This window comes from Gracilibacillus sp. JCM 18860 (genome assembly GCF_055395245.1).
In genome coordinates this window covers 4,070,052-4,127,722 of sequence record NZ_AP043868.1, presented here as the reverse complement: position 1 = coordinate 4,127,722, position 57,671 = coordinate 4,070,052, and the positions used below count along the sequence as shown (strand labels likewise).

Below are 57,671 nucleotides of genomic sequence, written 5' to 3'. Positions count from 1 at the left end.
TCATGACGAGTATTGTAGGTGAAGTGGCACAAATATTGATTGCTTCATGACTAGTGATTAGCTTATCCGCACCAATTACTTGGATCCAAACATCATATCCAGCATCACTATACTCATAATCAAATTGTGCATGAATGACATTTTCTTCTATGACTGTTCGCTGTTTCATTTTTTTATCCACATATTGCTTTAAAGAAATATGATAATTTCCTGGACTTAATTCATGAATAATATCATTATTCGTTTGGGATACGAACGTTTTCCGACGATAGCTCTGATGATTAACTTGATAGGAAACTTGCAATTCACCAGTTTCATAATCGATACTTCGCCTATATCCGGAATAATTGTGATGATCTGTCTCGATAAATAAATGAAAACCAGGATGGTAAGGATCACTCATCGTCAATCCTTCATAGCCTAATTCTGTAGACTTTCGATAATAATAGGCAATGGCCTCTTCATACCCTTTTGTTCGGATTATTTCACGTACTTTATCTAGATATGGTGCCATTTCTGGCAGCTGATCACTATTTCCTTGAGGTAAGTATAGTCTGCAATGATTGCCAACAATCGTATCCTTTATTGGATCTCCAAAAACCATGACACCATGGCTTCCGTTACCACTTACTAGCGCATCCTCCCATTTCTGGGCTGGGGTTTCCGTCCAAATACCTTTTCGTGGTAGAATATGCTTCATCATTTCTCAGCCTCTCTTCCATTGAATAGATTGTAATTTTAATTTTTCTATCCATAGATAAATGTCCTTCTTATCTTGCCATGGTTTCAATACACAATTGACATCGTTCCATGTCTTCGTATCGATTTCTTTCGAACATAGAGGCTCTAGCATTTTCTCGTTATCATATATTTTTAATACACCACTACCTTTTGCGCGGATTGTTATCTGATTGTTATCGCTCGCTTCCACATTTCTGAACATGATCCACCCCTCGTTATCCGTTGTTACACAAGGTTTCTCCTCTTCGCCTTTTGTTAAATAAACGTTGTCGTATGCATCATAATTCTCGGTAGGAGTGAGGCCATCAAGCGATCTTCCCGTTATTTCCTCGCCTTTCATAGGGTATAGATCAGATCTAATAAAAAGCTCTTCACTGGATGAACCTACTAAAAATTGAACAAAGCCTTTTTCAAGTATGTATTGTTCTTTCCTAACATCAAAGACATGTAATTGATCCGAATGTATCGATATCGTCATACTTTTTTCTTCTTTGGGTAAAAGAACTACTTTTTCAAATCCAACGAGTAATTTATTTGGTCTTTCGTAATAGGTTTCCGTAAAACGGACATATATTTGCACAACCTCTTTAACTGGTATATTACTTTCATTCCTAATTGTAAAGGATAGTTTTATAGGTTGATCATTTGATATGATGGCTGGTTCAGTCTGGAGATTATGATAAGAAACTTCAGCATAGTGTAAGCCATGGCCAAACGGAAATAATACATTGTCTTCCGCATACTGATACGTACTTTTCCCTTTTCGAATATCATAATTCAAAATGGATGGAAGCAGATCATTATTCTTGTACCAGGTCATGCTCAGCTTTCCTGATGGATTATTTTCACCGAAAAGTGTAGCTGCTAAGCTGTTTCCTAATTCCTGAGAGCCATGCGAACTATAGATAATGGCAGGTATATGCTCTTTTTCCCAATTTAAAGCATAAGGATAACTACTAATCACGACAAGAATCATGTTAGGGTTTGCTTGATAAACTGCACGAATCAATTCCTGTTGATAATCTGCTAAATTAATATTTTTCCGATCTTCTGTTTCTTTGCCATTTATCATTGGATGATTTCCTACACAGACAACTGCAACCTCACTATTTTTTGCCATCTCTACAGCCTGATCAATACCATTCTCAATAACGATACGCTCAAATTGCGAGGGATCTTGCTCAGAAGTATTGACACGACCTTTTTTATCAATGGATATATTTTCTCCATTCCAGCTTTCTAATTGGTAGTATGCATTCGTCTTAGGATTAACTTTTACTTTTTCTCGGTTAAACCAATCAAAAACCTCTTCTTTTGTAGCTATAAAGGAATCAGCAGACTCGTGCAGTGTTAAATATTTACCTGTTACTGGACTCTTAAATAAATGCCAATTTTCACCCCAATCTTCATCTACTATCATCGCTTTTTTCGGTTCATTTTTTCCTAATGCCATCCATTCTTTCTTTTCATTAATTGTTAACGTTTTTCCACCTTTTGTTCGCCATATAACCCGGTCAAACCCATCACAAAAAGAAATTTTGGTATCTGGCAAGTAGTTTTGAATTCCTGCTAGTGGTGTAATGGTATAAGGAGGATAGCCAGTATACCAATCTCGATAAATATGATTTGCGGTTGGACCAATGATAGCTATATCTTTAATCTCTTTTGATAGTGGTAGTAATGATTGGTTATTTGTCAAAAGAACAATGGATTCATCTGTTGCCTCTCTAACCAGCTTCTGATGTTCCACACTACACATTTTGTCTAGATCAACACTGCTGTAAGGGTTTTTGCGATTGTTTTCATCAAAGTGGCCTAAACGAAAACGAACTTTTAACATACGATTTACCGCTCTGTCGATATCTTCAGGTTGAATAAGCTGCTTGTCTAGTGCTCTTTTCGCAGCATCCTCGACCACTTTTTTGCGATCAACAAAACAATCGATTCCTTTTTTTAGCGCATCGGCAAGAGCTTCCTCATAGGTAGGATAATATTTATATTCTTCGACATTTAATGTTAGTGCTCCACCATCACTAACGATAAATCCATCCATGCCCCATTCTTTTCGAACGATTTCCTCGATTTCATTTATTTGCATGCATGGGATACCATTGACACCATTATAAGCTGTCATCATTGATAATGCCTTACCTTCTTTAAAGGCAGGTTCAAATGCTTTTAAGTAATATTCTCTTCGGTTTCTTAGATCAATGCTATTAGAGGTGGATTCTCTTCCGACCTCATTATTATTGCCATAAAAATGCTTAGGAGCTGCAACAAGCTTGACATAGAACGGATCTTCACCTTGCATCCCTTTAATCAATTCTTTTGAAAGCTCTCCGGTTAAATAAGGATCCTCACCATAAGCTTCCTCTGTTCTTCCCCATCTAGGGTCTCTTTCCATGTCTATCGTTGGTGCCCACAAGGTTAATCCTGTCTTCTCATTCTTTAATTGATAAAAAATTCTTGCCTCATCCCCGATCATACTTCCGACCTGATACAGAAGTTGTTTATTCCAGGTTTGGGACAATCCGATTGGCTGCGGAAAAACACTAGTTTTACTACCTTCCCTATCTACTACTCCGTGCGCTGCTTCCCCTCCAACCGCATATTCTTTTATGCCTAACCTTGGTACAGCACTTTGCGAGGTGCTTAAAAGGGTAATTTTTTCATCTAAAGTCAACGCTTCCATTAAAGTTTTTAATCTTTGTTCAAGTGAATATTTAGTCGATTGAATAATAGCTAAACGATTCATTTAAAACCCTCCTTGAAGAAACCGGTTTCTTTTTTTCAAAAAAAATAGTGCATTTTTAAAAAAAGTTCCTACGATGTCTGATGGCATGTTTCATTTATTAAGCAATATGGTTAAAAGGGATTACCTCATACTTAAAATGCTCCTATAAATTTATTTTATATATCATTATATTAGAAAACCTTAGTATGAAAAACCAATAAAATTAGACATAAAAACATTAAATTATAGTGATTCTTTATGAATTTCCAATTAAATACAGTTCCTTATTATATTACTTTCTTTTATGTTTTCGTCAAAAGAATATATTCTCTATTATTTATCATCAATAAACCTTACCTCTTTAATCAAGTGATTCATATTGATAAACTCTTAGCTAGAGGAGACGTACATTGAATGACGCTTGTCAGTCTTCCTGCTTCGTCTTCCGTTTTATCCATAATAGGAAAATAGAGGTAAAGGAAACTGCTGTCGCTAACTGATACATCTGATTTATTTCGATAAAACGTAATAACCACCCAGCTATTAAATTCCCTATTATTCCGGCTAAACCGAGTGCCACTGCCCAATAAATTGTTTGACCAGTTGCTCGGTATTTAATAGGTGTCAGCTCATCAACATAAGCGACAGCAACAAAATAATGAATGCTATATGATAGACTTAGTAAGATTTGTGACCATACTAATGTATCTAGATTGTCGCTTATACCTAGTACAAGCCAACGTAGGCCATAAAAAAAAGCTACTGATGTTAACAATATAGGAAAAGTAAAAACACTCATTAGTTTTTTTGACATAGAGAAAAATGGGACTTCTAAAATGGATTTAATTAAGAGAGCGATACCAACTAAACTAATCGATGCACCTAAATCCTGTAAGTATACGGCATAAAAGGAGTTATTTGCATGAACTGGCAAGTGTAAAAAAAAGCTGAAGATTAGAAATAGAGAAAATGCTGGATTATAAAATAAACGAATAACCTTCTTTAAATGAAACTGCTTTTTTTTAGCTGTCTGAACCGGTAATTGAAGTGCAAGGATTAGAGCAAAAACAATTAAACTACTATGTAAAACAAACATAATATCTAAACCAAAAATGTCTAGCAATCTTCCAATCGCCACCACCCCTACTGCGTACCCTATGGATCCCCACAGACGAATCTTTCCAAAATCTTTTCTACTTCCAATTATTGATATTGCTGTCACATCTGCAATCGGCGGAATAGCACTATGAAAAAAGAAATAAATAATATTTAAAATGAGTAAATGTTCAAAATTTATAGTAATAGGAAACCACAAGGCAGTTGTTGCTGCACCTAAAATCATAATCAATAATGTTATTTTAGGGGAATTAAGATAATCGGTTAACATGCCCCATAACGGTTGTGCAACGACCATTACCATCGGGCCAACCGCAAATAATACACTAATTTCCACAGAGTTTAATCCGAAATCGACGTAGAATAAATTTAAAAATTGAAATGCACCAGTACCAAGAGAAAAACAAAAGTAAAATAACTTTAAAAATCGATACTTGTTCATCGTTAAATTATCCTTCCTTATAAGAAAATTGCTAACCTTAGGTGAGTCACTTTTTCTACTTTATGAGAAATGTCCATATATTGTAGAATACTGAAGCTATCCAATGATAAGCACTTATTAACAAAAAAATTAAATAAGACCTTGTACCAAACAAATGATACAAGGTTTTTTTAATCTAATTTAAAACTGGACTTCGATTCCTTTTTCACTCGATTCATAAATACCACAAAGTATCTTCATTATTTCAACACCATCTTCCACAGGGCTAAAAGTTTGTGTTTCACCTTTTACACTTGCAATAAAATGATCAATTTCATTTTGAAAGGCCTGCACAAAGTCAAAGGATTTATTGTCTATTTGTGGAGCGGCATTTAAAATAGTATTATATCTCTCTGTAATTACATGTAGTTCTGGCTCTAGTTCGATTCCTCCGTTTTCTCCATAGAGATTTACAGTAATCATATCTTCTTTGGCGTGAAGAGTAAAACTAACATCTACCATTAGAGATGCTCCATTTTCAAAACGAATAATAGCATTTGCTAAATCTTCAACAGTATTTTTACTTGGATCATAATCTGCCGCTTGATAAAATGATAAATTTTCAACATTTGAGCGGTTACCAAGCTTACTATATGTATTTCCACTAACTGACTTCACTTTTGGCTTACCCATTAAGTACCAACATATATCAATAACATGTACACCTAAGTCTATTAGTGGGCCGCCTCCTGAACGTTCTTTATCAGCAAACCAACCACCTGGATTTCCCAATCTTCGTAAACATGAAGCTTTTGCATAATAAATTTCACCTAAATCCCCGCCATCGACAAATTTTTTAACAATTTTGGTGTTTGTCGCATATCTGCGCACAAAGCCTACTTGTAAAATTTTACCGCTACTTTTAACGGCCTCCTCCACTTTCAATGCTTCTTCTACTGTTTTACAGAGAGGCTTTTCTACTAGAACGTGCTTCCCTGATTGTAAGGAAGCAATAGCTATTTCAGCATGTGTATTGTTCCATGTACATATGCTTACTGCTTCAATATCTTTATTTGCTAGCAATTGAAGATAATCTGTGTATACATGTGTTGCTTGATATTTATTTGCTTTTTCATTGGCCCTTTTTTTATTCAGATCACAAATTGCAAAAATCTCCACTTCTGGATGATGATGATATGACTCTAAGTGACTTTCAGAGATTGATCCAGCTCCAATGATACCTATTTTCATGTTAAAATCCTCCTTTATATTTCGTTCCACATTCTTCGAAGATTGTCTAGGCTAAGCTTTGATGCCCGCCTGCTATCCTCCATACCTTCAAACTCGACAGATAGATATCCGTCATATCCATTATCTTTTATTACTCTTAGAACTTCTCTCATCGGAATGTCACCATGACCCACTATGGCACCGCGTAGATAATCTCCAGAAATAGTCTCTAGCCACCCTTCTCCTGGATATAGATGGGCAGGACGATGATAAAAATCTTTTATATGCACCATTGAGGCATAACGTATATTTTTCTTAACAGCTGTAACAGGATTTTCATCCGCACACAAGAAATTACCAACATCTAAAGTCGTCTTAAAATTCGCACGGTTTACATGGTGAAGAACAGTTTGAACTCGATCACTAGCTTGCACATAATAACCATGATTTTCAATACTTGTAGTTATGCCGTATTGGCTTGCATAATTAGCAATTTCTTGACAGGCCTCCACAAGCATTGGTAAATCTGCTTCGAAATTTGCAATGGATGTTTCGGGAATCGGTCTCCAAGCAATATCATGACGCATCAGTTTAACACCTAGTTGATGTGCAATATCTACCTCTTTTTTCACACGATCCATTTCTGCTTGATAACTTTCTTTATTAGGTTGTAGAAAATTCGCACCAATCGCATAATTGGATATATCTAGACCAAGTTCTTTTGCCTTATTGCGGACCTTCTCTATTTGAGTTTGATCTTCTAATGTAAAACCCAAATTAGGTACTAATTCAACATGTTCTCCCCCTTGTTCTGTGATCCATTCCATTACATCAAGAATAGTCATTTCGCCAGATTTCAAAGTAGCAAACAAGCTATATGAGCTTAACCCTATTTTCATGCCTATAAATCTCCTTTATTTTGAATTTCAGCTTACTAGTTGCGTCATTTTCCTCTATTAGGTGAGCGTAGGGGAACAAAAACATCCTCTACACTCACCAGCTTCTATTATTGATTAGCGGACCATTTTTCAGCTCTATCTTGAAGATCGTCTAAATAGCTTTGAATATCAGGAGCATCCCCATTGTGCGCTTGGCTAATAAAACCATTTACAGCAGGGGCAATCTCACTTCCAAAGAATGGGTTAGCCTCATCCATTAAGGTCGAATTGGTCACACTAGCGATTTCAGCTGCAGTTTTCATATACTTATCCTGATCTGAAACAAAGTCTGCATCTACTAGAGTTGGAGTATACGTGTATTCTTGATAATTATGCTTTTGGGCTTCATAACCTGTTAAAAACTTTAATACTTCCCAGGACGCTTCCACATTTTGCGTGTCTTTCGCCATAACGAATGGATCGACGGCAACCCAGCCCTCACCTTCAGGCCCCAAGTTAAGAACTGATTCAAAACGCTCTAATAACTCTTCATTAGCAGATGCTCTCACTTCTGCCATTGTACTTGCGCCAGTTGCATCCAGATGGATCGCAATATTATTGTTTTCTAAACCAAAGCTTTCATTTCCTAATGCATTTAAAAAGTCGGAGGGTGGTAACTGAGCAGCTTTTTCTAGCCATTCAAAGACTTTTACCATTTCAGGAGAATTTAAGCTCCAATCTATATTTTTAGGATCATCTAACGTTCCTTCTCCCCCAGTCGCACCATAAGCATGTGTTAGAGCAACAAAGGTAGAGAGATTTAAAGACTTACCATCCAACCATAATCCATAATTTTGTTCGCCTGTCTCAGGATTTTCGCCAGTCATTTGCTTAGCCTTTTCTAGAATTTCTTCAGGAGTTGGATTTTCTGATAAATACTCTACTCCCCATTGGTCAAATAATTGTTTATCATAGATGGTAACCCGTCGTCCCAAAACAGCAGGAATTCCAAAATGAGCAGACTTATCTGGAGACTTAGTACTGTACGAGTTCTCCCATACTCCTTTTAAATATATACTCGGATCAAAATTGGCGTCGTCTTCGATTAAGTCATCTAATTCTCGTAGTAATCCTTGTTGATACCATTGAGTAGCAAAAGCTCCTCCGGTATACAATATATCGACATCACCTGATTGTAACATTGCCGTTTGTTTTGATTGCGCATTTTCCCAGGGAACCTGTGTTAATTCTATCTTAATATTCGGGAATCTAGGTTGAAACTCTTCTTCAATAAAAGTTTGCATGCCTTTGTTCTCTATACCTGTTATTGGATCAATTCCATCTTCTAGCTGAAAACCTGCCAACGCCACCCTAACAGTACCTTCAATCTCAGAGACAACTTCAATATCACTGTTTTGACTATCAGAGCTTGAACTATCTGAACATGCAACAAGTAACGGAATAAATAGAATAACCAACCAACAAACTAATTTACTTCTCATTACTAGCTCCCCTTTTTATTAAGTTTTTTCTTCGTTCGAACCAGCCTAACCATTTATAGAAGTAATCCCTCCTTCTCTTACAATTTTTATTGTTTGATTCCCGATAAAGCAATACTTTCCACGATGTATCTTTGCAGGAATAAATAAGTAATAATAACTGGGAGTAAGCTTACTGTTGTTGCAGCCATAATGACTGATGGTAAAGGAAGAGTTTTATTATACGAAAACATGGCTAACCCGAGTTGAATGGTAAATTTATCTGGAGTTTGCAACGCCAATAGTGGCCACAGCAAATCATTCCAAACCGCCAAGAATTGTAAAATTGTCATCGTTGCTAGAATTGGAACACATAAAGGTAAGTAGACTTTAACAAATACTTGAAATTCATTTGCACCATCGATAATCGCCGCTTCTCTTAAAGTACTTGGAAGCTGATCTATAAAAGATTTTGCTAAAAATGTACCAAATGCAAAATTTAACGCCGGTAAATAAAATGCCCAATAACTATCAAGCAATTCTAACCAGTCAAATAATAAATACTGTGGTATCATGGTCATTTCAAATGGAATCATCATTGTACTTAATGCCAGAACCAATACAATTGTAGCGCCTTTAAATTTTAATTTTGAAATGGCATAGCCAGACAACAGTGCAGATCCTAAGCTTACGACAATTACTCCTACTGAAACGATTAATGAATTTAAAATGTATTTGAACATTGGGATATTTGTAAAGGCTAATTTGTAAGTTTTTAAAGAAAACTCTTCAGGCCAAAAACGTGGTGGGAAAGGTATATTCAACCTTGCTTGCCAATCAAAGCTAGTAAGAACCATCCACAAAAACGGGATGATCATAATGAGTGAGCCTATTGATAAAACTACCATTAATAAGATGTTTCCAAAAAGTCTCTGTTTTTTAGCAGAACGTCCAAAACTCTTGTTAGAATACGACTCCTTTAAATGACTAACACTCGAAGGTTCCAATTATTACACACTCCTTCAATCCAAATTACTATTTTTATTGGCAAATAGTAAAGCAATGGTTAGTACTAATATGATCATAAATAAAATATAGGAAGCGGCAGTTGCTATACCCATTTGTGAGGATAAAAATGCATTTCGATAGATATATAATACAGCTGTCATCAAAGAACCTGCAGGATTACCAGCAGTTCCCCCAATCAACCAAACGTCTGTAAACCTTTTCATTGCAGTTATCGCACCCATAATGACCATAAACAAGATAATTGGCCTTAAGTATGGAACTGTGATATAAAACCATTTTTTGAACCAACTAGCTCCATCCACTTCTGCAGCTTCATATAAATCTCTAGGAACACTAGAAAGTGCTGCAATAAAAATAATAGTGTTATAGCCTAACATTCCCCATAAAGTCATTAGAACAATACTAAACTTTGAAAAAGTCGGATTAGTAAACCATCCAATTGGATCTATACCAATTAGTCCAATTGCATAATTTAAAAGCCCTTCTTTCCCAGGACTAAAAAGAAAAGTAAATAAAATACTAGCAGCAACCAAAGACACCACATTCGGTAAGAAATAGACTCCTTTAAAAAAATTTTTCCATTTTAGCCATGGAACATTATGAATTAATGTTGCTAATATAAAAGAAAGGGAGACACCTAAAATAACGGATAGAATACCCATATAAAGAGTATTGAAAATTGATTTCCAAAACATCGAATCTGTTAATACATATTGATAATTCTTTAATCCTACCCATTCACCAGTTAAGGAATTTGCAGTTTGTTGGAAACTCATCACTAATGCAGCAATCATAGGGTATATTGCAAAACCAAATATACCAATTAACAGTGGTGTGGAGAACAACAATCCCGCCCAGTCTCGAGAACTTAATAATTTCTTTTTTGAGCGAGTAATTGACTTGCTATCTGCCATTTCAGATCCCATTGCCATTTTGACGCACCCCCGTCTCAAGTCCTAGCTATTTTTACAAATCGATTCTGTCCAATTCTACTAGTTTCTTATTGTTTGATGATTGATATGCGGCTTTCACAACTTCTAACGCTCTAAACCCATCTTCACCAGTAATGGAAGGTTCTCTACCTTCTTTCACACAAGAAATGAAGTCTTCTATTAATCCTTGATCCATATCCCTTCCCCATGGTAATTGTTGCACCTTGTTATCCCGATCGTTGTACCATACTAAATGCTGTTTAAAAACATCGATAGATAAATCACCTTTTGTTCCAGTAATTTCCATCGTCACATCCCCCCAAGTAGGAAACGTTTTGGGGCGAGACCAACTAGGATCAATGGAAACAATAATACCTGATTCTAATTCTGCCGATACCATGCCACAATCCTCTACATCAATATCATAAAACTTTGTATCCAATTCTGCGTATATGTTGCGAACTTCATCATTTAGCAACCACCGAGTCAAGTCCAGAAGATGTACAATATGATCAGTTGCTGCTCCGCCCCCTGATAAGGATTTATTGATAAACCAACCACCTGGCATTTGGCCATGATTGGTTCCATTAATCGCAACTATCTTACCAATTTGTCCTGATTCAATGATCTTTTTCACCTGTTGCATTACTGGCGAAAATCGAACTGGATAAGCAATCTGTAGTACAACATTCTCTTGATGACAAGCATCAATCATTGCTTTTGCATCAAGCAAATCCGTAGCGATTGGCTTTTCACATAAAATATGCTTTTTTGCTTTTGCAGCAGCAATCACATGTTCTTTGTGCTTAGCATTTTCCGAGCATACTACTACAGCCTCTATATTAGTAGCTAGGAATTCTTCTAGCACTGTATAACAATGACAATAATATTTTTCTGCCATTTCAACTGCTCTTTTGGCATCTTCATCCCAAATCGCAACTAATTCAACTTCTGGGTGTTCCATTAAATAATGAGCATAAGCAGATGCGTGTAGATGAGCAAAACTAATGATTCCAACTTTCATTCCTGCACCTCCTCTTCAGCAAGATACACTGGCACTCCATTACGAGCAGAAAATATCGTAGCCTGTGCTAATTCAACTGCTTTCACTGCTTCTTCAATGGAAATGATTGGGGAGGCTCCATTGACGATACAATCTTTAAAATGACTTAATTGTTTATAGATGGCGGATTCGGTAACTAATTCTTTCGGCAAATAATCGGAAGATTGATTTGGTTGCTTTGTAGCTATTTGAATTGGCTCTTTACTGTCACTGTTGCCCACAAGCAAACCTTCCTTGCCTGCAATCTCAAAGGAAGACTTCAAACTACTTTCTCCCCAAGAAAGCTCCAAGTGAACAATCACTCCATTTTTCATTCTTAAAATAATTAAAGCATAGTCGAATTCTCTATCATCCTTTTGTTTGATATGTCGAGCCAATACTCTTTCCACATCTCCAAATGTCCATAGCAACCAATCCAAATCATGAATACCTAAATCTAACAATATGCCTCCACTCTTGTCATTGTCTCTAAACCAACGACCTGGAAAAGAAGTCTTCCTTGATAACCGGACCACCCCTACTTCCCCTACCACACCTTGCTTAATCTGTTGACGGAGAAAAGCATATTCTGGATCAAATCGTAGTGTATGACCAACAAAAATTTGAATATCCTTCTCTTTGCTAAGCTGCAGGATTGCTTTTGCTTCGTCTTCATTTAGGCAGAGTGGTTTTTCACAAACAATGGATACCTTTTCATCTGTTCCTATCACCTCTTTCATAGCTTCATAATGTAAAAAGGTTGGTAAACAAATATCAACAATTTCTACTTTCTGATCCTCCAATAAACTTCGGATATCGAGATAAGATGTTGTGTTATACGTTTCCGCTAACTGCTTTAATTTATCTAGATCTCTACCAACAATTCCCACTACGTCGATATTACTTATCTGTAACCAATTCTCTAGGTGCCGCTGCCCCATTTTCCCCACACCAATTATTGCAACTTTCACCATTTTGCCACCTTCTTTCTTACATTAAGTCAATGGAATAGGTTTACCTAATTCTTGAGATTTGTTTGCAGCTAATGTGACTTCCAGTGTATTTAAACCGCTTTCATAATTAGATAAAATAACAGCTCGATTTCCAGTTAAAACAGCTTCAATAAACGCCTTATCCTGCTCTTCATAGAAATCCACTTTCGAAGGGTATGTGATCGTTGAGTCTTTTTCTACTATCGTTAAATTTACCCCATCTATTACAACGCGAAAATCCTTTCCTAATAATTCGACGCCCATTCGATGATCTGTTTGAGTAAATGAACAATCTAAATGGCCCACAGCACCAGAATTTAATGTAAAATTAACAGATGTGGCATCTGGAATATCAATATTTTCTATATCCTTGAGAACTTGTAGATTCATATTGGCGTAGACTTGATTTATTTCTCCTCCAAGATACCGAATGAGATCCATCGTATGAGTAGCTTGCTCTACTAATTGCCCGCCAGACTTATTCATTTCCCGATACCATGGGGTGGGTACAAAGGAAGTAATATAATGTCCTCGAATCATCGCTATTTGTTTGTCTTTCAAATATTCTTTTGCTTTTTTTACTGTATCTAAATAACGAAGACAGTAGCCAGAAGCACAGAGAATACCAGATTCTTGAATAACTTTTAGTTTGTATCTTGCTGTATCAACATCTAACCCTAAAGGTTTCTCTACCATTAAATGAATTCCTTTTTGAGCAGCCTTTTCTTCAATATCACCATGAGCAAATGGAGGAACACATAAGAACAATGCGTCTACACTTTCTTTTTCCAACATTTCCTCCGCATTCGTATATGCTTTTGCATTATATTTAGAAGCGGTTTTTTCAGCATTTTCTTTTACAATATCACAAATTGAAATGATCTCGACCCTATCATCCTTAGCTAAATTTTTTAAATGTATAGAAGCAATGCCTCCTCCACCAATAAACCCAACTTTTACTTTATCCATTTTTATGCCTCCTTTTCACTAGAATTTAATATCATTTCCATATGCCTCGCTGTATCAATTGCTAATGCTTTAGGATCAATTGTGTATGGCGTGAGCTCTGCGGTGATTGTATCCTGATAACCGATATCATTTAAAGCTTTATTCACTTTGATCCAATCTACATCACCTGCTAGTAATGGAACAAATCCTGTTATATTCCCAACGGCATTACTAAAGTCCTTCACATGGACTTTTCGTATTCGATTTCCTAACAAAGTAATCCATTGTTCAGGGAATCCAAATTGTAATACGTTTCCAACATCGAAATAAACACCCACATAAGCTGAACCTAATTCATCCACATAATTAGCCATTTCTAGAGGAGATAACAAAAATTTATTCCAGACATTTTCAATTCCAATATGTATTTGATACTTCTCTGCAAATGGTATAACTTTTTTTAATTCCTGTTGGCTTCGATGGTAACAGTCTGAATAAGCTACTTCCTTTGTCACGACTCCTGGTACTACAAGTACTGTATCAATATCCATTAGAGCAGCAAACTCAATTTGCTTTTCTATCACCTTCCTCGCTTGTTGACGCACTGATTCATCAGGATCTGAGAGAGGTGATTCCCAAAACAACCCCGTCGATAAGCTTCTTAATTGCAAGTCATACGAATCTGCTAATTGTTTAATTTGCTTAATATCATCGGATGTTGAATCCATTGTTAATCCTACACCACCAGATGGATTCACATTCAGCTCCACAGCATCAAATCCAGCTTCTTTACTATAGCTAAATACTTTTTCTAGTGGCGTGCCTTCAGGATAACACCATTGATTAATACCTTTTAGCATAATACCCCTCCTATTTGTTTACGTACTTCTATTAAGTCTTATTTCATCATGGGTTAATTTAAATTGAAATTTATCTTGTAATAACACGGATGCAGCTCCTATCATTTCAAATTCTTCTCCTAGTGAAGCGATTTTTATATTTACATCTTTATATAGTGTTTTTAGCGATCGATCTTCAACCAAATGACTAAGTCTGTTAAATAATAATTTGTTATTATTCGTTATCTCACCTCCCAAAATAATGATATCTGGGTTAAATAAATGAACGAGATTCACTAAACCCGCTGCTAAGTAAAAAGAAACTTCGTTTAGTACTTCATTTGCCAGCTCATCTCCTGCATTTATTGCTTGGGTAAAATGTTCAGGTAAAATTGATTCGTTCTTACCATTTGATAAATCTGTTAGTAATGTATTTTTTCCATTTTTTATTGCTGTAATTAACCTTTCATGAATGGATGGCCAACTAACATAATTTTCTAAACAGCCTTTGTTTCCACACTCACAAGGCTTTCCATTAATATTAATCGTGGTATGCCCGAATTCACCCGAGCCTCCTTTAACTCCTCTTGCGAGCGAGTCATTTACAATAATGCCAGCACCAAGTCCATCCCCTATCGTAATATAAACCATATTTTTATATTCCTGGTATAGGCCAAAATTTTTCTCAGCTAATACATACGCATTTGTATCATTATCAAGCCAAGTTGGAAGCTCTAATCTATTTTCGACGATGTTCTTCAAGTACACATTATTTAATTGAAGTTTTGGATTGTGGTGAATAATTCCTTGATAAGCATCCACAATTCCCTGTGTAATTATTGAAATACCTACACAAATTCTATTATCCTTTCGTTCAGTCAAAAATCCATGCAACAACTCCAGTAAATACTCAATTAAATGTTCATTCGTATACCCATTCGTTAAATAAACATTTTTTTGGTTTATCTTTGCCTCCAAGTTCATATCTGCAATGGTAATTTTGGAATATGATATTGATACTCCAATTAAATAATGATTATCTGGAGAAAACTGAAGTAAAATTGGTTTTCTACCACCACTTGATAATCCAGTTCCATTTTCATTGACCAATCTTTCCCTTATCAGATCTTGGACTGCAGATGTTACGGTGGTTGGGCTAAGTTCATTTTTTTTAGCGATCTCACTTCTCGAAATTGGTCCATATCTACGAATAGTGTCTAATACAATGGAGCGGTTTAATTCTTGAATTAATTTTAAATCCCCAGTTCTTTTCATCTATTCTCATTCCTGTTCTGTTGTAATAAACTTGTTTATTTCTATCTTACTTTTTCCACCGCGATTATTAAGTTGATGTAAAAAAATATTGGAATACTATATATAATGATTTTTACAGCTAACTTATTCCAATCAGCTGATTAAGTTACGGAGAATATATCACAATATTGTAAGCGTTGTCAACACAAAAAATTAAACTCATTGCTGCGTAATATTTTTTAAGCTTAATGAATAATAATTCCTTAAGATTTTTATTATAGCAATTGATAAGAAATGATGAAAAGATACAATTGATAAAATAAGTAGAGGATAACATTATTGTGAAGGGATGAAAAAAAGTGAATATTGTTCAATCCAAAGATGGTACGCAAATAGCTTATGATGTGCTAGGTAAAGGGCCAGTTCTTATTTTTATTACAGGGGCCACATGTTTTCGTTCATTTGAACCTGTAATACATGATGCATCAACCTTTGCGCAACAATTTACTGTTTACAATTACGATAGACGTGGACGTGGGGACAGTTCCAACACTCTACCTTATTCGATAGAAAAAGAAATAGACGATTTGGAAGCATTAATTGATGAAGCCGGAGGAGACGTACATTTATATGGACACTCATCTGGAGCGATTATTGCACTTGAGGCAGCTATCAGGTTGGATAATAAAATCAATAAGGTAGTTCTATATGATCCTCCTTATGTCGAAGATGAAGCAGCCAAAAAAGAATTTAACCAATTAAAAGAACAACTAAATGAACTACTTGAGCAAAAAAAATATGCTGAGGCACTTGCCTTTTTCTTAGAGGGTATTGGTATTCCAAGAGAAGTAATTGACGGAATGTTTCGCCAATCACCTCAATGGAATAGCATGCTGAAAATTGCCCCAACTCTTGCCTATGACACGATGTTAGCAAGTGATTTAGCCCCTTTAAAAAAAGCTTCAAAAGTCACTGTTCCAGTACAAATCATTGTTGGTAAGGAAAATCCAAAGAACATGCAAGAGGTTGCTAAACAATTGAGTGAAGCAATCCCAAATGCCAAACTTATTGAATTAGAGGGGCAAAATCATATGCCAGATCCTAAATTGGTGCTGCAAATCATGTCGAGCTTCTTAAAAGCCCACAGGTAATAAGAATATTCAACTATTAATGGCGGCTGCTTATAGTCGCCATTTCTATTGTCAGTTTCGATATGGAATCGCTATTTAGCTATATCTTTCATCTATCCTCTCATCATTCCTTATTACCTCCAGAAGTAATTCTGTTATCAGTAAAATTTTCAACTGCTTTCTTTTTTTCATAAAAATGATGCGCATTCTGTAGAATTCCTTCTCTTGTATAAAAAAGACTTTCTTCATTTAGTGGTAGCTTGACCGTTTTTCCCAATTGGGCAGATTCATAGATGGCCGTGATCAATTCAAGTGTATTTCTTCCTTGCTTACCATCGATTAATACTTCCGCTTCCCCGAGAATTGCTGATAAAATATTATCAATTTGCCCCAGATGACCCTCAAATGCTAAATCAGATAATTGGTCATAGCTTCGTTGTATTTGTTCATTTAAATCATTATCATCTTCTGGAAAACCATTTTCTCTTGATTTAGAAGCTACTACTTTCCAAGGAGCTGAAACTCTAGCATTTTTCCCTTGAAAAATAAGCTGTTGCTCCTCTCCATGATGAACGACTGAACTCGTAATTTGAGCTAAACTGCCATCCTCATATTTCGCTATTGCTATGGACATATCCTCAACTTCCGCATTATCATGAGACGTATTGCTTGTGACAGCAGTGATCTCACCAGGCATACCATTCATCCACTGGAAAATATCAATATGATGAACAGCGTGATTCAACGTACAGCCACCACCTTCTTTTTCCCAAGTGCCCCGCCACCACAAATCGTAATAGCTGTGCCCTCTCCACCAATGTGAATCTACTTGTGTATGCACAATTGGTCCCATCAGCTTCGTATCTAAAATTTGCTTTAACTTCATCATAGGTGTTGTGAAACGATTTTGTGCGACAACAGATAAAATTTTATGATTTTGTGCTGCTGCTCTATTCATTGCATCACATTCCTTTAAGGAAGAAGCCATAGGTTTTTCTACTAAAACATGCTTTCCGGCGTTTAAAAAATCTATCGCAATATCAGCATGTGTATATGGTGGGGTACAAATGGATACTAAATCAATATTTTCATTTGTTAAAAAATCTTGATAATCCTTACTTATATCAACCTTTAATTGATGTTTTATTGCTTTTTCCTTCGCTTTCTCTACATAAAAATCACATAGTGCCACAATATTACATCTGTTTTGGAATTTCAGATAGGCATGAATATGGGCATCGGAAATCGCGCCTGTACCAATAATTGCAACATTAATCATTCTTCCATCCTCCTAGTTCAGCATTATTCAAAACGAAACCATGCAAAATCAAACTTTGATCCAGGTAAAAATATAAAGCTAACCTTTTGAACTCCCGTTATTTTGTCTATGGAAAACACTTTAACCTCATAACCATCTGTTTGGTTAAATTCTACAATTTGATTTGTATCCTCTTTGTCTCCTGAAAAATGAACGTGAATCGTGTTCTTATCAATTGAGGAATTTCCACATATCATTAATTTAGTTGTACCCTTTTCCGTAAAATCAAGCTCATCGAATTCTAAGGTAACATTGTTCCCAATGCCTTCCACACCTTCCTCTGTCAATGTATAGGTATCCCCATAGATACGGTCCATTTCTGTTGCGTTATTTTGTTCGAACCCGCGATTTTTCGGTTCAAAGGAAAAACCTTTGATATGAACCTTTTGTTTTAAAACAAAACAGATCGATGTGACGCCTTTTAATCTCTTCGACAGGTGATAGGTTTCCTCCTGATAAACATTCCATTTGGATTCCTTTTGATAAATAACATCCGCTACGAGCTCACTACCTTGCTCTTCTGGCATTCCTTCCCATATCTCTATTCCGTATTCCTCACTTGATAGTGCAAAAATTGGGATGGTGATCATATCTGAGCCATAAGATCCGAAGTCAATATCACGAAATCCTACATGGGTTTCCCCATCTCTACTTGTTGCAACACCACGCTCATTACCATTCCCGAGGTCTCCTTTACTATAATCATATAATCCAGCGGAGATGAATTGATACGGATTTTTATAAGCTGTTCCAAGTCCTGTTGCTTTCATCTCTAATTCAGAGATCAGCGTTGTATGATTGGTACCATTTTTACTAGTACATCGAACACGAAAATCCCCATCACCTAATGCTATTATTTTTGCTTTCTTCCCATTTGATTCAATTTTTGCAATATTGGACTCGACACCGATATCTGTCACAACACTCCATTCCACATCATGGTAGGAGGTATTGGCTGGATAAAGCTTTGCCTCGACCTCAATCTCTTTTTTATTAGAAGTAAAAAACTGACCTGCTTCACTAATAAGCTCTATCTTTCGCAATGGTATTTCTGCTAGATTTCCCATAACTGGTGGAATGTCTTTATTTTCCATTGATGCAGATATTCCCAAGACTTCTTCTTCAGAAGCTATAGCTGTAAGCTCGATGAACTTTGGATCCATCCCTTTTGAGGTAACCTTGACTTCTATTTTTCCGGGATCTAGTGTAGCGGCAAGGATAGCCATTAGCTTTCCACTAAAAAGCCTTCTGCTCTTTCCTTTATACGAGTCATAATCTGTGCTATCTCCATTATCAAGACCTACTAGCCTAGCTGCACCATTTACTTCCACTTCTACCCGATTTGTGGCATTTTCTACAGGATTACCCTTCTCATCCTTCATCCCAATTTCGATAAAGATCAAATCCGTGCCATTTGCTATTAATGTTTGTTTATCTGCCTTCCATTGTATCTGACTCGCATCACCAAATGATCTCCTAACATCTGTTGCAATTACATTCCCTTTCTCATCATAAGCAATTGCTTTGATTTCGCCTTCTTGGTAGGCAAGCTTCCACCACCCGGTAATCTCCTTAGCGTGTTTATGATCGATTTCAAAGATACCTATTCGCTTACCATTATGTTGTAATTCGACTCTTGGCGCATTAGAACATACTCTTATATCGATGATCTGACCAGGATTAAAATCCCAATACGGAAATAGATGAACCATTGGATGCTTTTTATAATCGCTCCAAGCCGCTTGGTAAATATAATAAGAATCCTTTGGAAAGGTTGCTGTATCGATTTGTCCTAAATAAGCATTCTTCGTATGGTAAGGAGTTGGTTCTCCAATATAGTCAAAACCTGTCCAAATAAACGTACCAAGTGAAAATGGTGCATCTCGGTCTGCGATAATACATGCCTCCGATGATTTAGCACCCCAGCTCGTGGAGCTATTACCAAGGGCAGAGCATTGCTGATCATCATCTGCTAGAATCGATTTCTCAAAGGGAAAATGGTAAATCCCTCTACTCTGAACTGTTGATGCTGTTTCACTTCCATATATAATCCAATCAGGATGCTCCTGATGATGCTCATGATAATATTTTTCTGCATAGTTATAGCCTGCTAGCTTGACAATATCGGCACATTTTTGGGCATTCTCCCAAGGCATATAATTGGAACCAATCGTTACTTTAGCATTTTCCTTCGGATCAAATTTTTGAACATATTCTGTTAGCATTCTAGTAATCTCTTGTCCTCTTGCATTTGCGTGGGTATCATAAATCTCATTTCCAATACTCCACATCAATAAGCTAGGATGGTTTCGATCTCTTCTCACCCAGCTTTTTACGTCTTGAAATGCCCATTTCTTAAAGTATCTAGCGTAGTCATAAGGAGTTTTCGATCTTTCCCACATATCAAAGGCTTCACTTATAACAAGAAAACCCATTTCATCAGCTAGGTGCATGAGCTCCTTCGCTGGCATATTATGTGCGGTCCTTATAGCATTAACACCCATTTCCTTTAGGAGTTTAAGCCTTCTTCTGAGGGCCGTTTCATTAAAGGAAGCACCTAATGCCCCTAAATCATGATGCTCACATACCCCATTCAGTTTCATCTTCACCCCATTCAGAATAAAGCCTTTATTTGGGTCTAACACAATATTTCGAAAGCCAATGGAATGCGAAATTGTCTCCACATTTGATTGATTAATTTTTAAAGTAGTAACTAATCGATAGAGATTTGGATTACCCATACTCCACAAATAAGGATGTTGGATTTCTAGACATTGTACGTTCCGATCGCTCTCAGTCTGTTCGGAAGTCGAGGCAATCTCTTTTCCCTGATAATAAAGCGTATGCGTAAGCTCTGCAGTCTGAACAAGGGAAAGCTCTGTCTCGATTTCAACATGCCATTCGTTTTCGCTTGATGTTGTTGTAATATATACACCATCTGTTGGAATATGATTTTTGTCTCTCTTTTTCAACCAAACATTACGATAAATCCCAGCGCCAGAATACCAACGACTATTTGGGCTTTGATGAACGACTTTTACGAGGAGTTCGTTTTCACCCTCTACTAAAGCATCTGTAATATGATGTTCAAACGCGGAATAACCATATTTCCATTCACCGATAAATTGTTGATTGACATACAGAGTAGAATCCATATAGACCCCATCAAAGTAGAGTAGAATATCTTGATTATTTTTTTCATAAAAAAATTTTTTACGGTACCACCCAATACTATTCTCGTATAGATTCATGGAATCATATATAAGCCAATCATGTGGTATATCTACTGGCTTAAAATCTAGCTTTTTAGCATCTGATACATTTAAGCTACTTTTTGCAAAGGTCCAACCATCATTAAAGAGCATCTGAGTATTCATATTCCGTTCCTTTCTATTCTTGTTTGACAAAGCTAACTTTCACATCATCAATAATTGGCTTCGTATTCATCATTAAAAACCAAGTAACTAAGCTAGTGATAAAAATAAGAATAAAATCTGTCGTAAAAAACATGAGCACGATTGTAAGAAAAACAATTCCCAAATTACCTGTCGTAATTTTTATGCGTGTAAAAATATAGTAGATAGATAAACGATAAATATCCCTTATTCTAAACTTATAGTGGGTAGTAATTACAAGCACGTAGAAGGTAAAGATCGTCAGCAATAAAAGAGCAACTAAAAAAATGCCGTTCAAAATTTGGTAAAATACAGTAGGATTTTGATTGAAATATTGGATATCAATAACTAATATAAAAAATGTCATTAAAATCGGTATCCACACCTTCATTACATCTAAAAAATTCTCCCTATATGCCTTCCAAAACTCCGCAAATGGAGCGATATCTTTGTCACGCACTAGTACTCCTAAACTATGAGATAATGCTGCAAAGGCAGGCCCTGATGGAATAAAGGCAATAAAGTAAAAAATCGCATTAGATATACTCGGAATAAGGAGCATAAAGGCAGCAAAGAATAATAGGTTGGTAAAAATAAATAACATATTGAGGACCAGCAACCAGTATACATAATTGGAAAAACGATAAAATCCACCTTGGGAGTATTGGTTTGTATTCATTTATAAAAACCCTTTCATTTATGTATTTGTCAGATGTAAACTAGCTCTTCTTATTTATTTTACTATGAATTCCCTGACAATAGGTGATTTTATTTCCATTTAATACATTGTTCGGTTGCAATAAATTCAACTGGAATCGTTGGGAATCTTTTTTCTATTCGCTTTGCTAAATATCGCATTCCTGATTCTTCACTTTCTAAATGGCCTAATATAATAGCACCAATGCGATTGCCTTGGTTATTAGCATCACGAATATACTCAGGAGTTTCCCATTCAGGTCCTTCTCCATAGATAACAAGATCTACTTGATCTACTTCAAAAGCAGGGATAGCCGTTAATCCTCCACCTCTATAACCTACCAACATAGCAATTCGACTACAATTCATGGATAAATCGCCAACATAACGAACTGTAGAGAGATTTAATTTATGTTTAACATAATCTATCACATCACTTAGCTTCCGTTTTGGAATTTGAATGATCGTCGCTATTTCTTTATGTTCCTCCACATCATCCATCCAATCAAGATGGTGTAGTAGGCCTTCCATAATACCATCTGGTTGGTATTCATGATGGATCGCATCATGAAGTCGATAGATCGCTATACCAGAGGATTGAATAAGCTTCCATTTCTTTTGACCAACCCCACTCTCCACTACTTGATCACCATCGTGTTGAAAGAATACACCCTCATGACAAATTAATAAATTAACTCCTTGTTTAATAGCTTGCTTTATTACTTCATATGTCGGCATAAAACAGATGGCTATTTTTTTAATTTTATTATTTTCGTCTCCAAATTTCAGGGTATCCACTGTATTTTCTATCGGGTTACTCGTCAGCTCGTTCACTACTTGTCGAATCGTCCATTCCATTTTCTTCACCTATTCCAAATTTTAACTATTTAATCCAAAACTTTTGAAAACCGCTTATAGAGGAAAAGGAAACATAACACAATCGTATTATGTTTCCAGATAACATTATTTATTTTCTTGATACACTTGGTTTGCTAGTTCTACATATCCTTGAACATTTTTCGCTTCTATTTCTTTCACATATGCATCCCATTCATCTAAACTTCTTTCACCAACAATAAATTTAAGTGTGTTTTGTGTCACATGGTCTTTTAATGGTGTACTGATAAGGGACGATTGTTCTAATTGCATGGCATCATATTTGATTGGTGGGTCTGGTAAGACGAGTTCTTTTGTTTCATGCATAGCATTTTGGAACTCAATCTCTTCTTCACTAAACATGGAGTGAAGTAATTCAGTAGGACCACCATAGGAAAAGTTTCCTCCCGAGAATCCATAATCGATTTGAAGATGATTTTCGGCTTCTGGATTCATCCCTCTAAAGGTCACATCTTCTGCCAATTGACGTTCTCCGTTTTCCTTCGAGTAAGTTTCGCCCTCTACACCCCATTTAGCAAATTCCAAGCCTTCATCACTGTACATGAGCCAGTCAATAAATTGCAGCATTGCTTCAAAATTAGGGTCATCCTTCGCGTTAGCGGAGAACATAATACCATTTTCTAATTTAGATCCGCCCATCAAATGACCAGCAGGTCCGCCTGGTACGACAATTTTCTTAATCTCATAATTGTCAGCACCTAAGGTTTCATCCATCGTCGTACGATATTGCGTCAAAGTTTGACCATTTGTATTAATTACAAAGGATTTGCCACTTGTGAATTTTTCAATTGCTGGGTCATCCTCTTGTGTTACACTCTCAGGGTCTAACAAGCCTTTCTCTACTAAGCCATGAAAATATTCTACCATTGCCCGATATTCATCCGTTGTCGGGGCAAATATAAACTCATCAGATTCTTCTACATAAGTAAGCATATTACCGAGGCCCCAACCTGCCTTCGTGCCAAAAGTAACTGCAGCAATATTTAATGTACTATCCAGTTTAAATCGATCAGAAAATGGAATAACGTCTGGATATGCTTTTTTCATTTCTTCAAGCATTACTTCGACTTCTTCCCATGTTTCCGGTTCTTCTAGACCGAGTTCTTCTAAGATATCTGTTCTAACAGCCAAGCTATAATCTGGCCATACTTTTTCATGCACCCCTGGAAGGACGTAATATTTCCCATCTTGTTGGCGCAAGCCTTCAAGGAATGGTTCAATTTCCCACTTTTCCACCTTTTCTTGGTAGTGTGGCATCAAATCAACGTAATCACTAATCGGCAAAATAGCTCCAGAAGATACAAATGGTGTTTCTTCCCCTGGGTATGTTTTTGGGATTATATAAGGGGCATCCCCACTACTGATTAGCAAACTTCTTTTCTCCGTATAATCACTCATTGGTACAGAAGTTAATTCTAATTCCACATTGGTTAATTCCTTAATCTTATCAAAAAACAACCAATCATCCTTTATCGGATAATTCGGATGATCACTAAATAGAGAAGTAAATGTAACCGGTTCTGTCGCTTTAAAGGTATCACCAACTCCATAATCCTCCATTGCTGCACCAGATCCTGATTCACTCGAACCTTCTTCACCCTTACCATCTCCATCAGATTCCGCATCATTACACGCTGCCAATAGACCTAGAAACAAGATAAACATAAGTGCTAACATCCATTTTGTCCAATGCTTTTTCACTCTTTTTCCCCCTCTATTTGTTTAAAAGTTGAATGGTCGTTTGCTAAAACAGTTTTCCGTTAGGGATCACCTCCTTAAAACCTATCTTCATTAACCCTTTACTGAGCCTAACATGACACCTGAAACAAAATATTTTTGAATATAAGGATAAACTAATAAAATCGGTAAAACAGTTAACACCATAGTTACTGATTTAATGTTGGCAGAGATTTGAACTAAATTATCAGCACTCGTCGCACCTGTTCCAACACTCGCTTCTGCGCCTTTAATCATATTTCTTAAGTAAATCGATACAGGAAACAATTCTTTTTCCGTAAAATAGATAAAGGCAGGAAACCAGGAATTCCAGTGGGTAACAGCATAGAATAGCATCATGGTTGCTAGAATCGGTTTTGACAATGGCAAGACAATTTTAAAGAGAATCCCGAATGTACTTGATCCATCCATAATCGCCGCTTCTTCCAATTCATCCGGTATATTTTCGAAAAAGGTCCTCATGATTAACATGTTAAAAACACTAATCGCATTCGGAATAACAATTGCCCAAATAGAATTACCAAATCCTAAAGAGGTTACGAGTACATAGTTTGGAATTAATCCCCCATTAAAGAACATGGTAAAAACAAAGAACATGGTTAAAAATCTTCTACCTTTTAAACGCTTTTTCGCTAACGGATAGGCAATCATTGTCGACAAAACAAGCGATATTAATGTTCCTATCACCGTATAAATGACGGTGTTCTTATAATTAATCCAGAACATAGAATCAGACATAATCACCTTATATGTCTCCATATTAAAGCCCTTTGGCCATAAGCTAACCTTCCCTGCATTAATATAAGCTTCAGAACTAAATGATTGTGCTACAATATTGAAAAATGGAAATAAAGTAACAAAAACAATCAATAATAAAACCGTCACATTAAAGATTTTAAATAGTTTATATTGCCAAGACTCTTTCATCTAGATCCCCCCTACCACAAGCTGTTGTCAGTTATTCGACGTGATAAATAGTTCGCACCAAAGACTAAAATTAAACCTATGATTGATTCAAATAGACCTATAGCAGTACCATAACTAAAGCTTCCAGATTCAAGACCAACCCTGTACACATAAGTAGCAATGATATCTGCCGTCTCATATGTAAGTGGATTGTAGAGTAGTAATACCTTTTCAAAGCCAATTTGAAGGAAATTCCCAATATTTAAGATTAAAAGCACCACAATGGTTGGCAATATTCCAGGAATCGTAATATGGATCGTTTGCTTCCATCTATTTGCCCCATCAATTCTAGCTGCCTCATATAACTCTTCATTAATTCCAGTAAGTGCTGCTAAATATAAAATCGCTCCCCAGCCTAGTCCTTGCCATAAGTCAACGCTTACAAAAATGGTCCTAAACCATTCTGGCATCTGTATAAAATTAACCTTTTCTAGACCTAGGAAGGAAAGCAAACCATTGATTGGACCATTTAATGCTACTAACTCGAATACCATACCTGCAACGACTACTACCGAAAAAAAGTGTGGTAAATAAGAAGCTGTTTGAACAAATCTTTTAAACAATCGGTTCTTTACCTCGTTCAGCAATAAAGCAAAAATAATCGGAGCTGGAAAAGTAATAATAAGTAATAACAGCGCTAATATTAATGTGTTAGCAAAAACATTATAAAAGGTTGGATCACTAAGAAACATCTTAAAATAATGAAATCCTACCCACTCTTCCCCGATAATATTTCCACCAGGAATAAATCTTCTAAACGCAATAATATTTCCAAACATAGGAACATATTTAAAAATGATTAAGTAAACGATTGGAATAATAATGAGAGAATATAGCTGCCAATCTTTTAAAACTACTCTCATACCACTTTCTCTCGACAATCTCCATTTTGATAATCTTGTTTCAGGATTTTTATTCGTTTGCTCCATTCCATCTCCCCCTTATGTAGCTTCTGTCAACAAAGAAAAGGCTTACATTAAAATGAGTGTAAAGTCATTTTCTCTTATTTTTTGTTAAACCCTAGTATGACTAGTATGCTAGTTAAAACAAAATATTCCTTTACAAAGAACTCATCTGCACTTTGTTTAATCGTTGCACTTATTATAAATCGAATATTTTTATTTGTCAATATACTAGAATGGTAGTATTTTATTTTTTTTATTAGTTAGTTAGAGAGCAGGATCAAGGATAATCAATATTTATGGAATAAAAGAAAGCCTCGAAAAGAAATATTTCTTTTCGAGACTTTTTGTAATAAGCTTATCTATTTTACTGCTCCAAGTGTCATCCCTTTCACAAAATACTTTTGCAAAAATGGGTAAACTAAAATAATTGGAACACTTGCAACAATTGTCATCGTCGCTTGAATGGATTTCGGTGTAACTTGATTAGATCCAGAATCCGATGAGTTAGCAAACGCTGACGCCATATCTCCACTTGACGTAGTACTAGAATTTTGTAAGATTTTCATTAATTCATATTGTAAAGTGGTTAAATGTTCATTACTCGAATTATATAAGAAAACATCAAACCATTGATTCCATTGAAATACTGCCACAAATAAAGCCACTGTTGCAAGTACAGGTAAAGACAGTGGAAGAACAATTTTAAAAAATATTCGAAAATCCCCTGCCCCATCGATCCTTGCTGATTCGAAAATACTTTTCGGCAATCCTTCGATAAAGGATCGCATGATGATAAGGTTAAATGCACTAATGAGTGTAGGTAGTATATACACCCAAAATGTGCCTATTAACTGCAACTCTTTCATCAGTAAAAATGTTGGTATTAGCCCACCATTAAAGTACATTGTCATAATAAAGATAATAGTGACAGATTTTTTGAACATAAATTTTGGTTGTGCAATAGCATAAGCTACCATTGCAGTACAAAGTAATCCGACCCCTGTACCAATAAGCGTTCGTAAAACCGAAATAATAATCGCCTGAATGACAGCTGCTTCTTCGAATACATGTGAGTAATTATTCCATGTGAATTCTCTTGGCCATAGATATATTCCACCTTTTACTGAATCGGTTGCATCATTTAAAGAGATAGCGATCTGGTTTAAAAAAGGATATAGCATAACTACACATAAAAGAACGAGGAAAATAACGTTACAAGTATCAAAGATAACATCCTCTCTTGTTTTTCCCATCCCGCTTTTTTGAAGCTTCCAAAATTCCAATCCACACACCTCCTAGTAAAGTCCGCCTTGGCCCATTTTTTTAGAAAAGGAATTCGCTGCGATCAAAAAGATAAAACTAATAATTGTTTTAAAGATCCCAGCTGCAGTCGCTAGCGAAAAATTAAACATCGATATCCCATACTTGATAACAAAAACATCGATATTCTCGGAATACTCCACGTTCATTCCATTTCCTAATAGGTATTGTGGCTCAAAACCTGATTCCAAAATATATCCAATATTCATAATTAATAAGACAACAATAACGGACTTCATTCCAGGAATAGTAATATGACGAATTCTTTGCAAACGAGAGGCACCGTCTATTTTGGCAGCTTCATATTGTTCTTGATCTATCATCGAAATTGCTGCCAAGTAAATAATCGCATTCCACCCTACATTCTTCCATGTTTCAGCAGCACCTAAGATTCCCCAAAAGTATTCCCCTACTCCCAGCCATAAAATGTCTTCCTTTATAAGTCCTAAACTAGTTAACAGGTCATTAAAGATTCCATCTATGGATAATACGGAAGATACTAATGCAGCCGCTACAACCCAAGACAAAAAGTGTGGTAAATAACTAATCGTCTGGACCACTCGTTTAAATTTAATATTTGATAATTCGTTTAATAGAATCGCTAAACCAATGGCTGTTACAAACCCGAGTACTAAATTAATAATACTTTGAGCCAATGTGTTACGAAGTACCCCTAGAAATCTATCGTCAGTGAACAAAAACAGAAAATGCTTGAAAGCGACCCATTCCTGTTCGGAAAAACGAAGAGCTGGCTTAAAGTCTTGAAAGGCCATAGTCCAGCCCCAAATCGGTAAATATTTAAATATAATGACCCATATGACAAATGGTATGGTCATTAATAAAAGGGTTTGCTGTTGTTTACATTTACGTAAAAAAGCCTTTAAACCTTTTTCTTTCTTTGGAGTAAGTAGTACATCGGACGTTGTTTCTGATTGCAAGATTAATCCCCCTTTGCATAGCTAATATGTTGGATATGGAAAAAGGAGAAGGCTGCAATAAGTCAGCCCTCCGCTTTCGAAATTATTCGACACTCTCTACAAGCTCTACTTTTCTTTTTACCGAATCAGTAATTACTTTTTCATACTCTTCAGCAGGCAATTGAGAAAATTCTTTCTTATATGTTTCCCACATCGCATCAAAATCACCTGGCTCTGCGAAAATCATTTCAGGGAAAGCTTTCAACATTAAATCATTTGCCTGTTGTTCATAGAGAGCTGCCTGGGAACCAGTTTCTATCGGTGTATCCCATGCAGGGAACCAAGGTCTTGAATCAGGCTCAGAGAAATGCTCTGTGAATGTTTCAATTCCATATGCATTCAAGAATTCTTTGTCTCCTTCATCATAGCTTAAAGTAGCTACTTCCGGCTGACGGCCTGGCTCAACCGCATTTCCATCATCAAATTCACCACTCATTCTTGGCCATCCCCATTCAAAATAAGTAAAGCCAAATTCCTCTCTATAATCTGTTTTTGATGTTTGTTCAATTTGCTCCTCTGTTCGGTAATAGCGCCCATTCTCATCAATCTCATAATGCTCTCCTTCTATTCCCCACATAATCAATTTTTGGGTTTCGATTTTCGCAATATGATCTAAATATTTAATGATTCTTATTTGATCTTCTTCAGGTGTACCGGTAGTAATACCCATTCCAGGGGACGCAACATATGCTACTGGATCCAAATATTGATCTTTTACGCCTTCATCAAATACGATAGGGAATCCCATATAATCATTGTAATAATCTTCATCCTCGCCTAACGCGTTAGTGGATTGACTTACTTGCCAGCCATAATCGAAAAATCCAAGCACTCTTCCAGAGGTTATTTTTGCTAAATATTCATCATAGTTTTGCGTAAAAGCTTCTTGGTCGAACAATCCTTTATTGTTAATTTCATTTAATTTCTTTAGCCATTCCTTTGTCATATCTTTATCGTTATAAACGGTTGCCTCGAGAGAATCCATATCAACCGTTACCCCTCCGTCATTTGGGAAACCAGCTAAATGCATTGGTTGATTCGTTAATGCAAAAAATCGCCAATCATGAGTTAATGCTGTAAATCCGATAGTATCGGCACCATCTATCTTCGGGTGCTTTGCAGCATATTCTTCGATAATACCGAAATAATCCTCTAACGTTTTAGGCTGTGGATAGTCTAATTCCTTTAATACAGAACGTTTAATCCACCAAGCTCCTTGATTCAGATTAGCAGGTTTAGCATAACCGTGAGGAGCACCTGAAGAAATCAAGTAAATATTCCCATCCTCACGCTTCATTAATTCCCAGTATGGCTTATACATTTCATAGAGGTTTGGGGCATGTTCTTTAATAAGATCATTTAATGGCACAAAGCCTCCTGCATCTATAACAGCATCTGTTGACTGCTCTGCATTTAACAATTCCGGATACTCACCACTTGCAATCATTGTTCCTATCTTTTGATTAACATCACCAACGATGTGCTCGATATCAAAATTGACACTTGTTTCTTCCTCGAACATTTTTCCTAAGGTTGTTTCCGATGTATTAATATCTGTTCCTGGTCCAGAAGCATCAAAAAAGTCATACGTAAATACTTCGCCATCTGAATTTTCATCACCATCATCATTCGTATTACTTGATGGACTATCATTATTACATCCTGCAAGCATAAGCATAGTGACTAATAAAAAAACTATAAAATAAACCCACCTCTTTAACATAACTAATTACCCCTTTCACTTTTTATTTTTCTGTAAGCACTTTCATTTTAGCGTTTTATCAGTTCTTTTATCACCCATAAAAGTTTAGAAAATACTTTGAAAATTATAGATGTCCATCATTGACCTTCCAAAATATGCGTATCCTTTGATTAAAATCAAAGAATACGCATGATGGATTAGAATTACTCTCGATCGGCTTGTCGAAATAAAGGAATCGATAATTTAATTTCGGTTCCATGTTGATAGCTACTTTCCAAGGAGAAATCAAATCGTTCACCATAGTAAAATTTTAAGCGCTGGTAAACATTTTTGATTCCAATGCTGTCACCAGTAATCTCTTCTTCTGTTAATGATTGAATAATTGCTCTGTATTTCTCTTCTTTTATCCCAATTCCAGTATCACTGACCATACACGTTAACAAATCCTTATCAAGGTGAAAAGAAATATCAATCTTCCCTTTTTCCTTTACAGGTTCTATCCCATGAATACTAGCATTTTCCACGAACGGGATGATTATCATATGAGGAATCATCATATTCTCTACTTCCTCCGGTAGATATATCGAATAACTCATCTTATCTCCGAAACGGTATTGTTGAATGTTAAGAAAGGATTCAATTAATTGCACCTCTTCCTTCACTAGCACCCAATCTCTTCCCCAAGTAAACGAATTCCGAAGTAGCTGCGCAAGATTTTGGATGATGGACGCTGTCTCGTTTTCTTCTTTTAGAACACTCCGCATCCGAATTGTTTCCAAAACATTAAACAAAAAGTGGGGATTGATTTGGCTTTGAAGTGCCTTTAATTGTGCTTCTTTTTTTTGTAACTCTACATCCTTCTTTTGAATCGTGACAAGATAGACATCTTGGATTAAGTCCTTGATCTTCATTGCCATTCGATTATATTCCGTTGTCAGGACTCCAATCTCATCTTTATATTCTTCTCCTTTGATAATTTCAAAGTTTTGGTTTTTCATCTGACGCATTTTTTTCAAGATTTTATTTAGACGAAGATGAATATTTCCCGTCATATATATGATAAACATCGAAGGAATGATGAAATTCCAAATAGCAAGGTAAAGAATAAAGAATCGAGATTCTCGAACCTGGTCGATCAGGTTATTTTCTGATAAGACTCCTACTAATGTCCAGTTATTTAAATATTGAGTGTGGTATTGATTGCGTATGATCGTTGCCCTGTCAGATATCGCTACATCTTCAAAAAGCAAAGATTGATCCTCCCATTCAATGCCCGAATCATTAGAGTATTCAATAATACCATTGTCATTGATTAGATAAAGATTTCCTTCAAATGTCGCATTGTTTAAAATAAGTTCAATAAAGCTCTGATTGAGATGTATCATTATAATATTTTCGTACAGGGAATCCTTTGTGTTTTGATCACGAACGACAGCAAAATGATCTCTTTTTCCTTCTTTCATAATCGTTGTGACAGCAGGATAGTGCTTTCGTTTCTCATTAGTAAAGGTATACCAATAGGATCCTTCCACTGAGGGGTCAATCGCAAATATCCCTCCAGCAGTAATAACAGAGGAATTATCTGTATATAGATGAATAGATCGAATAGTAGAGTATACTGGAGAATATTTATTAATATCTCGAAAGTATTTATTATAGGCATGGATAAAACCTATCGGACTCTCATAATCCTGGCTTAACAATTCCGATACGTATGGATCAGAATACAAGATGGATGCAACTCCTGCTGCATCCTCCACTCCTTGTTTAAAGCTATTAAAAATTTGAGTTAATGCTAACTCGTTATCTTGTCTTTTCTGCTCTTTTACGTTCTCTGAAGTAACATAGTAAAAGATAATATTCGTCAGTACAATTGGTAGAAATACAGAAATAAAATAGATCATAAGTAATTTATTGCGTATCTTAATATTATTAAAGTGTAAATCCTTCATTTCATTCCTCTTGTAATAATGAATTTTCTGTATTGTGAAGGTGTTTTTCCGGCCATTTTTTCGAATTGGGTAACAAAATAATCCGAATTATTAAATCCCACTTTTTCTGCAATTTCATACACTCTCATATCTGTCTGTCGCAATAATTTTTTGGCTTCGTCTATTCGAAGCTTTAAAAGAAAGTCTTTAAAATAAACTCCATACGTTTTTTTAAATAATTGCCCCATATACACAGGATTCATATAAAATTTATTAGCAATACTCTTTAATGTGAGCTCCTGATCAAAATGGGTAGAAATATATTTTTTTATTTCATGAATGGTTGCATGAACATTGTTTTGATAACATGAACAGAGGGTTTTCGAGCTCTCTACTAGAAAGTCGGTTACTAAGGATTGTAATTGAATAGCAGTAAGTGGCACACGTTCCCATTCTATTATTTGTTTAACATTAGAAATTCGTTGCTCTTCTCCTAATGAACCGCGAAGTAAGTCAAGTACATCGTGAATGACTCGGTTAATGACATGATGAATCGCATCTGCAGTCATTCGTTTTTTATTAAATAACGCCATCATTTCTTTCACCGCTTCTTTGATTCCATCCATATGATGTTCTTCGATTAATTCACGTAATTTAGTATAGAATGCTGCCTCTAAGTCTTCATTATAGATGGGTAAATGCTGAAGCTTTTGATATAGGAAGATATTGGTATGTAGGTCGATATATTTGTATTGGATCGTCTGATTGACAGATTGAAAGGATTTTTTTATCTCAGATAATTGCTTGATGGTTATGCCTACATAGATAAAAATCCCATCCATATCTAAGAAATGATAAAGATTATCTATAAATGTTTGAAGGTCTAAATCATTTCTCGTTAGAAATAGATCTGTTATACAAAGAAAATATTTTCCTGGGCTTAACTCAAACAATGCGGTACTTTCACTATAGGTGTATTGTTCTAAAAATCCATCGGTTTTTGTATAAATGTGATAGGCATCCTTATTTATACCATTCACTTCTATAATAATTGCCGTGAATTGATTAGCATGACAAAACATTAAATGTTGTGAATCAGATGTTAACAAATTATCCTGCTCTTGAAGTAGCCCTTTCACTAATGTAACCGTTAACATTTTTTCTTTATATTTTTTAGTCCTTTTTTCCGTTTCCAGCTTTGTTACAACTTTCTTTAGTGTTTGCTGGATTTCTTCATGATCTATTGGCTTTAGAATAAAATCCTGAACTCCGTAGCGTAATGCTTTTTGTGCATATTTAAAGTCATTGTAACCACTGATCACAATGAAATATGGTTTTGTTGAAAGCTTCTCATTTAAACTTTCTATTAAATCTAATCCATCTATTACAGGCATCCTGATATCTGTTATTACGAGATCTGGTGGTTCGATCATTATTTGCTCTAAAGCATCCTCCCCATTCGCTGCATCCCCACAAATGGAAAATCCATAATATTGCCAATCAACTAATTTCATCATTCCTTTTCGAACATAATGATCATCATCGACTAGAAAAACTTTATACATCTATTTCTCCCCTTTCTTTTATTAAACAAACATTCCAATTGATTGTGAAGAACCGTTTAATCGACATGGAAGGCTACCATTCGTAGGAATGAATGACCAAACAAAGGAAAGTATCCTTAATACCATATATTCCTGCTATAAGAAGTGGTATCACCAACTATTATCATACACTCGAAATATGAACCTCACCTCCATAAAAAATTTTTAGTTAAATTTTCACTTTGTTTATTCATTAGACATACTTATTATAGTATACTATGAGAAATAGGAAAATAACAAACTAATTTAAGCTTAATAGACCAAATAGAAACGGAGCTTTCATATGACAAAAAAAGCAGCATTTATCACAGGGAATTATCGTAATCTACTACATGAATATGGGTATTCTCAAAAGGATATCGACGAAAAATTAAGAAATACGTGGAGCCAATTATTCTCAGCAGAACATCCTGAAACTCAAATCTACTATCCAGTAGGCAATGATCTTGGTTACATGCTAGATACCTTCAATCATGATGTTCGCACAGAAGGAATGTCTTATGGGATGATGATGGCTGTACAAATGAATGATAAGGATATATTTGATCGCTTATGGAAATGGTCCAAGACCTATATGTATATGGATGAAGGAGAAAATGCAGGGTACTTTGCTTGGTCCTGTGCACCTGATGGTACTAAAAATGCTCTAGGGCCAGCTCCAGATGGGGAAGAATATTTTGCCATGGCGTTATTTTTTGCTTCCCATCGCTGGGGAGATGGTGACTATCCATTTAATTATAACCAGCAAGCAAGGGATATCCTGCATTCTTGTCTACATAAAGGGGAAAACAATGACGGTTATCCAATGTGGAACCCGGATAATAAATTGATAAAGTTTGTTCCGAGTGTAGAATTTTCAGATCCATCTTATCATTTACCTCATTTTTATGAGTTATTTGCTTTATGGAGTAATGAAGAAGATCGTTTATTTTGGAAGGAGGCAGCAAAGAAAAGCCGGAGGTATATTGCTAAATCTGCTCATCCTATTACAGGTCTGGCTCCTGAATATGCATATTATGATGGTCAACCCAATCATGTGAGAGGCTTTGGTCACTTTTTTAGTGATTCCTATCGAGTTGCTTGTAATATTGCTATTGATTATGAATGGTTTCATGATAACGCATGTCCGATAGTTGTAAATGAAAAAATTCAAAGTTTTTTTGCAAATGTAGATCCTGATGATTTCCGGAGGTATAAAGTGGATGGAGAGCCTTTTGAGGAGAAGGCTTTACACCCTATAGGTCTCCTTGCTACAAATGCCATGGCATCCCTTGCAACACACGGGGAAAACGCTAGGAAGTGTGTAGAATTATTCTGGAACACACCAGTTAGAACCGGGAATAGACGATATTATGATAATTGTTTATATTTCTTTAGCTTATTAGCTTTAAGCGGAAATTATAGAATTTGGAAATAAAAAAGGTCTTATACTAGTATGAAAAAGTAGGAAAGGAAGTGAGCAAGACTCCTCACTTCCTTTGATTATTTCCTAAATTCCATTAAATTTTGATTTAATTCTGTAGTCTGTTTGTACACATCACGATATAGCTTAAACAACGATTGATATTTGTCTACATTTTCAGGAATTGGTTGATACGTTTCTGCATCCTCTAAGAACTGATCTGCACACTCCTTTAAAGAAGCGAACCATCCAGAACCATATGCGGCCAGCATTGCAGCACCCATCCCTGGTCCTTGCTCACTCTTTAATTTTACGATTTGGGCATTAAAAATATCTGCCTGCATTTGTAACCAATCTTTATTCTTAGCTCCACCACCAATGGAATAAATCGTATCAATCTGCTTACCATTTTCTCTAAAAATAGCTATAGATTCATTTAAGGAAAAAGTAATCCCCTCTAAGACTGCCCGTGTAAAGTCCTTTATCGTATGTGAGCTATCCATTCCAATAAAGCTTGCACGAATTTGGGAATCCGCGTGAGGGGTTCGCTCTCCAACTAGGTAGGGTGTAAACAACAAGCCATTGGATCCAACTGGGACATTGCCGATCCCATCAAGTAATTCATTAAAATCCTGTTCTTTGGCAAAGGTATTTTTAAACCATGTTAAACTATGTCCGGCAGATAGGGTTACCCCCATCGCATAGAAGGCATTTTCCTCTCCATGATTAAAATAATGAACCTTACCTTTATAGTCTTTATCACCTGTAGGTTCATAGGATAGCACGACACCTGATGTACCGATACTAGCAAACGTTTTTCCTTCTGATAAGATACCTGATCCTATTGCGCCACAGGCATTGTCAGCTCCACCTGCAAATACATCGGTAGTATCAGAAAGCCCTGTTTGTTCTGCTATTTCTTTTGTGATTTTTCCAACATTCTCATGTGAGTCGACAAGAGCTGGACAAATCGAAACATTAAGACCTAACAGCTCACAGATTTCTTTACTCCATTCCTTCTGTTCAATGTCTAGGAGGCTAGTTCCTGCAGCATCGGAGTAATCCATATGTAAGGCACCTGTTAAACGATAACGAACATAGTCTTTTGGAAGCACAAAGGTCGAGACATTAGCAAATACTTCTGGTTCATGCTCTTTTACCCATAAAATTTTTGGTAAAGTAAAACCTTCTAAGGCTAGGTTTTTCGTAATCTCGATAAATCTTTCTTTTCCTACCTTTTCGTAAATTTCCTGACATTGCGCTGTTGTTCTAGTATCATTCCAGAGAATTGCGTTACGTAATACTTCCTTTCTATCATTAAGTAAAACAAGTCCATGCATTTGTCCTGAAAAACTAAGTCCTTCAATCGAAGAGGCATCACCATTCCATTCCGTAACAAGCTGCTTTAATCCAGCAACGGTCTGTCTTACCCAGTCTTCTGGATTTTGCTCGGAATAGCCTGTCTTCTCTTGAATCAATGGATAGTCCTTTGACACTTCCTTCACTACTTCACCAGATTTGTTTACTAATAACAGTTTTACAGCACTTGTTCCCAAATCCACACCAATGACATAGCTCATTTTCTCACCTCTTTTTCCATGTATATAGAAGACTTAGCGATCACCAAGTCTTCTAATTCTTCATCCTTATTTACTTGCAAACTCTGTTAATAAGTATTGATTTATAGTTGCTTTGATCACTTCTAAGCGACCAGATTTATTTTTAATTTCCTTAAGGTTTAATGCATGCTCCTCTAGGGATTTGAAGTCAGCTTTTCCTTCAACAATATCTTTACCGATTCCTTCTTTATAGCTAGCATAACGGTCATCAATAATATTCTCAAAGACTTTATCTTCTACAAGCTTGTTTGCCACTTTATAACCAACAGCAAAATGATCCATACCAGCAATGTGTGCATGGAATAGGTCCTCTTGCTCAAAAGAACCTCGACGTGCTTTGGCATCAAAATTTAAGCCACCTGAGCCTAAACCACCATTTTTAATAATTTCATACATAGCTAGTGTAGTAGAATAAATGTCTGCAGGGAACTCATCCGTGTCCCAACCTAATAGCGGATCCCCTTGGTTAGCATCTACAGATCCTAGTATTCCATTCACTCGTGCGTAGCGAAGCTCATGCTCAAATGTATGCCCTGCTAAAGTGGCATGATTTGCTTCAATGTTTAGTTTAAAGTGGTTTTCTAAGCCATAGTTTAATAGAAATGCATGGGTTGATTGTGAATCGAAATCATATTGATGTGTTGTTGGTTCCTTTGGCTTTGGCTCAATAAGGAATTGTGCATCAAATCCAATTTCTTTGGCATAATCCACTGCCATTTGGAAAAAGCGTGCTAGGTTATCTTGCTCTAATTTGAGATCAGTATTAAGTAGTGTCTCATAACCTTCACGACCACCCCAAAATACATAGTTTTCTCCACCAAGTTCTTTCCCAATTTCTAATTGTTTTTTCACTTTAGCAGCAGCATATGCAAACACATCTGCATTATTAGAAGATGCAGCACCATGTACAAAGCGTGGGTTGGTAAAATTATTAGCAGTATTCCATAAAAGCTTTACATCACTGTCTTTCATATGATCCTTTATTAAAGCTACAATGGTATCGAGATTTTGGTACGTCTCTCGTAAACTATTCCCTTCAGGAGCAATATCGACATCATGGAAACAGAAATATTTCACACCGAGTTTTTCAAAAAATTCAAAGGCTGCTTCCACTCTTGCTTTTGCACGATCCATTCCATCATATTTGTCCCAGTTACGGATTGCTGATCCTGCACCAAATGGATCTGATAAATCAGCAGTAAACGTATGCCAATAAGCTACACCAAAGCGTAGAAATTCTTCCATTGATTGTCCATTTAATTCCTCTTTTGGATTATAAAATTTAAATGCTAAAGGATTCTTAGAATTCGGTCCTTCATATTGGATCTTGTTAACGTTTTCAAACCATACCATTTATTCTACCTCCAAATACTTATTAAGATTGATTGTTTCGATCACATTATATCAATATCCACTAAGTTTGTCTAGCGAATAAACAAAGATTATAGAATTATTTTTTCTAGTATGCTAAAATAGTGTTAAACGTAATCGCTAAGAGAGTGAGTGAATGTATTGAGTCAAACGTGGAATCAACATGTAGTCAAAAAAGAGAATAAATCATTAGTTCTTGAAACAATTAAAGAAAAGGCACCTATCTCTAGGGCTTCGATTGCACAAATAACTGGCCTTAATAAAGGAACCGTCTCCTCTCTCGTCGGGGAGTTAATAGACGAGAAGTTAATAAATGAATCTGGTACTGGTGAGTCTAGTGGTGGAAGAAGACCTGTTATGCTTTTATTAAATGAAACAGCTGGTTTTACCATCGCGGTAGATTTAGGGGTCAAGAGTATGCTTGGGGTACTAACTGACCTACGGGGGCATATTGTAGCAGAGAAGCGTGTCAAGTTCTCCGATAATAAATATGAGGAAGTACTTCCATTATTATATGAATTAATTGATCATCTTAACAATGCCGCCCCACCATCAGAATATGGAGTTGTCGGGATTGGAGTTGGCGTTCCAGGTGTTGTGACAAATGAAGGAGAAATATTACTTGCTCCTAATTTAGGGTGGAAGAAGGTTCCTTTACAACAATTATTACATAATAAATATCAAATACCCATTACCGTAGAAAACGAAGCTAATGCTGGTGCTTATGGTGAAAAAGTTTATGGAATTGGTCAAAAATCTCAAGAAATTGTTTATACCAGTATTAGTATTGGGATTGGAGTCGGCCTCATATTAGACGGTAAACTTTATAAAGGGCTGCGAGGCTTTTCCGGTGAGTTAGGTCATATGACAATCAAAATGGACGAAGATCCATGTAGATGTGGAAATAAAGGCTGCTGGGAATTATATGCCTCTGAACAAGCACTATTAGATCAGGCAGAAGCATTAGGATATAAGAATGTAACTCTCGATCAATTAATGGAAGCTGCCCATAATGGCGAAGAAAAGGCTTTACAGTTATTTGAAGATTTGGGCGACTATTTAGGTGTTGGTATTACTAATATCATACATATCTTTAACCCAGAACAGGTGGTGATTGGAAACACCGTTAGTATAGCAGAACGCTATATTCTTCCAGCAATAGAAAAAAGAATCGAAAGAAATGCGATCGGTTTTAATAAGAATGATGTACAAATCAATGTAGCTAAATTAAAAAAACACTCTACTGTACTTGGAATGGTAGCATTTATCGTGGAAGAATTCTTCCATACAAATGTTCATGAGTTAATCAGTGAGTAAGAAATGGGAGTCGGCTTACCCTACACTTAACTGTTTGGATAAGTTCGTCTCCTTTTGCGTTTATTTTTCGTTACGGTAAAACACCTGTTAGGCTCTTTTTGCATATGTTACATGGGGTGATAACATGGAATTAGAATACAAGCAGTATCTTGAAAGCTTGATAGCATGGGGAAATGATGTAAAGCAGGCCTTAGAGCAAACAAGTATATCAGAAGAAGATCGAACTAAATGGATGGAGCAACTGGACAACTGGCAAAGTAAAATTTATGAACAATTACAATCAGAAAAAGTAGAGCATGATAGGGAGATCACAGCATTAAGAGAGGAAGGACAACAAATTTTACTTGGAATTGAGCAACGAGATGCCTATCGCTATACACAAAATAGTGTTCCTTATGGGCAGCATCAATTACCTCCTCTACCCTATGCATATAACGCCTTAGAGCCTTACATTAGTGAAAGGATCATGCGATTGCATCATACGAAGCATCACCAAGCATATGTTGATGGCTTAAACAAAGCAGAAAAAGCATTATATACTGGCAAAAAAGGAGAGAAACCATTAAAGCATTGGTTAAGGGAGCAAGCATTTCATGGCTCAGGACATTTCTTGCATACCATTTTTTGGTTTAACATGACACCTAATTCAACGAAAAGACCATCAGGGGAAATATTAAACCAAATAGAAAAAGACTTTGGATCATGGCAAGCATTTAAAAAGCTTTTTACCGAAACAGCAAACTCAGTCGAAGGAGATGGCTGGGCTGTTTTACTATGGGAGCCAAGAAGTGGAAGACTTGCTGTCCAATCCTTTGAAAAACATCAATGGTTCCAGTTACCAGACACGATCCCATTATTAGTACTTGATGTTTGGGAGCATGCTTACTATTTACAGTATGAAACAGATAAAGCAGGCTATATTGACAATTGGTGGAATGTCGTTAACTGGGATAATGTGAACGATCGTTTTCAAGAAGCTAGGAAGATAAAATGGGAGCTATTTTAAGACCAGCTCACCTAATGGAGCTGGAATAAAAGTAGTTTTATCGATGCATAACCAGAACCTTATCAGTATCATTTAGATAAGGTTCTGGTTAATGTTTTATCATATTGCGTATCCAAATGCCTCTAATTATTACACCCCACTATATGCCATAAAGCCACCATCAACTGGAATGCAAGTGCCTGTTACAAAGCCACTTGCTTCATCATCGACTAACCATAATAATGTACCTAATAAGTCTTCAGGAGCACCTAATCGTTTCATTGGCGTATGATCCACAATCTTCTCCATCCGCGGTGTAGGAGAGCCATCTTCATTTGTTAACAATGGTCGATTTTGATCTGTTAAGAAAAAGCCTGGTGCTATAGCATTAACACGTACATTTGCTTCAGCCATATGTACGGCTAACCATTGTGTAAAATTATTGATCGCTGCCTTTGCTGCACTGTAAGCAGGTACTTTTGTCATTGGACTTGGAGCACTCATCGAGGAAATATTAATAACAGTAGTTTTTCTGTTAACCATTCGTTTCGCAAAGATTTGCGTAGGGATAAGTGAGCCAATAAAATTCAGATTAAATACAGAGGAGAATCCTTCTGTTGTCATATCAAAAAATGTTCGGATTGTTTCATCATCTAAATCTACTGCTTTAAAATTCTCCTTTTCGGTTGTTCCATTCGGATGATTACCGCCCGCTCCATTTATTAAAACATCACAAGCCCCATATGTCTGAAAAATCTTTTCTTCGCAAGCGACAACCGTATCTCTATCTAGTACATCACAAGCAACCGCAAGTGCTTCGCCACCTGCCTGTCTTATCTCAGCTGCAACTTTCTCTGCTTTCTCAGCCGTACGATTTAATATTGCCACCTTCATTCCTTGACGAGCGAGCTCTATAGCCATAGCACCACAAAGTACTCCCCCACCACCTGTTACTACTGCTACCTTACCTTTTAAATTGGAGTGAATTGGTAACATCAACCTCATCCTTTCCTCGTATTTGCTGATATGCATCCCATAATCCCCACAAATACATAATACCTAATGCACGATCATAGAGACCATATCCTGGGCGACAATCCTCATTCCATATATGTCTACCATGATCTGGTCGGACATATCCTGTATAACCAATTTCATGATAAGCCTGAACGATTTGATCAATAGGTAAAGAGCCATCCATTGTTCGATGAGATGTTTCGATAAAATCCCCATTATCAAATAGCTGGACATTCCTTATATGAGCAAAATGAATTCGGTCTCGTAAGTCGTAGATCATTGTTACGATATTATTTTCCTTTAAAACACCTAATGCTCCACTACACAACGTTATCCCATTATAAGGACTATCTACTAGCTGAGTAATCTCTTTCAATTGATGTTGAGTTGTTACAATCCTTGGTAAAGTAAAGATCTCCCAAGGTGGATCATCTGGATGAATGGCTAATTTAATATCATATTCCTCGCAAACAGGAATTACTTTCTCTAAAAAATATTTTAAGTGATGCATTAAGTCCTGATTCGTTACATTTTGATATGCAGTAAATAGTCCCTTCAATGTTTCTAACCGTTCTGGCTCCCAGCCTGGCATCGTATAATCTGGATTAGCGGCAATTTTTTGGACAAGCTCAAGCGGATCCATATCGCGAACCTTATCACTTTCATAAAACAATGCCGTTGATTGATCAGGTAATAATCCAAATAAATCGGTTCTTATCCAATCAAATACAGGCATAAAATTATAACAAATCACCTTAACACCAACTGTAGCAAGGTGTTGAACAGTTTTTATATAATTTTCAATATAATAATCTCTGTCATCGCTACCAAGCTTAATAGATTCATGTATATTGACACTTTCTACTACATCTATATGAAAGCCAAATTGATCCGCCTGACGTTTCATTGCTTGCACACGCTCCAAAGGCCATACCTCACCTGCTGGTAGATCATGTAATGCCCATACTAGTCCTTCCACACCAGGTATTTGTTTAATTTGAGAGAGCTTTACACTATCATTTCCTTCACCAAACCAACGAAACACCATCCTCATGTCTAAATCCCCCTATTATTAGTAAATCGTTCGTTGATGCTGATCCTGGATTCCCGATTTACGGTAAAAGTAAGTGTTAATCTGATCACACCATTCACGGGCATTATCCTCTTGTAAAGCTAGTCTTTCTCGTACATTTTCAAATCTAGCATCATCTATTTCACTTTCTAATGAGTTCCATTTCTTTCTTAACTCTTTCACTTGTTCTAGCCCTTTGAAATGAGTATCATATATATGCTGAATGACTGTTTTACCATTTTTTAACGTATACTTGTATGGTACATGGTGAAAAAATAAAAGCAAATCATCAGGACATGTAGTAGGTGAATTATAAACCGATTTGTTTGGTTCTGCGTATTGCTCTGTATAACCGGTTCCCGTTTCCTTTGTTCGATCCACACCAATCCCATCACGATCAGCAAAATGATAGGTTCCCCATCTAGAATACTCATAGCCATCAATATTAGGGCCATAATGAATGCCTGGAGTTACCATCCAGCCTACCCCGAGAGGCGCCGTATAATTTTCATAAATTTCCCACGATTCTAACAGCATCTCTAAAATCACGGATTCCAAGTTAGCGTTCTTTCCAAATGTTTGAATAATCCATTCTTTTGCTATTTCTTCAGAGCCTAAAGAGGGATTCCAAGTTAGCCTTCCATAACCATACAGATTTGCCTGAGCTAATGTGTGCCCTGTCCAATTCTGATCATTTCCAATATTAGAAACTGCAGCAATACCACTGTAGCGATATGGATGAATATTCCCAGCAACAATCTTCTCTATCGTTGTTCCTACTCCTTTTATATGTGTATCAAATTCAAGAACTTTCTTCCATTGTGGAATTAAATAACATAGATCTTTTTGTTGGCCGGTATATTCTTGGGCAACTTGAAATTCAATCATTTGATTCGTTTTTTCCATTGCCCCGATTAATGGAGAGACAGGTTCACGAACTTGAAAATCCATAGGTCCATTTTTGATTTGTAATATAACATTCGGATGAAACCTTCCATCTAATGGTTTAAAATGATCATAAGCGGCTCGCGCTCGATCCGTATTACGATCGCGCCAATCCTGGACACAATTATATACGAAACAACGCCAGATTACTTTTCCATCATAAGGTGCAAGTGCCTCTGCAAGCATGTTGGCACCATCGGCATGGTCCCTGTCATAAGTAAATGGCCCAGGCCGGTGCTCCGAATCTGCCTTTACGACAAATCCACCAAAAGTTGGAATATAGTCATAGATCTCCTTTACCTTATTGCTCCACCACTGCATTACTTCAGGCTGTAGCGGATCGGCTGTTTCTAAATGATCAATCGCTATAGGGCTGGCAAAATTAATACTTAAGAAAAGCTGGACCCCATAGGAATGGAATATATCCGAAATTTCCTTTATCTCTGGTAAATATTTTTCGGTGATAAAAAACGTTTCTTCTTCCCATACATTTACATTATTTATAGAAATGGCATTAATACCAATAGACGCCAAAAATCTAGCATAATCCTTCAATCGTGATTTATCTCGTACTATTTTACCAGCTTCATAGAAAATCGAATTCCCTGAATACCCTCTTTCAATACTTCCGTCTAAATTATCCCACTGGTTTAACATTCGAAGCTGATTTGTAGGTTGTTCAGAAATATTAAGTGTGTTTAATGTTCGCCTTAGCTGTATTAATCTAAGTAAATGGAATGTCCCATATAATACAGCTTGATCAGTTTTTCCAACGACATATAGCTGTTCTTCAAAAAAATAAAGGAGATAACCCTCATTGCTCATTGACTCTATCTCTTGCTTCTTTTTATTCTCCAATAACTCGTTTAATTGATTTATGTTACCGATTACAATTTTAGCCTTTTGATTTGTTGTAATCTTTGGTGAGATATGTAACATATTTTTTATCGCAATATTTAATTCTTCTTTTATTACTTCCATAATGGAGGAAGATCCCATTAAGGCTACTTCCTCAAATAATTTTTGATATGCTTGAAGATCTGGACCATCGATAGAGTTATATTGGAGCCACATGTGATACATTTTTTCCTTCATCAATACGCACCTCTTCCTCTATATTTAAGCAAAAAAACTTGGATTTTCTTTCTTTAAAGCATCTTTCTCAATATCAACTAATTGTAAATGAACAGCTGTTGCTTTTTCGGCTAAGTCAGGATTTTGATTGGAGACTGCTTCAAATATTTCTCGATGTTGGGAGACAATGATGTCCCATTCATGATTAACAGCAAGTCTCAATAATCGCAATCGATCAAATTGAATATTCATGCGCTTGACCATTTCCCAGGTTCGATGCTTACCACACCCTTTGTAAAGCAAACGGTGAAATTCATCATCTAACTCAAACAGACGCTGAAACGAGCCTTTCTCTAATGAGAATTCCTGAAGGGTTAAGTTTGTTTCTAATTGTAGTAAGTCCTCCTTCTCTATTTTTAAAGCTGCTTCACGTACAATCGCTTTTTCAATATGCTCTCGAACAAACCTTCCTTCTTCTACTAATTGAAGGTCAATTTTTGTCACAATTGTGCCTATTTGTGGAAATACACCTAGTAGTTCCTCTTGGTTCAACTGCAAAAATGCTTCTCTAACTGGAGTTCGACTGACATTTAATTTATCTGATATTTCTTTTTCAGATAATTTCGTGCCCGGTGCAATCTCTCCATTCATGATTTGTTCTTTGATTACCTGGTACACATAATCACGTGAAGAGCCTCTCGTTCTTTGATTTTGGATTGGCATAACGACACCTCTTTATACTAGTATGGTAGTTATATATTATACTTGTCTTTATAACTGAATTCAACTATGTTGTTTATATTTTCCTTTAGAAATATAATTTTATGCTTAAGTTTACTAATTATAATCCCATAGAATAACCCAATTTTCCTTTTCCTCTGTTATATAGACAGGCTGTTGTATCTCTAAATAACCGTATTTACTTTCATATCCCAGAATAACAGTAAATTGATATACATTGGAAAGACTAGGAGATTGATCACTCATTTTCCATGTATCCAATTTTACCGGTTCTGTATACTCAAATTCAAAGGTATCCACACCAAAATGATTAATGAATACATGAGCACGGTCTTGGATGTATTCACTTTTGTCCCATTTATTTTGCATCTCGGAATGAAATAATTCCCATGAGCTAGCAAACTGTCCATTCTGTTCATACTCATAAAAGCTTTTTAACACATTTTCTGCTTTCCTTTCAGGTGAAAACCACGAACTTATCCATAAATATAGAAAAACAATGCATGCAATCGCGAATATAAGTGCAATAATGGCTTTTAAGGGAAATCTGTTACGACGCATGTAATCACTCCTTGATGATAAGAATGAACGCTTTGTATAACATATTCCTTTCACCCCCATTTTATTATTTACATAAATTTCTTTAAAAATAATCCAAAAGACCTATTGTAATCGCTTTCCAAATTTTATATACTGGAAACGGTTACAATAATAGTTGTTGTGTACATATACTGTTTATCCAATCACTTTTGTGTTGGATAACTACATGTACAGTATTTTGATTCAAAATAGATTGTCCCCCTTTGCACCCTTGCTGGTTTAGTAAGGGTGTCTTTTTTTGTGCAAAAAAAAACCTGCATGAAGGTACTGCACCCCTAAAATTAGATTTTTTCACTCTAACTTTAGGGGTGCAGTACCGAACAGAGTTTTTTTTTACTTTAATGTGCTTCTATTACTTCACCTGCTGTTTCTTTTTTATGAAAAAGCTGTTTTTTCATAAATGGGATTACATAGCGATCTAAGCCAAATTTACCTGCATTATAGCCAGCTACTAAAATAAATACGGTTAACAAAACCATTTGAGCATTTGTGCTAACTGTTCCACTAAATAAGAAAGCAAAGTTCATACATATTCCCATTAATGCTGCAAAATTTGTAAATACACCTAGAATTAATGCAATTCCTACTAGAATCTCTCCCCACATAACGAGAAATGTGAATATATCTGCTCCTGGTAATGCAACATGCTCTAGAAAGCTTGCCCACCAGCCTTGAACAGCAGGATGATCACCACTTGACTTTTCAATAGCTCCTTGAATGAATCCTCCAGCATCAAATCCACCTGTTAATTTTCCCCATCCAGCGGTGAGCCATTGGTAACCTAAATAAATACGAATAATAGCTAGTAGACCTGCAACAACTCCATTTTTTCTTAACAATTCTACAAACATATAAATCACTCCTTTAATTTGTTCAACATTTCACATGTTGGTTTTTATTGATTTGATTTATTACACTTATATAATAACATGTATTGACTATTTTTTGATTATCTTGTGAAGTTATTCACAATAATGCCATAAAGTTTTGTCTAACTTGTGACATCAGGCTCAGAAATGTTTCAACTATCATGAAATATAGTGCTAGGATTATACTACTTAAAATGATATATTTAATAATGCTTGTTTAATTTAAAAGTTCGGTTGTTTTTTAGAAACCTTCTATATGGGTCAGCTCTTTTATGGACTGTTTTATATAGCTTAATTAAAGGAAGTGATGTAGAGATGCGTGGATTTTATTATCATTGCTTAAAAAGGATCGGGAAATCTAAAGGAGATGAATGGAAAATGATAACAATAGATGGTGTTGTCGGTGTTGGCAAAAGTACTTTAATGAACATTATGGTAGAAGAAATGGGATATACCCCTTTTCAAGAGCCAGTAGTTAACAATCCAATTTTAGATCGATTTTATTATGATAGAGAACGATACAGTTTTCCTTTACAAGTATTTTTCTTAAATGAACGGTTTAAGCATATTAAAAATGCAAGTAAAATCGAGAAGGCTGTATTAGATCGATCTATTTATGGTGATGTGATCTTTGCCAAAATGCTAAACGATGCTGGAGAAATGTCTAATGAAGAGTTTGGCATTTATAAGGACTTATTTGCTAATATGATTGAACATTGTCAAGCCCCCGCTTTAATGATCTATCTAGAGGCCTCTACAGAGGAAGCCGTTCGCCGCATTACAAACCGTGGCAGAAGCTATGAACTAGACACGGAAATTGCCTATTGGGAAAGATTAAACAAAGAATACCGCCAATATTTCGAAGAATACGAGGCATCCCCTGTCCTAAAAATCAATGTAGATAATCTAGATTTTGAGAATAATCCTGAGGATAAGGAATATGTTTTATCATTGATTAGGGAGGAAATTGCTCGGTTGGGATTGGATGATAAAAGCATATCATAACGTTTAGGACTATAGAAACCCAATTAATTGGGTTTTTATAGTCTCATATTATTTAATTGAAGAATCATCTATGCCACTTGATTTCTTTTTGCTAGTTTCTTTATCATCCTGAGATTCTGAGTCTTTAGAATCTTCAATTGCAGAATCATTAGTTTCTTCATTTTCTGGTTTCTCTGGATTCTTTGATTCGTCAGGATTTGTACCTGGCACAGCTGGATCGACTGATTCATCTGGATGATTTGGATTAGCAGGATTGGGTTGATTTGTTTCTGGAGATTTTCCCGAGTCTTCTTCTCCTTTTACATTGGATTCTTCATCTTTATCAGTGTTATCATTTGATGAATTATCTTGTGGTGGTTGTACAGTGTTCTCATCACTACTATCTGTCTTGTTAGATTCCGTATCATTACCTTCCTCTGAAGGATAACCATTCTTTGATGCTCCAGGTCCTGGTTGATAATTCCATGTTGGCTCCTGCTCATTCGCTGGATAATAATATTGCTCTTTTTCCTCATTTCCAATTGCTTCATCGATCACTGCAGTTGCATTTTCTTGTTCTTCTTCTACCGTTTTCGTTTCTACTTCTTCCTCTTCAACCACAAATAAATCCTCATTTATCCCCGTAGCACTAAGAAAACTATGGCTAGCTATGTTGTATGTATGAGAGTTTGATTTCTTCTCTTTGATTGTCGAATTATTAAATACCGTTTTCCCGTCAAGATAGCTTTTTCCAATCCATCCAACTCCAATTAATAACGTCATACCGACTGTAATGGTTACATACAATGCAATGGAATCTTGATTAAATTTCAGCTTTCTCTCCTCCATTTGGTACTTTCTTCTTGTATTTAACCTATCATTATTTTGTCGAAATGTAAACGCATTTAGTCGATATAACTCATGTTTGAGCTGTAGACTATAACAAACCTTCTACTGCTTCCGCAAAAATAACTTACCCTAACTGATTAACATTATTTAGAGCTATATCTTGTCTCAAAATGCCTTTCATCCAACTTATAAACTGTATCTATGACCCTGCTCGTGCCAAAATGCACTTTATCCTGCTTATAAACTTCATTTCGTGCCACACTTCCTACCAAATTGAACCTTATCCTGCCTATAAAAATCTGTCCAACCTGAACAAAAAATTAGAGTGTATCTCTTTTTAGAAATACACTCAGCTAACTCCCATCCTTATCTGCTAAACGTGCTTAGCAAAGCTTTGTTTGACTTCTTGTAATACATCATTTCCATCACGATCCCAAAGCGATTGGTTAATAATTTCCACTTCAATTGGTCCATGATATCCTGCTTCCTCTACTGCTTTTCTCATACGATTGATTTCTGTTACACCTTCTCCCATCATGGCACGGCCTTTGAACATATCTGCCATTGGTACCTTCCAATCGGATACATGAAAACCTAGGATTCTACCTTTTGCACGATTGATTTCTTGATACAAATTTGGATCCCACCACACATGGTAAACATCAACAATTACTCCAACTTCATCCGGGTGATACTTCTCTGCTATCGTGGAGGCTTGATCCATTGTGTTAATGACAGAACGATCTGCTGCAAACATTGGATGTAAAGGCTCAATCGCAAGCTTCACCCCATAATCCTTTGCATATGGTACTAATTGGTCAATTCCTTCTTCCACTTGTTTACGTGCTGTGTCAATATCTCGGTCTGCACTTGGTCCACAGACAAGCACTAATGTATCTGTGCCAAGCTCAGCCGCTTCTTCGATGGCTCGTTTATTATCATCTATCCGTTCGGCCCGTTCCTTTGCTGTAGCAGCAGGAAACATGCCGCCACGACAAACACTAGAAACATCTAAACCGGCATCTGTGATCAATCTTTTACTTTGCTTCAGGCCGATTTCTTTTATTTTATGGCGCCATACTGATATCCAAGGTACTTCATGACGGAGGCAGCCTTCCACTGCTTCCTGCAGGCTCCATTGGTCTATTGTGATTTGGTTTAAACTAAGACGACTCATTAATTTATCCTCTGCCATTAGCGACCCTCCTGTTCAATACCTGCTAACTCAAGTGTCCATTTCATTCTTATTGTCGCTAAGTCCGGGTCGCGTAATAGGCCTGCTTCATCTGCCATGACGAATAAATCAGATAAATGGACAATGGAACGAGCACCTTCCTTACCACCAATCATGCGAAAATGGTCTTGATGTCCATTTAGATAAGCCATAAATACAACACCTGTTTTATAGGAAAATGTCGGTGCCTCGAAAATATGTCTAGATAGCGGAACTGTTTTTTCGAGTAATGCATCATATGTCTTCCAATTATCAGCGTCTATTGCGTGCATGGCTGCCGCTGCAGCTGGTGCGATCGTATCAAATATCCCTAAAAGGGCATGACTATAACCTTGATCATCACCTTTAATTAATTCAGGATAATTAAAGTCATCTCCTGTGTACATCCGTACACTATTCGGTAGTAAACGGCGCATATCGATCTCTTTTTGAGCATCAAGTAATGAAATTTTAATCCCATCCACTTTTGATTCATTATCCTTGATGATCTGCAAGCACACTTCCATTGCTTGGTCGATATCTGTGTGCCCCCAATAGCCTTTTAATGCTGGATCAAACATATCACCAAGCCAGTGTAGAATAACGGGTTCTTTAACATTTTGCAAAATCTTATTATACACTCTCTGATAATCCTCAGGACCCGTGGCACATGCTGCTAATGCGCGACTCGCCATCAATATTATTTTCCCGCCTTCACCTTCTACAAATGACACCTGCTCTTCATAAGCTTTTTCTACATCGTCTAATGTCACGCTAGGTGTTGGTTCTAAATGATCTGTACCAACACCACTAGCAATATTGCCACCTACTATCTTTGCTTCTTTAATCGAACGTGAAATTAATTCCTTCGCACCGTCCCAGCTTAACCCCATTCCACGCTGAGCTGTATCCATTGCTTCAGCAACAGATAGTCCGAGCGACCATAAGTAATGGCGATATTCCATCGTTTTATCCCAATCTATTTGAGCATTCAAAGTTGGATCGGCAGGCGATAATGGATCTGCTACGACGTGTGCTGCTGAGAAAGCCGTTCTACTTTCAAAAGGTTTATCTTGTGGAATATCAAAAGGTGTATAATTTTTGGCCTCATAGCTGTAAAGCGTTCGATCTGATTTTGGTAAAATTAGCTTTGCCATCCTAGATACCTCCTTACAGTTTGATTTCTGGCACTTCAATCCAACGACGTTCTTCCCATGATTTCAAACCAAGGTCAGATAGTTGAGTACCTTTTGCTCCTTCTAATAAATCCCAAGGAAATGCTTCATCTGCAAATACATGCTTTAAAAATAGCTCCCACTGTACCTTAAAACCGTTATCAAATACATCATTTGTTGGTACTTCCTGCCACTGTGCTTGGAAGTCAAATGGATTTTCAATATCTGGATTCCATGTTGGTTTTGGGGTATTTACACGATGCTGCACTTTACAATCTCTTAATCCAGCTACTGCACTTCCTTCTGTTCCGTCTACTTGTATTGTTAATAAATCATCTCGGTTCACACGAACAGCCCAAGAAGAATTTGCTTGAACGATCACCCCATTATCAAGTTCAAATGTACCGTATGCTGCATCATCTGCAGTTGCTTTGTACGTATTTCCATTTTCATCAACACGTTCAGGAATGTGAGTTGCACCTAGACAAGAAACTGCCTTGATATTTCCAAATAAATTGTCAATCACATAACGCCAGTGTGCAAACATATCGACAATGATTCCACCACCATCTTCTTTACGATAGTTCCATGAAGGTCGCTGTGCCTCCTGCCAGTCGCCTTCAAACACCCAGTACCCAAATTCCATTCTTACAGATAAAATTTTCCCGAAAAAGCCAGAGTCAATGAGACGTTTTAGCTTTAATAAGCCTGGTAAGAACAGTTTATCTTGAACAACACCGTTTTTAACACCGGCATCATTCGCAAGCTTTGCAAGCTCAATAGATCCTTCCAAATTTGTAGCTGTTGGCTTCTCACAATAGATGTGCTTCCCTTTTGCTATCGCCTTTTTAATACTATCTGCTCTTCTGACCGTCGTTTGGGAGTCAAAGTAAATCTCATTGTATTCATCTGCAAGTGCTGCATCTAAATCTGTGGAATATCGATCGATTCCATATGTTTCTGCTAACGCTTTCAATTTCTTTTCATTACGACCTACTAGAATTGGATCAGGCATGAGCGTGTCCTCGTTCTTTAGTTTCACGCCACCTTGTTTTCTTATCGCAACGATGGAACGGATTAAATGCTGATTCGTACCCATTCGCCCTGTTACGCCATTCATAATAATACCAATTTTATGTTGTGCCATTTTCATCCCTACCTTTTTCTTTGATACACCTAGTGTAACGCAATAAAAAAAATTCGTCTTATTAATCTAAGAACGAATTTCTTAAAATCGGAAGTCATCTTTTACAAATGATAATTTTTTTGATTAGTTCGGTATTTATTTGGTGTGATTGAGGTTATATTTTTAAATGTACGATAAAAGGTTGAGATGGATTCGAAGCCCACCTCAAAGCAGATCGAGGCGATATCCTTATCTGTTTCAGCGAGCATTTTTTTTGCTAGTCCTGTTCTCACTTCTGTTAAATACTGTATCGGGGTCATTTGATAGCTTTCTTTAAAAATAGTATTCATATGCCGAGTACTCATCCCTAAGCGTGCTGCCAAGTCCTCTGCGTGAATCCACTCGTAATAATGAGAATCTATGTAATCCTTTAATCTTTCTGCTCTTAATGCATTCGCATCTGACACCTCTGATTTCTTTTCCCCTCTTGCTAATAATAAAAGCAAGTGAGATAAATAGATTTTTAATGCCAATTCCTGTTCCTTCGTTTTATTTGCTTGTTCATACAGCATCGTTCTTAAAATTTGACGAATTTCACTACTTTCAAATGGGTTTAAACCGATAAATTTCGTTTCATTTAACGATTCTTGAAAAAGTTTAGCATTTGCCTGAGCATCATTAATTCGCTGATCAAAGGCAAGAACAAGTACCGTTAATTTTTTGTCCGAAATAATAGCATGACTTGTAAATGGTGTAATAAAGGTAAGGTGGTCCTGTTCAAAGCGATGACGCTTTCCGTTTAATATAATATCTCCCGTTCCTTCTAATGAATAGAGAAGCTGATAGATTTCATGGTGATGGTTTTCAATTCTATCACCTTTATTATGTTTACTTTCGTATAATCGAATGCCGAAAGGTTCAAGATTAATTTTTTGTAGCATGAGCTTCCCCCATTTATCAGACATTTCTGTTTAATTTTTTGATTCAATACTGCGAACCAAATGAGTTTATGATATATTGCTATTATACTTCAGAAATTTTTAAAAAAGCAAAAGTGAGGAGAACTCTGTTATGACAAAACAAGTATCTGTTGTTCTCGTAGGTATAGGTGGCTATGGGAACATGTATTTACGGGCCTTATTAGATCCACAAAATGTAAACGCATACGTAAAAGGCGTGGTTGATGTAGTTCCAGAAAATTCGAATTACTATCAAGAAATAATAGAACAAAATATCCCTGTTTTTGAATCATTAGAAGCCTTTTATCAGGAGCATAATGCAGATCTAGCTATTATCTCTACACCTATCCATTTACACAAGCACCAATCATGTATTGCTATGGAAAATGGTAGTCATGTACTTTGCGAAAAACCGGCAACTGCTAATCGAAAACATCTTCAAGAAATGATCGAAACAAGAGATCGTACCGGGAAAAAACTAGCCATTGGATTTAATTGGTCTTTCACGAATACCATCCAGGCATTGAAAGAAGATATTTTAACTGGGGAATTTGGGAAACCAATAAGAATGAAAAGTCTCGTTTTATGGCCTAGAAATGCTGATTATTTCAACCGATCTAGCTGGGCTGGTAAAAAATTCAGTCCTAATGGGGAAATGATTTTTGATAGTGTGGCGAATAATGCTACCGCACATTTTCTTCATCATTTATTTTATTTAACAGGAGATGCAATAGATCGGAGTGCAGAGATTGATCAGCTTTCTGCTGAATTATACAGAGCAAATTCGATCGAAACATTTGATACATGTGCTGTCCATCTATTAACTAAGAACAATGTAGAGGTCATTTATCTTGCTTCCCATGCTATTTCTAATAACCACCGGCCAAAATATTCGATAGAGTTTGAAAATGCCATTATTACTTACCATCCAGAGGGAGAAAGCTCAGACATTGTGGCAACGTTTAAAGATGGTACGAAAAAGACTTATCAAGATCCAGAAAACAATCATCTTGCAAAACTTGGCGTTATGATTGAAGCAATACTAACTAATGATGATAATATACTATGTGGACCAGAAGCAGCGAGTAGTCATGTTCATGCCATTTATGGTATGCATCAATCAGTAAAAGATATACCGACATTTCCGAGTAATTGGATTTCCGTTGATGAAGAGCAAAAGTTGACGATAGTAGACGGTTTAGAGGAAGTATTGACAGAATGTTATGATCAGTTTTGCTTACCGAATGATCTAGGGATCGAATGGAGCAAGCCCGGAAGTATCGTTAAATTGTAAGGAAATGAAGAGAGGCCATAATGAGTTACGCATTATGGCTTCTACTTTATCTCGTATGAAGTAAAGAAGGATGAAAGCTTAACACTGCATCGACCGTTTCCTTTCTCATCATTTCTTTATAGTCATGATAAAATGGAATTTCAGGGTAATGATAGTTTACGACCCTTTTCATCGATTTGTCTTTATCATAGATAGCGATTACCTCTACATTTTCAATAAGTCCATCCTTCAAAAATGAAATATAGGCATTTACCTCTTGATTCCAACCTACCATAGCTACCTTTTGAAAAACCACTTTTGTCATCCTCCATTCATATTCGAAATCGTCGTTTTTTCCTAAATAAAAACAATGCAAATAGCAACCAACTATTTCAATATGGAACTAGAGAAATGATTCGTACTATGATAAATTCTTAAACGTTTTTTTCGGTATTCTTTCGGCGTTATCCCTAGTTTTTCTTTGAAATATCGACTAAAGTGCGACACATTCTCAAAACCGCTCTCATAGGCAATTTGTTGAACTTGCTTCGTTTCCTCTGCTTCTAGTAAATATTTTGCTTGCTGTATGCGACAGGCCATTACGTATTCCATAATGGTGTAGCCTGTCATTTCTTTGAAAACATGCGAAACATATGACTTATTCAAATTCAAGGCTACTGCAATCTCTGAAATAATAACTTTATTTGTAAAATGCTCTTGAATATAAGAAGCAATTTTCTCTGCATGCTCTGTTTTATTACTAGGCTCCTTTTTTGCTTGTAAACAAGTATTTCGATACAAAGAATTAATCTGAACGAGCAACTCCCCAAGCAAAAATTTCATTTCCCACTCTTTCTCTGAATCAATCAATCTCGAAGAATATTCGACTTTGTACATTTTCTCAAAAATAGCTTCTATATCTCGAAGGACCTCTTTATTCGATGTTCGAATTAAATAATGGTGATCAAAGCGAAAAACATCTAATAATTCCTTAGCCTTCATTAATTCTAAAACTGGTTCAATCCAGTCTGGAATAAAGTGAAGATTACTTCTAACATAATCACAATTATCCGGAACATTTGGCCTATGCAATGCTAAACCATCCATCAATAAAATATCACCAGGCTGTAAATCATAGATTTGATTGTTTATCAGGTATCTGCAAATCCCTTTGTGAAACATAAAAATCTCAAAATCCTCATGTGAATGAAATTTAGGTAAATCAGGATTACCTGTAATTCGATAATTGATAGAGAACATTTTTTCCACTTGGATTCTCACCCCACATGAATGTATAGTTATATTTTATTGTATAATGCACCATCTGAAAATAACTAGTAGTGTTAGATTTTATTTTAAAATTTGCTGTGCGTGTTTTCTTATCATAAGACTATTGATTTTTATTCCGTTAACTGCTATTAATGGAGTCAACTTCTGCCATACTAGGTATACAAGAATAATGAAAGGAGGATATACGCTAATTAATTGGAAGCGCCAACTATAAATTATCAATGATGAAGGATGTGTAAATCTATGAAAAGGAAACCAATTCTTTTTTTAATTTTATTTTTATTCACGATTACCATTTTTCTTAACCGAACATTAGTTGAGCCTGTAAAAGCAAAAACAGCTACAAGTGTAATTAAGTGGGATAAACATCGTCAATATGTGGACGGATTTGGTGGATCTGGTGCCTTTCAGAAGCCTTCTTATATTATGCAATTACCAGAACCAGAAAAAACGAAAATATTAGATATGATCTTCTCACAGGAAAAGGGAATAGGTTTATCCATTGTTCGAAACCTTGTCGGAGACGGAGTTGCGGCTTCTACTATAGAACCAGAACCTGGTAAATTTGTTTGGGATCAACCTGATTGGTCAAAGAAAAAAACGGCATTTGATAAAGATCAAATTTGGTTTATGAAGGAAGCAAAAAAAAGAGGGGTTTCCACCTTTTTAAGCTCGGTTTGGAGTCCCCCCGCTTGGATGAAAACGAACAATAGTGTACTCGGTACGAATAATGGGAAGCTTAAACAGGAGCATTATCAGGATTTTGCTAACTATTTAGCGGAATATGTATTTGGCTATAAGGAACATTTTGATTTAGATATCTCTTATATTTCTATCGCCAATGAGCCGAATTATGGGCCAGATTACTCTGGAGCGATATGGACACCTGAAGAGCTTCATATTTTTATTCGAGATTATCTCGGGCCTACCTTTGAACGAAGGAATGTTCCTGCTAAAATCGTAATGCCAGAACACATGAATTTTACCGAAGAATATGCCTTACCAGCATTAAATGATCCTATCACTGAAAAATACATAGATGTGGTTGCTGCACACGCCTATGGAATCGGAACAGATGTCCCAACATTCCCTGTATCAAAGGAAAAAGGAAAAACTATTTGGCAAACAGAATATATGAATCAAGGAGATGCCTTACAAACCTATGAATTTAATACGATAAAGGACGGCCTTCGACATGCAAATCTAATCGGAGATATGTTTCATAAAACAGGAATTAGCGCCTATTTTTGGTGGTGGCCAGTTGCCGTGAATAATGCAGATGGATCCGACTTAATTCGTTTAACCACAGACGATGACGGTGAGGTTAATGGCATGTATAGGGTTTTCAAAAGATATTATACATTCGGAAATTATAGTCGATTTATCCGTCCAGGCTATATTATGATCGAATCCGATAAATCACCTGTTGAGGATGTACAAATTACGGCATATAAAGATCCATCCACAGACAATTTTACTATTGTAGCTGTGAACAACCAACCAACAGAGCAGCAACTAGAATTAAAGCTTGATAATTTTCCAAATACAAAAGAGCTTATTCCCTATCGTACTTCAGGA

General features: G+C 36.3%; 47 protein-coding genes (2 of these 47 cut by a window edge). 7 read left to right on the top strand and 40 right to left on the bottom strand.

Annotated features, from left to right (window positions below):
* The 13 genes from ACZ5R4_RS20050 to ACZ5R4_RS19990 all read right to left on the bottom strand — a co-directional run.
* Positions 1–703, bottom strand: partial view of a glycosyl hydrolase family 95 catalytic domain-containing protein gene (locus ACZ5R4_RS20050; protein WP_464367891.1) — the 5' portion only. It extends 1,550 nt beyond the left edge of the window; 703 of the gene's 2,253 nt are visible here — the first part of the coding sequence; the start codon lies at positions 701–703; its stop codon lies beyond the left edge, outside the window.
* A gap of 3 nt (positions 704–706) precedes the next feature.
* Positions 707–3,496, bottom strand: coding sequence for a beta-glucosidase (locus tag ACZ5R4_RS20045; RefSeq protein WP_464367890.1), 2,790 nt, complete (start codon positions 3,494–3,496; stop codon positions 707–709).
* A 403-nt stretch (positions 3,497–3,899) separates the two neighbouring features.
* Positions 3,900–5,033, bottom strand: coding sequence for an MFS transporter (locus ACZ5R4_RS20040; RefSeq protein WP_109983601.1), 1,134 nt, complete (start codon positions 5,031–5,033; stop codon positions 3,900–3,902).
* Between the two features lie 180 nt (positions 5,034–5,213).
* A complete protein-coding gene (locus tag ACZ5R4_RS20035; RefSeq protein WP_109983602.1) occupies positions 5,214–6,263 on the bottom strand; it encodes a Gfo/Idh/MocA family protein in 1,050 nt (349 codons plus the stop codon).
* Positions 6,264–6,277: 14 nt separating this feature from the next.
* Positions 6,278–7,141 (bottom strand): sugar phosphate isomerase/epimerase family protein, encoded by an 864-nt coding sequence (locus tag ACZ5R4_RS20030; RefSeq protein WP_277678346.1) that lies wholly within the window; start codon positions 7,139–7,141, stop codon positions 6,278–6,280.
* Between the two features lie 107 nt (positions 7,142–7,248).
* A complete protein-coding gene (locus tag ACZ5R4_RS20025; RefSeq protein ID WP_464367889.1) occupies positions 7,249–8,622 on the bottom strand; it encodes an extracellular solute-binding protein in 1,374 nt (457 codons plus the stop codon).
* A gap of 86 nt (positions 8,623–8,708) precedes the next feature.
* On the bottom strand, positions 8,709–9,515 hold the full coding sequence (locus ACZ5R4_RS20020; protein WP_245902280.1) for a carbohydrate ABC transporter permease: 807 nt from the start codon (positions 9,513–9,515) through the stop codon (positions 8,709–8,711).
* Positions 9,516–9,620: 105 nt separating this feature from the next.
* Positions 9,621–10,559 carry a carbohydrate ABC transporter permease gene (locus ACZ5R4_RS20015; protein WP_277678345.1) on the bottom strand — a complete coding sequence of 313 codons (939 nt, stop codon included), beginning with the start codon at positions 10,557–10,559 and terminating at the stop codon, positions 9,621–9,623.
* Positions 10,560–10,593: 34 nt separating this feature from the next.
* Positions 10,594–11,583 carry a Gfo/Idh/MocA family protein gene (locus ACZ5R4_RS20010; protein WP_109983606.1) on the bottom strand — a complete coding sequence of 330 codons (990 nt, stop codon included), beginning with the start codon at positions 11,581–11,583 and terminating at the stop codon, positions 10,594–10,596.
* Positions 11,580–12,572: a Gfo/Idh/MocA family protein gene (locus ACZ5R4_RS20005; protein ID WP_277678344.1), complete on the bottom strand. Its 993-nt coding sequence runs from the start codon at positions 12,570–12,572 to the stop codon at positions 11,580–11,582. Before ACZ5R4_RS20005 ends, ACZ5R4_RS20010 begins: the two co-directional genes overlap by 4 nt.
* Positions 12,573–12,596: 24 nt before the next feature.
* Complete coding sequence (locus ACZ5R4_RS20000) at positions 12,597–13,562, bottom strand: Gfo/Idh/MocA family protein (protein ID WP_277678343.1); 966 nt, start codon at positions 13,560–13,562, stop codon at positions 12,597–12,599.
* A gap of 2 nt (positions 13,563–13,564) precedes the next feature.
* Complete coding sequence (locus tag ACZ5R4_RS19995) at positions 13,565–14,401, bottom strand: TIM barrel protein (RefSeq protein ID WP_054859842.1); 837 nt, start codon at positions 14,399–14,401, stop codon at positions 13,565–13,567.
* A gap of 18 nt (positions 14,402–14,419) precedes the next feature.
* A complete protein-coding gene (locus ACZ5R4_RS19990) occupies positions 14,420–15,655 on the bottom strand; it encodes an ROK family transcriptional regulator (protein ID WP_109983610.1) in 1,236 nt (411 codons plus the stop codon).
* A gap of 338 nt (positions 15,656–15,993) precedes the next feature.
* On the opposite strand from ACZ5R4_RS19990, the gene ACZ5R4_RS19985 reads away from it, so the two are divergent.
* On the top strand, positions 15,994–16,785 hold the full coding sequence (locus tag ACZ5R4_RS19985; protein ID WP_109983611.1) for an alpha/beta fold hydrolase: 792 nt from the start codon (positions 15,994–15,996) through the stop codon (positions 16,783–16,785).
* Positions 16,786–16,888: 103 nt separating this feature from the next.
* Here the strand turns inward: ACZ5R4_RS19985 and ACZ5R4_RS19980 are convergent, their stop codons facing one another.
* From ACZ5R4_RS19980 to ACZ5R4_RS19925, 12 genes are all read right to left on the bottom strand, one after another.
* Entirely contained in the window at positions 16,889–18,043 is a 1,155-nt protein-coding gene (locus ACZ5R4_RS19980; RefSeq protein ID WP_464367888.1) for a Gfo/Idh/MocA family protein, read from the bottom strand.
* 23 nt (positions 18,044–18,066) lie between these two features.
* Positions 18,067–21,459 carry a glycoside hydrolase family 2 TIM barrel-domain containing protein gene (locus tag ACZ5R4_RS19975; RefSeq protein ID WP_464367887.1) on the bottom strand — a complete coding sequence of 1,131 codons (3,393 nt, stop codon included), beginning with the start codon at positions 21,457–21,459 and terminating at the stop codon, positions 18,067–18,069.
* Between the two features lie 13 nt (positions 21,460–21,472).
* Positions 21,473–22,156 carry a YesL family protein gene (locus ACZ5R4_RS19970; RefSeq protein WP_054859839.1) on the bottom strand — a complete coding sequence of 228 codons (684 nt, stop codon included), beginning with the start codon at positions 22,154–22,156 and terminating at the stop codon, positions 21,473–21,475.
* Between the two features lie 89 nt (positions 22,157–22,245).
* Positions 22,246–23,031: a Nif3-like dinuclear metal center hexameric protein gene (locus ACZ5R4_RS19965; protein ID WP_054859838.1), complete on the bottom strand. Its 786-nt coding sequence runs from the start codon at positions 23,029–23,031 to the stop codon at positions 22,246–22,248.
* 105 nt (positions 23,032–23,136) lie between these two features.
* Positions 23,137–24,771: an ABC transporter substrate-binding protein gene (locus ACZ5R4_RS19960; RefSeq protein ID WP_464367886.1), complete on the bottom strand. Its 1,635-nt coding sequence runs from the start codon at positions 24,769–24,771 to the stop codon at positions 23,137–23,139.
* 90 nt (positions 24,772–24,861) lie between these two features.
* Positions 24,862–25,734, bottom strand: a complete 873-nt coding sequence (locus ACZ5R4_RS19955) for an ABC transporter permease subunit (protein WP_054859837.1) — start codon at positions 25,732–25,734, stop codon at positions 24,862–24,864.
* A gap of 11 nt (positions 25,735–25,745) precedes the next feature.
* Positions 25,746–26,636, bottom strand: coding sequence for an ABC transporter permease (locus tag ACZ5R4_RS19950; protein WP_245902281.1), 891 nt, complete (start codon positions 26,634–26,636; stop codon positions 25,746–25,748).
* A 401-nt stretch (positions 26,637–27,037) separates the two neighbouring features.
* Positions 27,038–27,931: a carbohydrate ABC transporter permease gene (locus tag ACZ5R4_RS19945; RefSeq protein WP_109983851.1), complete on the bottom strand. Its 894-nt coding sequence runs from the start codon at positions 27,929–27,931 to the stop codon at positions 27,038–27,040.
* Positions 27,932–27,973: 42 nt separating this feature from the next.
* Complete coding sequence (locus ACZ5R4_RS19940; RefSeq protein ID WP_245902261.1) at positions 27,974–28,936, bottom strand: ABC transporter permease; 963 nt, start codon at positions 28,934–28,936, stop codon at positions 27,974–27,976.
* 82 nt (positions 28,937–29,018) lie between these two features.
* Positions 29,019–30,698, bottom strand: a complete 1,680-nt coding sequence (locus ACZ5R4_RS19935) for an ABC transporter substrate-binding protein (protein ID WP_277678336.1) — start codon at positions 30,696–30,698, stop codon at positions 29,019–29,021.
* Between the two features lie 182 nt (positions 30,699–30,880).
* Entirely contained in the window at positions 30,881–32,629 is a 1,749-nt protein-coding gene (locus ACZ5R4_RS19930) for a sensor histidine kinase (RefSeq protein ID WP_277678335.1), read from the bottom strand.
* Positions 32,626–34,173 (bottom strand): response regulator transcription factor, encoded by a 1,548-nt coding sequence (locus ACZ5R4_RS19925; protein ID WP_464367885.1) that lies wholly within the window; start codon positions 34,171–34,173, stop codon positions 32,626–32,628. The genes ACZ5R4_RS19930 and ACZ5R4_RS19925 overlap by 4 nt, the downstream gene beginning before the upstream one ends.
* A gap of 322 nt (positions 34,174–34,495) precedes the next feature.
* On the opposite strand from ACZ5R4_RS19925, the gene ACZ5R4_RS19920 reads away from it, so the two are divergent.
* Positions 34,496–35,629 carry a glycosyl hydrolase family 8 gene (locus tag ACZ5R4_RS19920; protein ID WP_464367884.1) on the top strand — a complete coding sequence of 378 codons (1,134 nt, stop codon included), beginning with the start codon at positions 34,496–34,498 and terminating at the stop codon, positions 35,627–35,629.
* 65 nt (positions 35,630–35,694) lie between these two features.
* On the opposite strand, the gene xylB is transcribed toward ACZ5R4_RS19920, so the two are convergent.
* Both xylB and xylA read right to left on the bottom strand, forming a co-directional pair.
* The gene (gene xylB / locus ACZ5R4_RS19915) at positions 35,695–37,194 is read right to left on the bottom strand and encodes a xylulokinase (RefSeq protein WP_109983621.1); all 1,500 of its coding nucleotides are present in this window, start codon (positions 37,192–37,194) and stop codon (positions 35,695–35,697) included.
* Positions 37,195–37,260: 66 nt separating this feature from the next.
* Positions 37,261–38,586, bottom strand: coding sequence for a xylose isomerase (gene xylA, locus ACZ5R4_RS19910; protein WP_109983622.1), 1,326 nt, complete (start codon positions 38,584–38,586; stop codon positions 37,261–37,263).
* Positions 38,587–38,736: 150 nt separating this feature from the next.
* Between xylA and ACZ5R4_RS19905 the strand changes: the two genes are divergently transcribed.
* Positions 38,737–39,921: an ROK family transcriptional regulator gene (locus tag ACZ5R4_RS19905; protein WP_342767719.1), complete on the top strand. Its 1,185-nt coding sequence runs from the start codon at positions 38,737–38,739 to the stop codon at positions 39,919–39,921.
* A gap of 124 nt (positions 39,922–40,045) precedes the next feature.
* Positions 40,046–40,927: a superoxide dismutase gene (locus ACZ5R4_RS19900; RefSeq protein WP_109983623.1), complete on the top strand. Its 882-nt coding sequence runs from the start codon at positions 40,046–40,048 to the stop codon at positions 40,925–40,927.
* Between the two features lie 129 nt (positions 40,928–41,056).
* Here the strand turns inward: ACZ5R4_RS19900 and ACZ5R4_RS19895 are convergent, their stop codons facing one another.
* The 6 genes from ACZ5R4_RS19895 to ACZ5R4_RS19870 all read right to left on the bottom strand — a co-directional run bounded on the left by ACZ5R4_RS19895 (position 41,057) and on the right by ACZ5R4_RS19870 (position 47,206).
* The gene (locus ACZ5R4_RS19895; protein ID WP_464367883.1) at positions 41,057–41,902 is read right to left on the bottom strand and encodes an SDR family oxidoreductase; all 846 of its coding nucleotides are present in this window, start codon (positions 41,900–41,902) and stop codon (positions 41,057–41,059) included.
* Complete coding sequence (uxuA, locus tag ACZ5R4_RS19890) at positions 41,871–42,977, bottom strand: mannonate dehydratase (protein WP_464367882.1); 1,107 nt, start codon at positions 42,975–42,977, stop codon at positions 41,871–41,873. Before uxuA ends, ACZ5R4_RS19895 begins: the two co-directional genes overlap by 32 nt.
* Positions 42,978–42,995: 18 nt before the next feature.
* Positions 42,996–45,035: an alpha-glucuronidase family glycosyl hydrolase gene (locus ACZ5R4_RS19885; RefSeq protein WP_464367881.1), complete on the bottom strand. Its 2,040-nt coding sequence runs from the start codon at positions 45,033–45,035 to the stop codon at positions 42,996–42,998.
* Between the two features lie 24 nt (positions 45,036–45,059).
* Positions 45,060–45,737 (bottom strand): GntR family transcriptional regulator, encoded by a 678-nt coding sequence (locus ACZ5R4_RS19880; RefSeq protein WP_054859828.1) that lies wholly within the window; start codon positions 45,735–45,737, stop codon positions 45,060–45,062.
* A gap of 114 nt (positions 45,738–45,851) precedes the next feature.
* Positions 45,852–46,316, bottom strand: coding sequence for a hypothetical protein (locus ACZ5R4_RS19875; protein ID WP_054859827.1), 465 nt, complete (start codon positions 46,314–46,316; stop codon positions 45,852–45,854).
* Positions 46,317–46,693: 377 nt separating this feature from the next.
* Entirely contained in the window at positions 46,694–47,206 is a 513-nt protein-coding gene (locus ACZ5R4_RS19870; RefSeq protein ID WP_277679851.1) for a DoxX family protein, read from the bottom strand.
* 396 nt (positions 47,207–47,602) lie between these two features.
* On the opposite strand from ACZ5R4_RS19870, the gene ACZ5R4_RS19865 reads away from it, so the two are divergent.
* On the top strand, positions 47,603–48,229 hold the full coding sequence (locus tag ACZ5R4_RS19865) for a deoxynucleoside kinase (RefSeq protein ID WP_464367880.1): 627 nt from the start codon (positions 47,603–47,605) through the stop codon (positions 48,227–48,229).
* A 48-nt stretch (positions 48,230–48,277) separates the two neighbouring features.
* Here the strand turns inward: ACZ5R4_RS19865 and ACZ5R4_RS19860 are convergent, their stop codons facing one another.
* From ACZ5R4_RS19860 to ACZ5R4_RS19840, 5 genes are all read right to left on the bottom strand, one after another.
* Positions 48,278–49,057: a prolipoprotein diacylglyceryl transferase gene (locus tag ACZ5R4_RS19860; RefSeq protein ID WP_054859826.1), complete on the bottom strand. Its 780-nt coding sequence runs from the start codon at positions 49,055–49,057 to the stop codon at positions 48,278–48,280.
* Positions 49,058–49,430: 373 nt separating this feature from the next.
* Positions 49,431–50,252: a sugar phosphate isomerase/epimerase family protein gene (locus ACZ5R4_RS19855; protein WP_464367879.1), complete on the bottom strand. Its 822-nt coding sequence runs from the start codon at positions 50,250–50,252 to the stop codon at positions 49,431–49,433.
* The gene (locus ACZ5R4_RS19850; RefSeq protein WP_464367878.1) at positions 50,252–51,427 is read right to left on the bottom strand and encodes a dihydrodipicolinate synthase family protein; all 1,176 of its coding nucleotides are present in this window, start codon (positions 51,425–51,427) and stop codon (positions 50,252–50,254) included. Before ACZ5R4_RS19850 ends, ACZ5R4_RS19855 begins: the two co-directional genes overlap by 1 nt.
* Positions 51,428–51,440: 13 nt before the next feature.
* Positions 51,441–52,592, bottom strand: coding sequence for a Gfo/Idh/MocA family protein (locus tag ACZ5R4_RS19845; protein ID WP_054787146.1), 1,152 nt, complete (start codon positions 52,590–52,592; stop codon positions 51,441–51,443).
* Positions 52,593–52,693: 101 nt separating this feature from the next.
* Entirely contained in the window at positions 52,694–53,512 is an 819-nt protein-coding gene (locus ACZ5R4_RS19840) for an AraC family transcriptional regulator (protein ID WP_109983632.1), read from the bottom strand.
* A 130-nt stretch (positions 53,513–53,642) separates the two neighbouring features.
* Between ACZ5R4_RS19840 and ACZ5R4_RS19835 the strand changes: the two genes are divergently transcribed.
* Entirely contained in the window at positions 53,643–54,824 is a 1,182-nt protein-coding gene (locus ACZ5R4_RS19835; protein ID WP_109983633.1) for a Gfo/Idh/MocA family protein, read from the top strand.
* Between the two features lie 46 nt (positions 54,825–54,870).
* On the opposite strand, the gene ACZ5R4_RS19830 is transcribed toward ACZ5R4_RS19835, so the two are convergent.
* On the bottom strand, positions 54,871–55,128 hold the full coding sequence (locus ACZ5R4_RS19830; protein ID WP_347834593.1) for a Gfo/Idh/MocA family oxidoreductase: 258 nt from the start codon (positions 55,126–55,128) through the stop codon (positions 54,871–54,873).
* Between the two features lie 62 nt (positions 55,129–55,190).
* Positions 55,191–56,063, bottom strand: a complete 873-nt coding sequence (locus ACZ5R4_RS19825) for an AraC family transcriptional regulator (RefSeq protein ID WP_245902282.1) — start codon at positions 56,061–56,063, stop codon at positions 55,191–55,193.
* Between the two features lie 273 nt (positions 56,064–56,336).
* On the opposite strand from ACZ5R4_RS19825, the gene ACZ5R4_RS19820 reads away from it, so the two are divergent.
* Positions 56,337–57,671, top strand: partial view of a carbohydrate binding domain-containing protein gene (locus tag ACZ5R4_RS19820; RefSeq protein WP_464367877.1) — the 5' portion only. 1,041 nt of this gene lie beyond the right edge of the window; 1,335 of the gene's 2,376 nt are visible here — the first part of the coding sequence; it begins with the start codon at positions 56,337–56,339; its stop codon lies beyond the right edge, outside the window.

Coding starts and splice junctions, on each gene's coding strand:
- ACZ5R4_RS19990 (WP_109983610.1), bottom strand. CDS start 15,655: ATGAAAAGAACTGGGGATTTAAAATTAATTCAAGAATTAAACCGCTCC.
- ACZ5R4_RS19865 (WP_464367880.1), top strand. CDS start 47,603: ATGATAACAATAGATGGTGTTGTCGGTGTTGGCAAAAGTACTTTAATG.
- ACZ5R4_RS19880 (WP_054859828.1), bottom strand. CDS start 45,737: ATGCCAATCCAAAATCAAAGAACGAGAGGCTCTTCACGTGATTATGTG.
- uxuA (WP_464367882.1), bottom strand. CDS start 42,977: ATGAGGATGGTGTTTCGTTGGTTTGGTGAAGGAAATGATAGTGTAAAG.
- ACZ5R4_RS19850 (WP_464367878.1), bottom strand. CDS start 51,427: ATGGCAAAGCTAATTTTACCAAAATCAGATCGAACGCTTTACAGCTAT.
- ACZ5R4_RS19980 (WP_464367888.1), bottom strand. CDS start 18,043: ATGATTAATGTTGCAATTATTGGTACAGGCGCGATTTCCGATGCCCAT.
- ACZ5R4_RS19930 (WP_277678335.1), bottom strand. CDS start 32,629: ATGAAGGATTTACACTTTAATAATATTAAGATACGCAATAAATTACTT.
- ACZ5R4_RS19875 (WP_054859827.1), bottom strand. CDS start 46,316: ATGCGTCGTAACAGATTTCCCTTAAAAGCCATTATTGCACTTATATTC.
- ACZ5R4_RS19900 (WP_109983623.1), top strand. CDS start 40,046: ATGGAATTAGAATACAAGCAGTATCTTGAAAGCTTGATAGCATGGGGA.
- ACZ5R4_RS19970 (WP_054859839.1), bottom strand. CDS start 22,156: ATGAATACAAACCAATACTCCCAAGGTGGATTTTATCGTTTTTCCAAT.
- ACZ5R4_RS20045 (WP_464367890.1), bottom strand. CDS start 3,496: ATGAATCGTTTAGCTATTATTCAATCGACTAAATATTCACTTGAACAA.
- ACZ5R4_RS19945 (WP_109983851.1), bottom strand. CDS start 27,931: ATGGGAAAAACAAGAGAGGATGTTATCTTTGATACTTGTAACGTTATT.
- ACZ5R4_RS20000 (WP_277678343.1), bottom strand. CDS start 13,562: ATGGATAAAGTAAAAGTTGGGTTTATTGGTGGAGGAGGCATTGCTTCT.
- ACZ5R4_RS19925 (WP_464367885.1), bottom strand. CDS start 34,173: ATGTATAAAGTTTTTCTAGTCGATGATGATCATTATGTTCGAAAAGGA.
- ACZ5R4_RS20030 (WP_277678346.1), bottom strand. CDS start 7,141: ATGAAAATAGGGTTAAGCTCATATAGCTTGTTTGCTACTTTGAAATCT.
- ACZ5R4_RS20035 (WP_109983602.1), bottom strand. CDS start 6,263: ATGAAAATAGGTATCATTGGAGCTGGATCAATCTCTGAAAGTCACTTA.
- ACZ5R4_RS20040 (WP_109983601.1), bottom strand. CDS start 5,033: ATGAACAAGTATCGATTTTTAAAGTTATTTTACTTTTGTTTTTCTCTT.
- ACZ5R4_RS20010 (WP_109983606.1), bottom strand. CDS start 11,583: ATGAAAGTTGGAATCATTAGTTTTGCTCATCTACACGCATCTGCTTAT.
- ACZ5R4_RS19835 (WP_109983633.1), top strand. CDS start 53,643: ATGACAAAACAAGTATCTGTTGTTCTCGTAGGTATAGGTGGCTATGGG.
- ACZ5R4_RS19965 (WP_054859838.1), bottom strand. CDS start 23,031: ATGGAATGGACGATTCGACAAGTAGTGAACGAGCTGACGAGTAACCCG.
- xylA (WP_109983622.1), bottom strand. CDS start 38,586: ATGGTATGGTTTGAAAACGTTAACAAGATCCAATATGAAGGACCGAAT.
- ACZ5R4_RS19845 (WP_054787146.1), bottom strand. CDS start 52,592: ATGGCACAACATAAAATTGGTATTATTATGAATGGCGTAACAGGGCGA.
- xylB (WP_109983621.1), bottom strand. CDS start 37,194: ATGAGCTATGTCATTGGTGTGGATTTGGGAACAAGTGCTGTAAAACTG.
- ACZ5R4_RS19855 (WP_464367879.1), bottom strand. CDS start 50,252: ATGGCAGAGGATAAATTAATGAGTCGTCTTAGTTTAAACCAAATCACA.
- ACZ5R4_RS19870 (WP_277679851.1), bottom strand. CDS start 47,206: ATGTTTGTAGAATTGTTAAGAAAAAATGGAGTTGTTGCAGGTCTACTA.
- ACZ5R4_RS19950 (WP_245902281.1), bottom strand. CDS start 26,636: ATGAGAGTAGTTTTAAAAGATTGGCAGCTATATTCTCTCATTATTATT.
- ACZ5R4_RS19995 (WP_054859842.1), bottom strand. CDS start 14,401: ATGCTAAAAGGTATTAATCAATGGTGTTATCCTGAAGGCACGCCACTA.
- ACZ5R4_RS19895 (WP_464367883.1), bottom strand. CDS start 41,902: ATGTTACCAATTCACTCCAATTTAAAAGGTAAGGTAGCAGTAGTAACA.
- ACZ5R4_RS19955 (WP_054859837.1), bottom strand. CDS start 25,734: ATGAAAGAGTCTTGGCAATATAAACTATTTAAAATCTTTAATGTGACG.
- ACZ5R4_RS19920 (WP_464367884.1), top strand. CDS start 34,496: ATGACAAAAAAAGCAGCATTTATCACAGGGAATTATCGTAATCTACTA.
- ACZ5R4_RS19840 (WP_109983632.1), bottom strand. CDS start 53,512: ATGCTACAAAAAATTAATCTTGAACCTTTCGGCATTCGATTATACGAA.
- ACZ5R4_RS19830 (WP_347834593.1), bottom strand. CDS start 55,128: ATGACAAAAGTGGTTTTTCAAAAGGTAGCTATGGTAGGTTGGAATCAA.
- ACZ5R4_RS19885 (WP_464367881.1), bottom strand. CDS start 45,035: ATGAAGGAAAAAATGTATCACATGTGGCTCCAATATAACTCTATCGAT.
- ACZ5R4_RS20015 (WP_277678345.1), bottom strand. CDS start 10,559: ATGGCAATGGGATCTGAAATGGCAGATAGCAAGTCAATTACTCGCTCA.
- ACZ5R4_RS20025 (WP_464367889.1), bottom strand. CDS start 8,622: ATGAGAAGTAAATTAGTTTGTTGGTTGGTTATTCTATTTATTCCGTTA.
- ACZ5R4_RS19825 (WP_245902282.1), bottom strand. CDS start 56,063: ATGTTCTCTATCAATTATCGAATTACAGGTAATCCTGATTTACCTAAA.
- ACZ5R4_RS19860 (WP_054859826.1), bottom strand. CDS start 49,057: ATGGAGGAGAGAAAGCTGAAATTTAATCAAGATTCCATTGCATTGTAT.
- ACZ5R4_RS19975 (WP_464367887.1), bottom strand. CDS start 21,459: ATGAATACTCAGATGCTCTTTAATGATGGTTGGACCTTTGCAAAAAGT.
- ACZ5R4_RS19935 (WP_277678336.1), bottom strand. CDS start 30,698: ATGTTAAAGAGGTGGGTTTATTTTATAGTTTTTTTATTAGTCACTATG.